At 71.8% G+C, this 56,283-nt stretch carries 54 protein-coding genes and 1 pseudogene (2 of these 55 running past the window's edge); 28 read left to right on the forward strand and 27 right to left on the reverse strand.

Going from position 1 to position 56,283, the window contains the following annotated elements; translation table 11 throughout:
* A protein-coding gene (locus V1633_RS02425) for an ABC transporter ATP-binding protein (RefSeq protein WP_331212462.1) crosses the window boundary here: on the reverse strand, positions 1–30 show its 5' end (the start). It extends 1,941 nt beyond the left edge of the window; 30 of the gene's 1,971 nt are visible here — the first part of the coding sequence; its start codon is at positions 28–30; its stop codon lies beyond the left edge, outside the window.
* A 192-nt stretch (positions 31–222) separates the two neighbouring features.
* On the opposite strand from V1633_RS02425, the gene V1633_RS02430 reads away from it, so the two are divergent.
* The gene (locus V1633_RS02430; RefSeq protein ID WP_331212650.1) at positions 223–1,716 is read left to right on the forward strand and encodes an MFS transporter; all 1,494 of its coding nucleotides are present in this window, start codon (positions 223–225) and stop codon (positions 1,714–1,716) included.
* 168 nt (positions 1,717–1,884) lie between these two features.
* Here V1633_RS02430 and V1633_RS02435 read toward each other — a convergent pair whose 3' ends face one another.
* From V1633_RS02435 to V1633_RS02455, 5 genes are all read right to left on the reverse strand, one after another.
* Positions 1,885–3,507: a glycoside hydrolase family 13 protein gene (locus V1633_RS02435; protein WP_331212651.1), complete on the reverse strand. Its 1,623-nt coding sequence runs from the start codon at positions 3,505–3,507 to the stop codon at positions 1,885–1,887.
* A 158-nt stretch (positions 3,508–3,665) separates the two neighbouring features.
* Positions 3,666–4,715: a LacI family DNA-binding transcriptional regulator gene (locus tag V1633_RS02440; RefSeq protein ID WP_331212463.1), complete on the reverse strand. Its 1,050-nt coding sequence runs from the start codon at positions 4,713–4,715 to the stop codon at positions 3,666–3,668.
* Between the two features lie 48 nt (positions 4,716–4,763).
* Positions 4,764–5,732, reverse strand: a complete 969-nt coding sequence (locus V1633_RS02445; protein WP_331212464.1) for a carbohydrate ABC transporter permease — start codon at positions 5,730–5,732, stop codon at positions 4,764–4,766.
* A 1-nt stretch (position 5,733) separates the two neighbouring features.
* Entirely contained in the window at positions 5,734–6,906 is a 1,173-nt protein-coding gene (locus V1633_RS02450) for a carbohydrate ABC transporter permease (protein ID WP_331212465.1), read from the reverse strand.
* 88 nt (positions 6,907–6,994) lie between these two features.
* Positions 6,995–8,338: an ABC transporter substrate-binding protein gene (locus tag V1633_RS02455; protein WP_331212652.1), complete on the reverse strand. Its 1,344-nt coding sequence runs from the start codon at positions 8,336–8,338 to the stop codon at positions 6,995–6,997.
* Between the two features lie 305 nt (positions 8,339–8,643).
* Between V1633_RS02455 and V1633_RS02460 the strand changes: the two genes are divergently transcribed.
* Positions 8,644–9,273: an RNA polymerase sigma factor gene (locus V1633_RS02460; RefSeq protein WP_331212466.1), complete on the forward strand. Its 630-nt coding sequence runs from the start codon at positions 8,644–8,646 to the stop codon at positions 9,271–9,273.
* Positions 9,273–10,103, forward strand: coding sequence for a hypothetical protein (locus tag V1633_RS02465; protein WP_331212467.1), 831 nt, complete (start codon positions 9,273–9,275; stop codon positions 10,101–10,103). Before V1633_RS02460 ends, V1633_RS02465 begins: the two co-directional genes overlap by 1 nt.
* 223 nt (positions 10,104–10,326) lie before the next feature.
* Here V1633_RS02465 and V1633_RS02470 read toward each other — a convergent pair whose 3' ends face one another.
* Both V1633_RS02470 and V1633_RS02475 read right to left on the reverse strand, forming a co-directional pair.
* Positions 10,327–10,860: a GNAT family N-acetyltransferase gene (locus V1633_RS02470; protein ID WP_331212468.1), complete on the reverse strand. Its 534-nt coding sequence runs from the start codon at positions 10,858–10,860 to the stop codon at positions 10,327–10,329.
* A 29-nt stretch (positions 10,861–10,889) separates the two neighbouring features.
* The gene (locus tag V1633_RS02475) at positions 10,890–11,642 is read right to left on the reverse strand and encodes an HD domain-containing protein (protein WP_331212653.1); all 753 of its coding nucleotides are present in this window, start codon (positions 11,640–11,642) and stop codon (positions 10,890–10,892) included.
* A 128-nt stretch (positions 11,643–11,770) separates the two neighbouring features.
* Here V1633_RS02475 and V1633_RS02480 point away from each other — a divergent pair, with 128 nt between their 5' ends.
* Entirely contained in the window at positions 11,771–12,550 is a 780-nt protein-coding gene (locus tag V1633_RS02480; RefSeq protein ID WP_331212469.1) for a peptidoglycan DD-metalloendopeptidase family protein, read from the forward strand.
* A 176-nt stretch (positions 12,551–12,726) separates the two neighbouring features.
* Here the strand turns inward: V1633_RS02480 and V1633_RS02485 are convergent, their stop codons facing one another.
* From V1633_RS02485 to V1633_RS02500, 4 genes are read right to left on the reverse strand one after another with little or no spacing between them, the layout of a single operon-like run.
* The gene (locus V1633_RS02485; RefSeq protein WP_331212470.1) at positions 12,727–12,873 is read right to left on the reverse strand and encodes a GPGG-motif small membrane protein; all 147 of its coding nucleotides are present in this window, start codon (positions 12,871–12,873) and stop codon (positions 12,727–12,729) included.
* Positions 12,874–12,876: 3 nt separating this feature from the next.
* On the reverse strand, positions 12,877–13,647 hold the full coding sequence (locus V1633_RS02490; RefSeq protein WP_331212471.1) for a metallophosphoesterase family protein: 771 nt from the start codon (positions 13,645–13,647) through the stop codon (positions 12,877–12,879).
* 13 nt (positions 13,648–13,660) lie between these two features.
* Positions 13,661–13,936 (reverse strand): hypothetical protein, encoded by a 276-nt coding sequence (locus tag V1633_RS02495; protein ID WP_331212472.1) that lies wholly within the window; start codon positions 13,934–13,936, stop codon positions 13,661–13,663.
* A complete protein-coding gene (locus tag V1633_RS02500; RefSeq protein WP_407951948.1) occupies positions 13,933–14,583 on the reverse strand; it encodes a nucleotidyltransferase family protein in 651 nt (216 codons plus the stop codon). Before V1633_RS02500 ends, V1633_RS02495 begins: the two co-directional genes overlap by 4 nt.
* A 191-nt stretch (positions 14,584–14,774) precedes the next feature.
* On the opposite strand from V1633_RS02500, the pseudogene V1633_RS02505 reads away from it, so the two are divergent.
* Positions 14,775–15,422: pseudogene (locus V1633_RS02505) on the forward strand (dTMP kinase); the annotation flags it as partial.
* 238 nt (positions 15,423–15,660) lie between these two features.
* Here V1633_RS02505 and V1633_RS02510 read toward each other — a convergent pair.
* Positions 15,661–16,413 (reverse strand): SDR family NAD(P)-dependent oxidoreductase, encoded by a 753-nt coding sequence (locus V1633_RS02510; protein ID WP_331212473.1) that lies wholly within the window; start codon positions 16,411–16,413, stop codon positions 15,661–15,663.
* Positions 16,414–16,685: 272 nt separating this feature from the next.
* Here V1633_RS02510 and V1633_RS02515 point away from each other — a divergent pair, with 272 nt between their 5' ends.
* The 3 genes from V1633_RS02515 to V1633_RS02525 all read left to right on the forward strand — a co-directional run bounded on the left by V1633_RS02515 (position 16,686) and on the right by V1633_RS02525 (position 20,173).
* Positions 16,686–17,594, forward strand: a complete 909-nt coding sequence (locus V1633_RS02515) for a MurR/RpiR family transcriptional regulator (RefSeq protein WP_331212475.1) — start codon at positions 16,686–16,688, stop codon at positions 17,592–17,594.
* A 179-nt stretch (positions 17,595–17,773) separates the two neighbouring features.
* On the forward strand, positions 17,774–18,673 hold the full coding sequence (locus tag V1633_RS02520; protein ID WP_331212476.1) for an N-acetylmuramic acid 6-phosphate etherase: 900 nt from the start codon (positions 17,774–17,776) through the stop codon (positions 18,671–18,673).
* Between the two features lie 549 nt (positions 18,674–19,222).
* The gene (locus tag V1633_RS02525; protein ID WP_331212655.1) at positions 19,223–20,173 is read left to right on the forward strand and encodes a sigma-70 family RNA polymerase sigma factor; all 951 of its coding nucleotides are present in this window, start codon (positions 19,223–19,225) and stop codon (positions 20,171–20,173) included.
* Positions 20,174–20,446: 273 nt separating this feature from the next.
* Here the strand turns inward: V1633_RS02525 and V1633_RS02530 are convergent, their stop codons facing one another.
* Together V1633_RS02530 and V1633_RS02535 are read right to left on the reverse strand one after the other, a co-directional pair.
* The gene (locus V1633_RS02530) at positions 20,447–21,568 is read right to left on the reverse strand and encodes a DUF1648 domain-containing protein (protein WP_331212478.1); all 1,122 of its coding nucleotides are present in this window, start codon (positions 21,566–21,568) and stop codon (positions 20,447–20,449) included.
* Positions 21,565–22,023 carry a GntR family transcriptional regulator gene (locus tag V1633_RS02535; protein WP_331212479.1) on the reverse strand — a complete coding sequence of 153 codons (459 nt, stop codon included), beginning with the start codon at positions 22,021–22,023 and terminating at the stop codon, positions 21,565–21,567. Before V1633_RS02535 ends, V1633_RS02530 begins: the two co-directional genes overlap by 4 nt.
* Positions 22,024–22,151: 128 nt before the next feature.
* Here V1633_RS02535 and V1633_RS02540 point away from each other — a divergent pair, with 128 nt between their 5' ends.
* Genes V1633_RS02540 through V1633_RS02550 form a run of 3 tightly spaced genes read left to right on the forward strand, consistent with a single transcriptional unit; the run spans position 22,152 to position 24,069 of the window.
* Positions 22,152–22,529 (forward strand): hypothetical protein, encoded by a 378-nt coding sequence (locus V1633_RS02540; protein ID WP_331212480.1) that lies wholly within the window; start codon positions 22,152–22,154, stop codon positions 22,527–22,529.
* Positions 22,526–23,272, forward strand: coding sequence for an ABC transporter ATP-binding protein (locus tag V1633_RS02545; RefSeq protein ID WP_331212481.1), 747 nt, complete (start codon positions 22,526–22,528; stop codon positions 23,270–23,272). Before V1633_RS02540 ends, V1633_RS02545 begins: the two co-directional genes overlap by 4 nt.
* Positions 23,269–24,069 (forward strand): ABC transporter permease, encoded by an 801-nt coding sequence (locus V1633_RS02550; RefSeq protein ID WP_331212482.1) that lies wholly within the window; start codon positions 23,269–23,271, stop codon positions 24,067–24,069. Before V1633_RS02545 ends, V1633_RS02550 begins: the two co-directional genes overlap by 4 nt.
* 44 nt (positions 24,070–24,113) lie before the next feature.
* Here the strand turns inward: V1633_RS02550 and V1633_RS02555 are convergent, their stop codons facing one another.
* Complete coding sequence (locus V1633_RS02555; RefSeq protein WP_331212483.1) at positions 24,114–24,836, reverse strand: hypothetical protein; 723 nt, start codon at positions 24,834–24,836, stop codon at positions 24,114–24,116.
* Positions 24,837–24,925: 89 nt separating this feature from the next.
* Here V1633_RS02555 and alr point away from each other — a divergent pair, with 89 nt between their 5' ends.
* Together alr and V1633_RS02565 are read left to right on the forward strand one after the other, a co-directional pair.
* Complete coding sequence (alr, locus tag V1633_RS02560; RefSeq protein ID WP_331212484.1) at positions 24,926–26,107, forward strand: alanine racemase; 1,182 nt, start codon at positions 24,926–24,928, stop codon at positions 26,105–26,107.
* Positions 26,100–27,110 carry a D-alanine--D-alanine ligase family protein gene (locus V1633_RS02565; protein ID WP_331212485.1) on the forward strand — a complete coding sequence of 337 codons (1,011 nt, stop codon included), beginning with the start codon at positions 26,100–26,102 and terminating at the stop codon, positions 27,108–27,110. Before alr ends, V1633_RS02565 begins: the two co-directional genes overlap by 8 nt.
* 118 nt (positions 27,111–27,228) lie before the next feature.
* Here the strand turns inward: V1633_RS02565 and V1633_RS02570 are convergent, their stop codons facing one another.
* Positions 27,229–28,182 (reverse strand): C40 family peptidase, encoded by a 954-nt coding sequence (locus V1633_RS02570; protein WP_331212486.1) that lies wholly within the window; start codon positions 28,180–28,182, stop codon positions 27,229–27,231.
* 571 nt (positions 28,183–28,753) lie between these two features.
* Here V1633_RS02570 and V1633_RS02575 point away from each other — a divergent pair.
* On the forward strand, positions 28,754–29,296 hold the full coding sequence (locus V1633_RS02575) for a DUF6232 family protein (protein WP_331212487.1): 543 nt from the start codon (positions 28,754–28,756) through the stop codon (positions 29,294–29,296).
* 21 nt (positions 29,297–29,317) lie between these two features.
* Here the strand turns inward: V1633_RS02575 and V1633_RS02580 are convergent, their stop codons facing one another.
* The 3 genes from V1633_RS02580 to V1633_RS02590 form a co-directional block, all read right to left on the reverse strand.
* Positions 29,318–30,463 (reverse strand): hypothetical protein, encoded by a 1,146-nt coding sequence (locus V1633_RS02580; RefSeq protein ID WP_331212488.1) that lies wholly within the window; start codon positions 30,461–30,463, stop codon positions 29,318–29,320.
* A 112-nt stretch (positions 30,464–30,575) separates the two neighbouring features.
* Positions 30,576–30,911, reverse strand: a complete 336-nt coding sequence (locus tag V1633_RS02585) for a DUF3817 domain-containing protein (protein WP_331212489.1) — start codon at positions 30,909–30,911, stop codon at positions 30,576–30,578.
* Positions 30,896–31,384 (reverse strand): hypothetical protein, encoded by a 489-nt coding sequence (locus tag V1633_RS02590; RefSeq protein WP_331212490.1) that lies wholly within the window; start codon positions 31,382–31,384, stop codon positions 30,896–30,898. Before V1633_RS02590 ends, V1633_RS02585 begins: the two co-directional genes overlap by 16 nt.
* Positions 31,385–31,518: 134 nt before the next feature.
* On the opposite strand from V1633_RS02590, the gene V1633_RS02595 reads away from it, so the two are divergent.
* From V1633_RS02595 to V1633_RS02605, 3 genes are all read left to right on the forward strand, one after another.
* Positions 31,519–31,896, forward strand: a complete 378-nt coding sequence (locus tag V1633_RS02595) for a DUF6158 family protein (RefSeq protein WP_331212491.1) — start codon at positions 31,519–31,521, stop codon at positions 31,894–31,896.
* Between the two features lie 20 nt (positions 31,897–31,916).
* On the forward strand, positions 31,917–32,231 hold the full coding sequence (locus V1633_RS02600; RefSeq protein WP_331212656.1) for a hypothetical protein: 315 nt from the start codon (positions 31,917–31,919) through the stop codon (positions 32,229–32,231).
* A 122-nt stretch (positions 32,232–32,353) separates the two neighbouring features.
* A complete protein-coding gene (locus V1633_RS02605) occupies positions 32,354–32,896 on the forward strand; it encodes a DUF1360 domain-containing protein (protein WP_331212492.1) in 543 nt (180 codons plus the stop codon).
* 78 nt (positions 32,897–32,974) lie between these two features.
* Here the strand turns inward: V1633_RS02605 and V1633_RS02610 are convergent, their stop codons facing one another.
* Both V1633_RS02610 and V1633_RS02615 read right to left on the reverse strand, forming a co-directional pair.
* Positions 32,975–33,169: a hypothetical protein gene (locus V1633_RS02610; protein ID WP_331212493.1), complete on the reverse strand. Its 195-nt coding sequence runs from the start codon at positions 33,167–33,169 to the stop codon at positions 32,975–32,977.
* 47 nt (positions 33,170–33,216) lie between these two features.
* The gene (locus tag V1633_RS02615) at positions 33,217–33,435 is read right to left on the reverse strand and encodes a hypothetical protein (RefSeq protein ID WP_331212657.1); all 219 of its coding nucleotides are present in this window, start codon (positions 33,433–33,435) and stop codon (positions 33,217–33,219) included.
* Between the two features lie 162 nt (positions 33,436–33,597).
* On the opposite strand from V1633_RS02615, the gene V1633_RS02620 reads away from it, so the two are divergent.
* Positions 33,598–34,068: an amphi-Trp domain-containing protein gene (locus tag V1633_RS02620; protein WP_331212494.1), complete on the forward strand. Its 471-nt coding sequence runs from the start codon at positions 33,598–33,600 to the stop codon at positions 34,066–34,068.
* A gap of 350 nt (positions 34,069–34,418) precedes the next feature.
* On the opposite strand, the gene V1633_RS02625 is transcribed toward V1633_RS02620, so the two are convergent.
* The 3 genes from V1633_RS02625 to V1633_RS02635 form a co-directional block, all read right to left on the reverse strand.
* The gene (locus V1633_RS02625; protein WP_331212495.1) at positions 34,419–36,896 is read right to left on the reverse strand and encodes a penicillin-binding protein; all 2,478 of its coding nucleotides are present in this window, start codon (positions 36,894–36,896) and stop codon (positions 34,419–34,421) included.
* A 144-nt stretch (positions 36,897–37,040) separates the two neighbouring features.
* A complete protein-coding gene (locus V1633_RS02630; RefSeq protein ID WP_331212496.1) occupies positions 37,041–38,126 on the reverse strand; it encodes a 3-deoxy-7-phosphoheptulonate synthase in 1,086 nt (361 codons plus the stop codon).
* 340 nt (positions 38,127–38,466) lie between these two features.
* Positions 38,467–42,210, reverse strand: a complete 3,744-nt coding sequence (locus V1633_RS02635; RefSeq protein WP_331212498.1) for a M12 family metallo-peptidase — start codon at positions 42,208–42,210, stop codon at positions 38,467–38,469.
* A 353-nt stretch (positions 42,211–42,563) separates the two neighbouring features.
* Between V1633_RS02635 and V1633_RS02640 the strand changes: the two genes are divergently transcribed.
* Together V1633_RS02640 and V1633_RS02645 are read left to right on the forward strand one after the other, a co-directional pair.
* Positions 42,564–43,853, forward strand: coding sequence for a M16 family metallopeptidase (locus V1633_RS02640; RefSeq protein ID WP_331212500.1), 1,290 nt, complete (start codon positions 42,564–42,566; stop codon positions 43,851–43,853).
* Positions 43,854–43,858: 5 nt separating this feature from the next.
* The gene (locus tag V1633_RS02645; RefSeq protein ID WP_407951951.1) at positions 43,859–45,202 is read left to right on the forward strand and encodes a M16 family metallopeptidase; all 1,344 of its coding nucleotides are present in this window, start codon (positions 43,859–43,861) and stop codon (positions 45,200–45,202) included.
* A gap of 162 nt (positions 45,203–45,364) precedes the next feature.
* Here V1633_RS02645 and V1633_RS02650 read toward each other — a convergent pair whose 3' ends face one another.
* Positions 45,365–46,771, reverse strand: a complete 1,407-nt coding sequence (locus V1633_RS02650; protein WP_331212502.1) for an ArnT family glycosyltransferase — start codon at positions 46,769–46,771, stop codon at positions 45,365–45,367.
* 173 nt (positions 46,772–46,944) lie between these two features.
* On the opposite strand from V1633_RS02650, the gene V1633_RS02655 reads away from it, so the two are divergent.
* From V1633_RS02655 to V1633_RS02690, 8 genes are all read left to right on the forward strand, one after another.
* Positions 46,945–47,970, forward strand: coding sequence for an aspartate-semialdehyde dehydrogenase (locus tag V1633_RS02655; RefSeq protein WP_331212503.1), 1,026 nt, complete (start codon positions 46,945–46,947; stop codon positions 47,968–47,970).
* 65 nt (positions 47,971–48,035) lie between these two features.
* A complete protein-coding gene (locus tag V1633_RS02660) occupies positions 48,036–48,473 on the forward strand; it encodes a PPOX class F420-dependent oxidoreductase (RefSeq protein WP_331212504.1) in 438 nt (145 codons plus the stop codon).
* 292 nt (positions 48,474–48,765) lie between these two features.
* Positions 48,766–49,182, forward strand: coding sequence for a CBS domain-containing protein (locus V1633_RS02665; RefSeq protein ID WP_331212505.1), 417 nt, complete (start codon positions 48,766–48,768; stop codon positions 49,180–49,182).
* A 240-nt stretch (positions 49,183–49,422) separates the two neighbouring features.
* On the forward strand, positions 49,423–49,818 hold the full coding sequence (locus tag V1633_RS02670) for an SCP2 sterol-binding domain-containing protein (RefSeq protein ID WP_331212506.1): 396 nt from the start codon (positions 49,423–49,425) through the stop codon (positions 49,816–49,818).
* Positions 49,815–51,878: an amylo-alpha-1,6-glucosidase gene (locus tag V1633_RS02675; RefSeq protein WP_331212507.1), complete on the forward strand. Its 2,064-nt coding sequence runs from the start codon at positions 49,815–49,817 to the stop codon at positions 51,876–51,878. Before V1633_RS02670 ends, V1633_RS02675 begins: the two co-directional genes overlap by 4 nt.
* A gap of 26 nt (positions 51,879–51,904) precedes the next feature.
* Positions 51,905–52,300 (forward strand): SCP2 sterol-binding domain-containing protein, encoded by a 396-nt coding sequence (locus V1633_RS02680; protein WP_331212508.1) that lies wholly within the window; start codon positions 51,905–51,907, stop codon positions 52,298–52,300.
* A gap of 28 nt (positions 52,301–52,328) precedes the next feature.
* Complete coding sequence (locus V1633_RS02685) at positions 52,329–54,359, forward strand: amylo-alpha-1,6-glucosidase (protein ID WP_331212658.1); 2,031 nt, start codon at positions 52,329–52,331, stop codon at positions 54,357–54,359.
* A gap of 48 nt (positions 54,360–54,407) precedes the next feature.
* A complete protein-coding gene (locus tag V1633_RS02690; protein WP_331212509.1) occupies positions 54,408–55,364 on the forward strand; it encodes a hypothetical protein in 957 nt (318 codons plus the stop codon).
* Between the two features lie 31 nt (positions 55,365–55,395).
* Here the strand turns inward: V1633_RS02690 and V1633_RS02695 are convergent, their stop codons facing one another.
* Positions 55,396–56,283, reverse strand: partial view of an MFS transporter gene (locus V1633_RS02695; protein ID WP_331212510.1) — the 3' portion only. Its footprint extends 291 nt past the window's final position; only the last 888 of its 1,179 coding nucleotides appear in the window; the start codon falls outside the window, past its right edge — the gene reads right to left on this strand; the stop codon is at positions 55,396–55,398.

Consider the following 56,283-nt stretch of genomic DNA (forward strand, 5'->3'; position numbering starts at 1 on the left):
CTGCCGTGGGTGAGTTCTTGTCGGTTCCATCGCGCTCCTCCAGGAATCCGAACCGGCCGTCCAGCCACCCCCGACCGCGTCGTCACAGAGGGTTGTGTGCACACTACGGTCCGACGCTGTCGTGGCCAACGGTTCCCGGCGCGCCTCGTCTGCGGATGACGCGAAAGCACCCCCGGGCGGGCCGTCACCCCAGCGTTACCTGATCCTGGTTAGGTGCCGGACATGCCGAACGGTGGTACGCGGCCCGCCCGCGGCGGGGGACCGGTGCACCGGTTCTACAGCGTCGCGGTGTTTGTCATCCTCGCCTCGCTGGACAACGTCGCCATCGGGCTGGTGCCGCCGCTGTACGACTCCATCGCCCCCGACCTGGGTGTCGACCGGGCGGCGGTCGGACTGGTCACTGCGGCCAGCTTCCTGGTCAGCGCGCTCGCCGCGGTCGGCTGGGCCTACGTCGGGGACCGGAGCAACCGCAAGCGACTGCTCATGATCGGCACCCTGCTCTGGGCCGCCGGCACCGCCGGCAGCGGAGTCGCCCCGACGTACCCGGTGTTTCTCGCCGCCCAGGTGGTGGCCGCGATCGGGCTGGGCGCGGTCGGCTCGGTGGGCTTCTCCGTGGTCACCGACCTGGTCACGCCCCGCCGTCGGGGTCTGGTGCTGAGCTTCTGGGGACTCTCCCAGGGGGTCGGCACGTTGGCCGGCACCCTGGTCGGCGGCATCCTCGGCGCCCACGACTGGCGACGGCCGTTCCTGCTGCTCAGTGCGGTCGGGGTGGCGGCGACCCTGGCCTACCTGCTGACCTACGACATCCGGCGCGGCCAGAGCGAGCCGGAACTGACCGGGGCGCTGGCCGCCGGCGGCGACTACGACTACCGGATCAGCCGGTCCGACCTGCCGGCGATCCTGGGCCGGCGGACCAACCGCTGGCTCATCCTGCAGGGGCTCACCGCGCAGGTGGCGTTCGGGTCGCTGGTCTGGCTGCCGGCACTGTTCCGGGAACGCGCCGAGGACCAGGGGTTCTCCACCGCCACCGCCACCGTGGTCGGCAGTGTCTTCGCCGTACTGTTCCAGCTCGGCGGGGTGCTCTCCATTGTCGGCGGACTGATCGGCGACGCCGTGCAACGGCGTACGCCCCGGGGCCGGGCCATGGTCGCGGCGATCGGTGTGCTCGCCGCCGTGCCGTTCTACCTCGTGCTCTTTTTTGTGCCGATCCGGATCGACGTGCCGGACGGCGCCTCGGCGGGCACCGTGGTGCTCGCCGTGCTCGGCAGTGTGCTCACCGAGCCGACGGTCGGGTTCAGCCTGCTGACCGCCCTGGTCGCGCTCGGCCTGACCTCGGCGAACTCGCCGAACTGGTTCGCCCTGATCGCCGACGTCAACCCGCCGGAGCACCGGGGCACGGTCTACAGCCTCGGCAACCTCGTGAACGGCGCCGGCCGCGCGCTCGGCAACGGGCTGATCGGGGTGGCCGCCCAGGCGCTGCGGTCGGCCTTCCCGCCGCCGCTGAACTTCGCCGTCGGACTGGCCGCGTTCCAGCTGTTCTTCATCCCCACCGGCATCATGTACTGGCTCGCCTCACGTACCGCGCCCAATGACATCCAGGGGGTCCACGAACTGCTCACTGACCGCGCCGAGGAGGTGGTACCGGACCAGCACCCGCCCCGACCCGGGCGGACGCCGGGGTCGGGGCCGGATCGCCCACGACGGGATCAAGCCTGACCGCCCGGAGTCGGAGGGACGTCAGGGTCGGGGCCGGATCGCCCACGACGGGATCAAGCCTGACCGCCCAGAGTGGGTGATCCGGCCCCCACCTCCCATCCGGCCCCCACCTCCCATCCGGCCCCCACCTCCCATCCGGCCCGACCTCTCATCCGGCCCCGACCCCGATCAGGCCGGGGTGTCCTCGGCGATCAGGAACCAGACCGTGACGTCGGTCGGCACCCGACCATCGGTGTCCAGCGGGCCGCTGGCGTGTACCAGCTCCGCCCCCTCCGGCAGCGGCACCGCCGCCGCGCCGAAGTTGGTCAGTACCCGCAGCCGGCCGTTGCGGAAGCACAGCACCTCGTCCGGGCTCTCCAGCCAGTACACGCTGCCGGCGCCGAGCCGCAGTTCACGGCGTAGCCGCAGGGCGTGCCGGTACATTTCGTACGTCGAGCCGGCCACCCCCCGCTGCCGGTCCAACGCGTACTCGGCCCAGACCTCCGGCTGCGGCAACCAGCTCGCGTCACCCGGCCCGAAGCCGTACGAGGGGGCGTCCGCCTCCCACGGGATCGGCACCCGACAACCGTCCCGACCACGCTCGGTGTGTCCGCTGCGCTGCCACGTCGGGTCCTGGCGGAACTCGTCCGGCAGGGTGGTGTGCTCCGGCAGCCCCAGCTCCTCACCCTGGTACAGGTACGCCGAGCCGGGCAGCGAGAGCATCAGCAGGCTGGCCGCCCGGGCCCGGCGCAGGCCGAGCGCGGGATCCGGCTGCCAGTCACCGATGCCGATGCCGTTCGGCCGGGGCGTGCCGACCGGCAGGGCCAGCCGGCTCGCGTGCCGGATCACGTCGTGGTTGGAGAGCACCCAGGTGGTGGGGGCGCCGACCGCCGCGCTCGCCTCCAGGGAACGGGTGATCACCGCGTACTGGGCCGGAGCGGTCCAGGCGGCGAGCAGGTACTCGAAGTTGAACGCCTGGTGCATCTCGTCCGGCCGGATGTACGCGGCCAGCCGCTCGGCGGGCTCCACCCAGGCCTCCGCGACCAGCACCCGCTCACCCGGATACCCGTCCAGCACCCGCCGCCAGTCCCGGTAGATCTCGTGCACCCCGTCCTGGTCCCACATCGGCGGCCGGGGCCGGTCGATCTCCGGGCCGGAGAGGATCTCCTGCGGCTCGTGCCAGTCCGCCAGGTCGGCCTGCTTCACCAGGCCGTGCGCGACGTCGACCCGGAACCCGTCGACCCCCCGGTCGAGCCAGAACCGCAGGATGTCGCGGAACTCCTCGCGTACCTCGGGGTGGTCCCAGTTCAGGTCCGGCTGGCCGGCGTCGAACAGGTGCAGGTACCACTGTCCGGGCCGGCCGTCCGGCTCGATGACCCGGGTCCAGGCCGGGCCGCCGAACACGCTCCGCCAGTCGTTCGGCGGCTCCGCGCCGTCCGGGCCGCGACCGTCCCGGAAGACGTAACGCTGTCGGGCGGTTCCGGTCGGCCCCTCGCCCAGCGCCGCGCTGAACCAGGGATGGGCCGCCGAGGTGTGGTTGGGGACCAGGTCGACGATGACCCGCAGTCCCCGCGCCCGGGCCGCGTCGAGGAGGGCGTCGGCGTCCGCGAGGGTGCCGAAGAGCGGGTCGACGTCGCGGTAGTCGGCGACGTCGTACCCGGCGTCGGCCTGGGGCGACGGGTAGAACGGCGACAGCCACACCGCGTCGACACCCAACTCGACCAGGTGGTCCAGTCGGGCGGTGATGCCGGGCAGGTCCCCGACACCGTCGCCGTCGGAGTCGGCGTACGAGCGCGGATAGATCTGGTAGATGACGCCGTGCCGCCACCAGCGGTCGCCCGGCGGGCTGTCGGGACCGTCCGGGGCGGGGGCGCCGACGGTGGTCTCCGAGGCGGCGTTCGGGTCGGAAGCGGAGGTCGTGTCAACGGTGTTCAGGGCGCTCTCCCAGGGTGCGTACCGGATGCCGTACTTCAGTTTTCCCGGGGCGGGGCCGTCGAATCCCGCAGGACCAGCCGGGTGGGCAGGATGTGCCGCTCCGGTACGCCGTCGCCGCGGCTCCGGCCGGCGAGCCGGTCCAGCAGCGTACCGACGGCGAGCCGGCCCAACTCGGCGGCGGGCTGCGCGACCGTGGTCAGCCCGACGATCCGGGCGAACTCGTGACCGTCGACCCCGATCACGCTGACGTCCGCGGGCACCCGCAGCCCGGCCCGGCGCAGCGCGACGAGGGCACCCATCGCCATCTCGTCGCAGGTGGCCATGATCGCGGTGGGGGTCGGTCCGGGCCGGGCGAGCAGGCTTGCGGTCGCCTGACGGCCGCCGTCCACTCCGCCCCGGGCCACCACCTCCACGATCGCCTCCGGTGGTGTCCCGGCGGCCTGCATCGCCTCCCGGTAGCCCCAGCGCCGGTCCAGGTCCCCCGGGTGGGTGAACTGGTCGGCGGGGTCACCGGAGAGACAGACGATCCGCCGGTGGCCGAGGGTCAGCAGGTGTTCGGTGGCGATCCGCGCGGCGGCCACGTCGTCGATCCCGACGCTCGACCATCCGGGGACCGGCGCGCCCGCCGCGACCGTCACCCCGGGCAGGGCCCGGGCACGTCCGCCGTACTCCGGCGCGGCGAACACGGGCGCGGCGCTGACCAGCGCCGGGGTGCCGACCAGCAGCACCGCGTCGACCCGCTTGGGCAGGTCGGCGGTTCGGGGCAACCGCTGCCGGGCGTGGTCCGGCCCGCCGACGTGGTGCAGCAGCAGGTCGTATCCGGCCGGCCGGAGCAGCTCCTCGGCGGCGTCGACCACCACGCCGGGGAACCAGGCGCCGATCCGGGGCACCAGCACGGCGACCGTGCCGGTCTTGCCCCCGGCCAGCCGGGAGGCGCTGGGCGAGGCGGTGTAGCCGAGCTGCTCGGCGGCGAGTCGTACCCGCCGCCGGGTTGCCTCGGAGACCGTCGGGAGCCCACGTAGCGCCCGGGAGACGGTGGCGGTGGAGACCCCCGCCAGCCGGGCGACGTCGTCGATTCTGGTCAACGTGTCATCTCTCGGCCGGGGCGCTGGCGCCGGCCGTGCCGCCGGAGGTCAGCCCTTCACGCCGCCGGCGAGCAGGCCGCGCACGAAGTAGCGCTGCAGGGACAGGAACACGATCAGCGGTACGACGATGGAGACGAACGCACCGGAGGTGAGGCGTTGCCACTCACTGGCCCGGGTGCCGGCCAGCTCGGCCAGCCGTACGGTCAGCGGAGCGACCTCCTTGCTGCCACCCGCGAAGATCAACGCCACCAGCAGGTCGTTCCAGACCCAGAGGAACTGGAAGATCGCGAAGGCGGCCAGGGCCGGCACGATCAGCGGCAGCACGATCGAGCGGAAGATCTTCGGATGGCTGGCACCGTCCACCCGGGCCGCCTCCATCAGGTCCTTCGGCAGCTGGGACACGAAGTTGTGCAGCAGGAAGACCGCGAACGGCAGGGCGAAACAGGTGTGCGCGAACCAGACCTGGACGAACTTCTCCTCGTTGCTGAGGTCCCAGGCTGGCAGCAGGGTGACGCCGCCCAGGTTGACGCCCTCGGAGAAGAAGCTGAGCAGTGGCACCAGCGCCATCTGCAGCGGCACGATCTGCAGCGCGAAGATGCCGATGTAGACCCAGTCCCGGCCCCGGAAGTTGATCCAGGCCAGCGCGTACGCGGCCAGTGCGGCGAAGGCCAGCGGGAAGAGCACCGACGGGATCGTGATCACCAGCGAGTTGACGAAGTAGCTGGCCAGCTGCCCGGACATCGCCGACCGGCCGAACAGCACCTCCTGGTAGTTGTCCAGGGTGAACGAGGGGTTGGTGAAGGCGGTCCACCACCCGGTGGTCTTGATCTCGTCCTCGGGGCGCAGCGAGGAGATGAACAGGCCGAAGGTCGGCAGGGTCCAGAGCACCGCGATGAGGACCGAGACGATCGTCGCGACCGGGGTGTTCAGCCGTTTGCGCACCCGGCCGGCGGCGCTGGCCGGTACGGAGGACGGGGTCGGGATGCCGACCGTGGCGGGAGGTGTCGTGGCGGTCATCTCAAACCTCCCGCTGCTTGCGCAGGTTGCGGATCTGGTAGATCACCAGTGGGATCACCAGGACGAAGAGGAACACCGCCAGGGCCGAGCCCTGGCCGGTCTGGCCGAACCGGAACGCCTGGTTGTACATCTCGTTCGCGATCACGCCGGTGTCGTAGTTGCCGTTGGTGGTGGTCCGGACGATGTCGAAGACCTTGAGCGTGGCGATCGAGACGGCGACCACCACGACGATCAGCGCGGGCCGGATGCTCGGCAGGGTGATCTTCCAGAACATCTGCCACGGGTTGACCCCGTCGAGCCGGGCCGCCTCGATGATGTCGGCCGGGATCGCCTTGATCGCCGCCGAGAGCACCACCATGGCCAGACCGGCCTGGATCCAGATCATGATCACGATCAGCAGGAACGTGTTGAGCGGCGGGTTCTGCAGCCACTGCTGGGGCTCGCCGCCGAACGTCACCCAGATCTGGTTGAGCAGACCGATCTGGTCGTACTCGCCGGAGCGGTAGGCGTAGACGAACCGCCAGATGATGCTGGCGCCGACGAACGAGATGGCCATCGGCATGAAGATCAGCGCTTTCGCCGCCGACTCGAAGCGGGCCCGGTCGACCAGCACCGCGTAGATGAGACCGATCGCGGTGGCCACCAGCGGTACCACGATCACCCAGATCAGGGTGTTGGTGAGCACCTGGAAGATCTCGTCCTGGGCGAACATCCAGGTGTAGTTGCGCAGCCCGACCCAGTTCCGCCTGCCGCCGTCCATGAAGGACAGCAGGACGGTGCGGATCGCCGGGACGATCAGCCCGACGGCGAGCAGCAGCAGGGTCGGCAGCAGGAAGAAGAGTCCGAGACCGCCCTCCCGGCGGTTGACCACCGAACGTCGACGTCGGGGCGGGGTGCCGGCCGCCTCGGCGGCGGCCGGTGGTGGGTCAGCCGCCGGTTCGCCGGTCGCGATCCCGCCCGGCGCGGTGTCCCCGGTGGCGGGCTCGCCGGTCGTGGCACCGCCGGGCACCCGGCTGTGGGCGGTCGAGGCCGCGAGGAGCGCCGCCTCACGGCGCCGGGCGAACCAGGACGGTACGACGTCGAGCAGCACCAGCAGGCCACCGACCACCACCGCGAAGGCGAGCAGGCCGTACAGCAGCATCAGCAGCTTCGGTGCCTCGTCGGCGAACTCCATCAGCGTCTCCAGCGGATCGGGTGCCTACGGCGGGGACAGGGGAGAACCGGGCGGTCCGGCCCGCTGCCGGACCGGACCGCCCCGGGTGTCACTGCGGCCAGGAGCCCTCGACGAAGTCCAGGGTGCTCTTGGTGTCCTTGCCGTTGATCCAGTCGATCATGCCCTTCCACAGGGTGCCGGAGCCGACCGCGGCCGGCATCAGGTCCGAGCCGTCGAACCGGAAGACCGCGGACTTGTCGAGCAGCACCTCCATGGAGAGCTTGTCGACCGCCTGCTCGACCTTGCTCACGTCGAGCTTGTTGTTCGGCGTGATCCAGTTGCCGAGCGCGGCACGGGAGTTGGCGTACTCACCGGAAGCCAGGTAGCGGCGAACCGCCTGCACGGCCGGCCCGTCGGTGAACGCGACGGTGAACTCGCCACCGCCGAGCACCGGCTTGCCCTTGGCCGGGTCGACGGCCGGGAAGTAGAACGCGTAGATGTCGCCGTCCGGGCCGATCTTGGTGCCCTCCGGCAGGTAGTTGGCGTAGAAGTTCGCCTGCCGGTGCATCCAGCACTGGCCCTGCAGGATCGGCAGGCCGCCCTCCTGGAACGAGGTGGAGGTCAGGCTCTTCACGTCGCCGTAGCCGCCGTTGACGTACTTCGGGTTCTTGAGGATCGAGCCGGCCTGGTCCACCGCCGTCACGACACGCGGGTCGTTGAACGGGATGCCGTGCGTGGTCCACTGGTCGTAGACCTCCGGCGACTGCGTACGCAGCATCAGGTCCTCGATCCAGTCGGTGGCCGGCCAGCCGGTGGCCTCACCCGACTCCAGCCCGACGCACCACGGCTTCTGGTCGTCGCCGGCGATCTGGTCACTGATCGAGATCATTTCCGCCCACGTGGTCGGGACCTTGTAGCCCTTCTCCGCGAACGCCTTCGGCGAGTACCAGACGAACGACTTCACGTTGGCGCCGAGCGGGGTGCCGTACGCCTGTCCGCCGACCGTGGCGTACTTGAGCCAGTCGGCCGGGTAGTTGGCGTCGGCGATGGTCTTCAGGTCAGCGGGCATCGGCTTCAGCTTGCCGGCCTCGGCGAACCGGGCGAGCAGGCCGGGCTGCGGGATGAAGGCGATGTCCGGCGGGTTGCCGCCGTCGGCCTTGACCTGGAGCTGGGCCTCGAACTCGCCGCTGCCCTCGTAATTGATCTCGATGCCGGTGCAGTCCTCGAACTGCTTCCACGACTGCTGGAGCAGGTCGGCCTCGGCGTCCCGGATCGAGGCGTAGATCGACACCTCGCCCTCGTTGCCCTGGTAGTTCGCGTACGGGGCACATTCCGGGGAATCCGGGTCGAGCCCGCTCTCGCTGTCGCCGGAACAGGCGCCTACGCCGATGGCCAGAGCCAGCACACCGGCGATCGCGAGGGCCTGGCGTGGTCTTCTGGACTGGACCGCCATGTAGTCCTCCTTTCGGGCCGGCATGCCGGGAGCCTCGGCCCCCGTGCCGGACTGTGGGCGTCACCACATGTAAGCGCTTGCACTCACGGGCGTCCAGCCCCACCGAGGCACGACGGCGTAACGATTCGGAAACCTGCTCATTGCCTGCGGTTCCGTCGGCGCGACGGACAGTGACTCCACTGTGGCCGCCGGGCGGCCGTCGACCCGGCCGGGGCACTCGGGAACGGGTGTCCCGGACCAGTCGGAAGTTTGGATCCATGCGCCAGGATCGGGAACCCGCCGCCGGGTGTGGTCATAGAGGGGGTATGAGCGAGATCGCGGACATGGCCACGGCCAGCGATGGCGAGCTGTGGCGGCGGGCCCAGGACGGCGAGCCGGAGTGCTTCGGCGTCCTGTTCGATCGTCACGGTGAGGCGGTGCGGGCCTACTGCGCCCGCCGTACCGGCAGTCTGGACGCCGCCGACGACCTGTTGTCCGTCGTCTTCCTGGAGGCCTGGCGGCGCCGGTCGGACATCGAGCTCGTCGACGGCCAGGCCCTGCCCTGGCTGTACGGCATCGCCCGGCGCACCCTGCAGAACCGCTGGCGGACCAGCCTGCGCCACCGCCGCGCGCTGGCCAGGCTGCCCCCGGTGACCATCGAACCCGACCATGCCGATGCCGTCGCCGGACGTGTCGACGACGAGCGGCACCTGGCACGGCTGCGTGCTGCCTTCGCGGGGTTACGACCGGCGGAGCAGGACGTGCTCACCCTCTGCGTATGGCAGCGGTTGGACTACTCCGCCGCCGCCGTCGCCCTGGGCGTGCCGGTCGGCACGGTTCGCTCGCGCCTGTCCCGGGCCCGTGCCCGGTTGCAGGCGGCCGTCTCCCAACCGGTCGAGGCGGCCTCCGGTCGTCGGCCGGCCCCGTCAATCTCCACGCCCGCAAGGGAGCTGTGATGACCTCCACCCTCACGCCCATGGATCCCCGGCGACGAGACGCCCTGCGCGCGCTGCTCGTGGAGCAGGCCGGCACCAGCCGGCGGCAGCCCGTGGCGCCGCACGAGCCGCGGCCCCAGCCGTGGCGGCGTCCGGTCGTGCGTCGGGCAGCCTTCGGGACGGCTGCCGCGGCGGCTGTCGCGGTCACCGTCGCCGTCATGGTCACCGCCGACCCGGCCGCGCCACCGAGCTACGCCAGCTGGACCGCCGTCCCGGCCACCGCGCCGGGCGGTACCGCCAGCGACGAGGACATCGAGACCTGGGCCTCGGCGTGCAGCGATCTGAAGGTCGGCGCGGTCGGCATCGAAGGCGTCGGCGCGCGCCGGTCGGACGCCGCCGGGCGCACGGCCCTGGTCGACCGCAGAGGCGACATCACCTACTGCGTCGACATCGCTCTCGGATCAGGCACATCCGCCGACCCCTTCATCGCCCTGTCCGGGATCCGCGCCGACGGGCTGAGCAGGATGTGGGTCAACACCACAGACGAAGCGGTCCAGCCACCGGCGGCGGGTGAGGTCATCGTCGCCGGAGGCGACGAACTTCCACTGTCCGAGGGGGAGACGGGCAGCCACTCCCTGCAGGCCTACCAGCTGTACGGGATGGCCGGCCCCGACGTCACCGGTGTGACCATCGTGCTCGGCAACGAACTGCGGATCACGGCCACCGTCCAGGGCGGCATCTGGGGCGCCTGGTGGCCCGCGGAACGTGGGGAGCCCACCGCCAGCCGCGTCGACATCGACACCGCGACCGGCACCCGCACCCTGCCCACCGAATCCCTGCGCATGGGCTGAACACCCGACTGCGCCGAATTGCGCCTCGGCAGTCGATCGGGTGCTTCTGTCTATTCGACGTTCTCGCGTGGGGACGGACCGCTCCAGAGAATGGCGGCCGTCCCCTCCGCGAGGCATTCTTCGTAGATTTCGACCCTGTAGTGGGATCGTCCACCCGCCGCCCATATTGGCAGTCGTCCGACCGTCCATCTCCTTGAGAGGCGCAGTCGTATGGCTCCGCCGACTATTCTCCCGGCAGTTGGCAGGAGTTGCGGAGGTCGATGCGCCAGTCGTTGCTGCGCAGCAGAGAGCCGCTGCCCGGTGGGTACTCGAAATCGCAGGGGCCGAGCAGGGTGAAGCCGAGGCGGCGGCAGAGGGCGTTGGAGGGGGCGTTCTCGACCGAGGGAAACGCGTGCAGGCTGTGCGGTGCGTCGGCGCGGCGCGCAGCCTCCCGGACGATGGTGATCAGCGCGGTACCGGCCGCGGCGGCGATGCCCCGGCCCTGGAAGGGCGGCAGGACGTTCCAGCCGGTCTCGTAGATCTGCTGACCCCGCCAGTCACGCTGGTGGTAGGCGATGCTGCCGACCATCTCGTCGTCGAGCAGTACGGCGAACATGCGGCCTCGGCCGGTCGCCGGCATGGCGAGGTACCGGCGGTGCCGCGCGATCAGCTTCTCCTCCGACTCCGGGCCACCGACGTGTCGACGCATCTGCGGGGTGTTGATCCGGCGCAGGAGGTCGAGCGCCGATTCCGACCAGGGTTCGAGGCGTACGTCCATGCCGCACAGCCTGACAGGCTTCCGGGTCGTCAGTCGCCGGCCGAGGTGCGGGCGACCTCCGGACCGTCCAGGATGGCGGCGAAGCGCTGTTCGGCCAGGTCCAACTGGCCCAGGATGTGGGTCCGGGCCTCGGCGTCCAACGGGGTGTCCGGGCGGCCGACCAGGTCACGCATCAGCGGCACCAGCGGGCGGTACTTGCGGGCTGACCGGGGCACCTTGTCGCCGGTGGTGTGGATCACGCCGACCCCGTTGTCGGTGAAGTCGGAAATTTTGATCACCCGGGCCCAGGGCTCCCGTTCCAGGCTCTCGGCCAGGTGCGCGCGGTACTGCTCGTCACGGTCGCGGTCCGGGGCGTACTCGGGGTTGGTGACCGCGGCGACGAGTCGGGCGACCCGGGGGTTGAACCGCCGCGCCACCTCGGCCAGCGCCGCCTCGGTCGCGGTCTGGCGCGGCGTGTCGGCGGGCAGGCCGGCGAGTTCCGCCGGATGGTCCTCGACCGCGTCGTGCAGCAGTGCCGCGACGATCACGTCGACGTCGGTGACCCGGTAGTACACGATGATCCGGATCGCCACCCGGAGCAGGTGGTTGAGGTAGGGCTCCCGGACCCGCCGGTCGTCCCGGTGCAGATTCGCGGCCAGGTCCAGTGCCGCGCCCAGCCGGTCCCGCTGCGCCGGGTCGAAGCGCTCGACCTCCAGTCCGAACCGGTCGCGCAGGCCGGCTTCCCCGTACACCTCGGTGATGGCGTGCAGGGGCATGGATCTGAGGTACGTCGGCGAGGCCATGGCGTCCAGGTATACCGGATCGGCTCCGGGTCCGGTCGCCCGCACGCCGGAGGTCGCTCTTCCGTCCATTGAAGTTTTCTGCCACGATCCATGGAGACATGGAAAACTTTCTCCGTGGGAGGTCATGGATGCGTTCCCGCCTGTTCGCCCTCGTCGGCGCCGGTCTGCTGGTGGCCGCGACGGTGCTGGTGCCCGCCTCACCGGCGGCCGCGGCGCCGACGTTCAAGGTGCCCTTCCCCTGTAACCAGACCTGGTCCGGGCAGACGCGCAGCAATCACAGCCCGGCGTACGCGGTCGACTTCAACCGCACCGACGACCAGGGCGACCCGGTCGTGGCCAGCGCCCCCGGCACCGTCGACGTGGTCACCGACCTCGGCGGCACCAGCTACGGCAAGTACGTCCGGATCAACCACGGGGGCGGCTACACCACGTACTACGCCCACCTCAGCAGCTTCAACACCGCCGTCGGCCGCTCCGTCGGGTACGGCACCGTCATCGGGTACGTCGGCACCACCGGCGGCTCCACCGGCCCGCACCTGCACTACGAGCAGCGGCTCAACGGCTCGGACATCCAGGTCCGGTTCAACGGCGGCCTGGCGCTCTACTGGGGCACCCGGAACTACACCAGCGACAACGGCTGCTCGGGCGGCGGCGCCGGCACCGGCACGGTGAACACCTCGGGCACCGCGCTCACCGTCCGCTCCGGCCCGGGCACGGGCCACTCCTCGGTCGGCACCGTCGCCGACGGCACCCGGGTCACCATCCAGTGCCAGACCACCGGTACGACGGTGACCGGCACCTACGGCACCAGCAACATCTGGGACCGGATCGGCAGTGGCCGGTTCATCGCCGACGCGTACGTGCTCACCGGCTACGACGGCTTCATCCCGGGCGTACCCCGCTGCTGAGACGTACGACAGCCCGCCGAGGCGGGGGTGGGAAACGTGAACCGGGGTCGTCGGCCGGGGTCTTCAGGGGGAGGACGAAGACCCGGACCGGACGACCCCGGTTGGTTCTGAGGGTTGTTGATCGGAGGGATGTAGGTCAGTTCGATGGGCCGGCGCGGCACTGCGTCGGCCCCGGGCTAACCGCTGAAGACGCTGACCCCGAACGGCCCGACGAGCAGGCCGACGATGATCAGCACGATGCCCCAGAGGAGCTGCCGCCGGAACAGCGCCATGACGCCGGCGACCACCAGTACGACTGCGAGAATCCAGAGCAGTAATTCCATGCGTCAGGAACTACCCGAACCGCTGATCGCGGAAACCTTCCCGTTCGCGCCCGCAAAGGGCGCATGCAGGTGAAACACGCTGTACGCCTGCTTGATCACGGGGTGAGCCACGTTACGTACCCGCACCCCGCCCGGCGTGGTACCGCGCTCGCTGCCGGCGTGCGCGTGCCCGTGCAGGGCGAGCTCGGTCGGTGCCGAGTCGATCGCCTGCCCGAGCAGGTACGAGCCGAGGAACGGATAGATCTCCAGGGGCTCCCCGGCGAGGGTGTCCGGGACCGGCGCGTAGTGGGTCAGCGCCACCCGTACGTCGCAGTCCATCTCGCGCAGGGCCACCCCGAGCTGGTCGGCGACGCCCTGGGTGGTACGGATGAACGCCTTCATCTCCGGCTCGCCGAACTCGCTCGCGCAGCGCCCGGCGAACCCGCCGCCGAAGCCCTTCGCACCGGCGATCCCGAGCCGGGTCCCGCCGCACTCCAGCACCAGGTTCGTCCCCTCCAGTACGACGATCCCGGCATCCTCCAGCACCCGGATCACCGCCGGGACCTCGTCGCAGTGGTAGTCGTGGTTGCCGAGCACCGCGACCACCGGCACCCCGAGGTTGCCGAACTCCGTCGCCACGCACCGGGCCTCACGCTCGGTCCCGTGCCGGGTCAGGTCGCCGGCCAGCAGCAGCACGTCCGCGCTGTCCGGCAACTGTTCCAGGGCCGGCCGGAACCGACCGACCACGTCCTGGTCCATGTGTACGTCGCCGACCGCGGCGATCCGAATCACCATGTCGTCGCCTCCCTCACCGCAACTCCTCCACCTCGGTCGGCGCCTGGGTGCGGATCAGTCCGATGTCGACCGTGACGGGCAGCTGGGGAAAGTGCTCCAACACCAGTCGGAGGATCTCCTCACGCCGCTGGGCGCTCTCCACCTCGCCGCAGACCACCAGCGAGTGGTCGCGGCGGGTCACGGTCAGGCCCTGCTCGGCGACCTCGGTGTGCTCGGTGAGCAGCCGTTGGATCGCCGCCTCCAGATAGTCGTCGGGTGGCTCCTCGCCGCTGCCCGGTTGTCGGTTCACGCCACTACCTCCTCCTCTTCCCCGCCCCGCCGCTGACCCGCCGTACCGGCCGGTGTCGCGGCGACCGGTGCCCGGCCCTCGTCGACCGGGCTGTTGTACGTCACGACCTCCAGGCGGTCCAGCAGCACCAGGAAGGCCTCGGCGTAGGGGGAGTGCGCCGTCTCCTTGCGGACCCGGTCCCAGTCGATCTGCTCGCGCAGGGAACGGGCCAGTGGCAGCCCACGGGCGAAGTCGCAGTAGTGCTGAGAGAAGCTCAGCAACTTGTGCACCATCAGGTGGGTCGCGGAGAGCACCGGCATGTGGATGGCGTCCACCGGTCGTACCACGGTGTCCCGGAAGGTCTCGTCGGTCACCGGGGTCTCGATCGGCCGGTGGATCAGGTCCACCATCCGGTCGTTGTCCCAGACCTTGACGAGCCAGTCCTCCGGGGGCCGCTCGGCGGTGAACCCCGCCTCGACCAACGCCTCCAGGGCGCCCTCCACGTCCTGTTCCCGGATCAGGAAGTCGACGTCGTGGTCACTGGAGTGGCCGCCGTGCGCGTACACGGCGAAGCTGCCGCCGAGGGCGAACGGAATCTCGGACTGCTTCAGGACGGCGGCGACCCGTTTCAGGGTGGCAAGCAGGGTCTCGTCGCCGCTGTGCTCCATCTGTTCTCCCGGGTCGGTGAGTATGCGGGCAACTGGTCGGTGGGATGGAGATTTACCGTTACCCGGCATTCCGTTCGTTCACACCTGGGCCGGTACGGGAGGTCCCGGACCGGCTCTCATCCACCCCCGCGAACGCCTGCCGGAAACGCGGATCGCGCCGCCGGGTGCCGTCGCCGGGTACCGTGCTGAGGGTGGCCCGGACTCTGCAGGAGCGGCAAGGCGGGGGACGGCTGCGGACCGTGGCCCTGGTCGGGATCGACGGATCGGGTAAAACCACCCAGGCGCACCGTCTGGCGGACATCCTGACCGAGGCGGGTCTGCCGGCGACGTACTGGCAGAACGCCGGCGGGCGGCGCTGGCTCAGCCGGCTGGCCCGCAAGGTGGGCCGCCGGGACGCGCAGCGGCTGCTGGGCCGCGACGGGATGCTGCTCGCCGAGTCGGTGCTGCGCTGGCTGGCGATCGCGCGGGCGCTGGTCCGCTCCCGGCTCGGTTCGCAGATCGCGATGATGGACCGGTACGCCGTCTGCCAGTACGCCAGCATCCGGGCACACGGCGGCGGCCGGCGCTGGGAGGGACTGGCCCGGGTGCTGTACCGGATCTTCCCGCCGCCTGACGTCACGTTCCTGCTCGACGTCGAGCCGGGGGAGGCGTACCAGCGGATCGAGGCCCGGGGCACCGACCACGAGAGCATCGAGTACCTGGCCGCCGGGGTGGCCGCGTACCGCTCCCTGCCGGAGTACGCCGACTTTGTCGTGGTGGACGCCAACCGACCGCCGGACGAGGTGACCGCGGCGATCCTGGCCGGCCTGCGGGACTGGCTGCCGCCGGAACACGGCCCGTCCGGGGTGGGGCCGGCCCGATCCGGCCCGGCCGGCTCCGCCGCGGGATCGGGCCCGGGGCAGGTGGGACACGGCCCGGCCGGGTCCGGTCCGGTCCGGCCCGGTTCGTCGGCGCACGGTCCGCCGCCCGCACGGTCCACTTCGGCGGCACCCGGCGCGGGGCCCACCGGCGCTCCGCACGGGCGGGAGGAGCCGGACCGGGACGTCGCCGAGGATCTCTCCGGGCGCGAGGCTGCGTTCAGGCCCGCCCGTAGACCGGAATGGTCGCGCCACTCGTCGGCGCGGAATCGTCACTGGCCAGAAAACGAATCACCCCGGCGATCTCGGCCGGCGCCACCCAGCGGGAGTGGTCCGCGGTGGGCTGTGCCGCGCGGTTGGCCGGGGTATCGATGACGCTCGGTACCACCGTGTTGCAGCGGATGCCGGCCTGTCGGTACTCCACCGCCACCGCCGAGGCGAACGCGAGCACGGCGGCCTTCGCGGTCACGTAACCGGCGGCGCCGGGGAACGGGGCGAGCGCCGCCCGCGAGGAGACGCAGACGATCGCTCCGCCGCCGGCCTCGACCAGGTGCGGCAGCGCCTGCTGGGTGACCAGGTACGTCGGACGCAGGTTGAGGCTGATCATGTGCTCGAAGTCGTCGAGCGGGGTCTCGTGGATCCGGCCGGCGGCGGCGTACCCGCCGACCAGGTTGACCACCGCGCGCAGTGGCGCGGCCGGGTCGCCCGCGGCGACGGCGACCGCGCGGGCCACCTGGTCGGGGCGGGTGAGGTCCGCGACGACCCGGACCGGCGCGCCACCCACCGATTCCGGCCCGGCCTCCGCCGTCGTGCCGTTCGACCCCGTCAGACCGGCGCCCGGCGCCGTCGGTGGTTCGCGGTCGTCCGACCGCACCGGTACGACCACCCGCCAGCCGGTGGCCAGGAACGCGGCGGTGACGGCGCCGCCGAGGCCACCGGTGCTGCCGGTGACGAACACAGTGCGATCTACCATGGGCCCAACGGTATCGGCCCGGCCGGTGGCGGCCCGGTGGACCGGCCGTCGTGCGACCGGGTTCGTCGTCGGGCGTAACCTATCGATCGAGGACGATTCATCCGGATGGCGTTCGACCGGGCGGCTCGGCGGTCCGGGTACGACGAACGTGTCGCGCGATCGGCACGCTCGGCTGGACTGACCGGCCGCAATTTCCCACCGGTCGGGCGTACTTTCGCAGGTGTAGCGCGTCATGGTTGACGCTCCCGCCTTCATGAAAGTAAGTTTCATCCGTGGTGAAGACTGCGAAGGTTTCTGCGAGTCACGAGACGGGTGGGCTGATCGTGCACATCAGCGGCCTGCTCCCGTCCCTGTCGCCCGCCGAGCAGCGGGTCGCCAGACTCGTCGTGGCCGATCCCGCGGACGCCGCCCGTCGCACCATCACCGACCTCGCGACCGCCGCCGAAACCTCCGAGGCCACCGTCATCCGGTTCTGCCGATCGGTCGGCATGGAGGGCTACCCACAGCTGCGGATCCGGCTCGCCGCCGAGGCCGCCCGCCGGGTCGAACCGCCGGACGCCCGGGTCGTCGGCGGTGACATCCCGCCCGGCGCCGACCTGGCGCAGATCATCGCGACCATCGCGTTCAGCGACGCGCGGGCCGTGGAGGAGACCGCCGAGCAACTCGACCCGGCCGTCTGCGAGCAGGTGGTCGAGGCGATCAACAACGCCGGCCGGATCGAGATCTACGGCGCCGGGGCGAGCGGCTTCGTCGCCTCCGACTTCCAGCAGAAACTGCACCGGATCGGCCGCACCGCCTTCTACTTTCCGGACGTGCACACCGCGCTCACCTCGGCCGCGCTGCTCGGCAAGGGCGACGTCGCGATGGGCATCTCGCACACCGGCACCACGCTGGACGCGGTCGAGGTGCTGGAGCAGGCCCGGGCGCGCGGCGCCACCACGGTCGCGCTGACCAACTTCCCCCGCTCGCCGATCACCGATGTCGCGGACTTCGTGCTCACCACGGCGGCCCGGGAGACGACGTACCGGTCCGGGGCGATGGCCAGCCGGCTCGCCCAGTTGACGGTCGTCGACTGCCTCTTCGTGGGCGTGGCGGCCCGCAACCGTGCCCGGGCCAGGAAGGCGCTCGAGGTCACCGCGGAGGCCGTGCAACCGCACCGGGTCAATCGGCGGCGGTCCTGAGGCTCGGTGCGGCGGATGCGAGCGAAGCGGGGCGATGGCATGGGCAAGGGACTCGGCGGAGGCCGACGCGCGGGAGGGCGGACATGACGACCGGACGGGTCGAGCCCGGCGCGCCACCCGCGACCCCGCGTCCGGAATCTGACGCGGGGTCGTCCTACCCGGGGCCGGGCGGACGTGCCGTGGCACGGGTCTCCGCACCGACCGAGCGACGCAACCCGCGCAGCACGGATCTCGACCTGATGTCCACCCGGGACGTGCTCAGGGTGATCAACGAGGACGACCGGCGGGTTCCGGCGGCCGTCGCGAACGTCCTGGACGAGCTGGTCGTCGCGGTCGACCTCGCGGTGACGGCGTTGCGTGCCGGACGGCGGGTGCACTACTTCGGCGCCGGGACCTCGGGACGGCTCGGTCTGCTCGACGCCGCCGAACTGGCACCGACCTTCAACGCCCCGGACCGGTGGTTCTGCGCCCACCTGGCCGGTGGACCGGGCGCGATGCTGCGGGCCGTGGAGGACGCCGAGGACGACGAGGTCGGCGGCGAGGCCGAGGCCCGGGACTGTGTCCGACCCGGTGACCTGGTGGTCGGCCTGGCCGCGAGTGGACGTACCCCGTACGTCCTGGGCGCCCTGCGGAGTGCGACCGGAATGGGCGCCGACACGGTCCTGCTCTGCGCCGATCCGCATGCGGCCGCGGCGCGTACGGTGACCGTCTTCATCGGGGTCGACACCGGACCGGAGGTGGTGACCGGTTCGACCCGGATGAAGGCCGCGACCGCCCAGAAACTCGTCCTGAACGCGTTCTCCACCGCCGCGATGGTCCGACTGGGCCGGGTCTACTCCAACCTCATGATCGACATGGTGGCCACCAACGCCAAGTTGCGGGGCCGGATGATCTCCATCCTGATGGAGGCGACCGGCTGTCCCGAGGAGGTCGCCCAGCGGGCGCTGACCGAGGCCGACGGTGACCTGAAGGCCGCACTGGTGGCAATGCTCTCCGGAGCGGCCATCGCGGACGCCCGGGCCGCCCTCGACCGGTCGGCCAACCAGGTCCGGGGAGCTCTCGCCCTGCTCGCCGGCTGAGTTCCCCGGGGAACCGTCGGCGTCGACGGTCGTCGGTGTCCCGTCCGGGCCTCCGGTGTCCCGTCGCGCGCCCCGGGTGACGGTCCGGCGCCGTCGGACAACCGACCCGGGACTGGATCGGGGCTGCGGATTGTTGCCCGGGCGGAGGGGTAATCCTGGTGCGGCGGGGTGAACCGACCAGCCGTGCCGTACGTGTATCGAAGCGTGACGAGAATCGCAGCAACCTGGTGACCTGGATCGCTGTGTGTCGTTGTGTGGCGATGGTGCGATACCTGGGCGCGAGTCGACGCAAGCCCCGTAGCTGTGGCGTTGCCGGTTCCGACTCACCCGATCGGGACGACTGACAGCAAACGTCGATCGTGCTTTCAGCAACTACTCAGGCATTCGTGACACTTTCGACTCACGAGTTGGAATCCCCAACGCGTCTCAACTGTTGTGTAGGTGTCAGCACCGCGGGGCACAGCGGAAGTTACGGGGGAGGGGCTGATGAACGTGGGGACGGCAGGAGCAGGAGCCCGGGCGTCCACCGGGAAGAACGACGAGGGGACCGTGGGGAACGTGGAGAAGAAGATCGTGATGCGGACCGACGAGGTTGCCGAGGAGCGCGACCTGGTTGGCGTGTACCTGCACGAGATCTCCCGCACACCGCTGCTCGACGCCGCCGCCGAGGTCGACCTCTCCAAGGCCATCGAGGCCGGCCTTTACGCTGAGCACCTGCTCGACGAGGACCGGGTCCCCGAGGGTGTCAGCCACGCGGAACTCCGGCGGCTCGTGGCCGAGGGAGAGCGTGCGAAAGACCTGTTCATCCGCGCCAATCTCCGGCTGGTCGTGTCGATCGCCCGCCGGTACGTCCGTTCCGGCATGCCGATGCTCGACCTGATCCAGGAGGGCAACACCGGTCTGGTCCGGGCGGTCGAGAAGTTCGACTACGAGCGGGGTTACAAGTTCTCGACGTACGCCACCTGGTGGATCCGTCAGGCGATCAGCCGGGCCATCGCCCAGCAGGAGCGGACCGTACGGCTGCCGGTGCACCTGGTCGAGGACGTCAACCGGATGCGCAACGTGGCCCGGCAGCTGACCCGTGAGCTCGGCTCCGACCCGGAGCCGGAGCAGATCGCGGCCGCCCTGGGCGTGCCGGTGGAGCGGGTCCACGAGCTGGTCCGCTGGTCGCAGGACACGGTCTCGCTGGACACCCCGGTCGGGGACGACGGCGACACCAACCTCGGCGACCTGGTCGCGGACAGCGACGCCCCGTCGCCGGAGGAGATCGTGCTGACCGGGCTGGAGCGGCAGCGGATCGAGGGGCTGCTCAACCACCTCGACGACCGGTCGGCCGGCATCATGCGGGCCCGGTACGGCCTGGAGGACGGCCGGGAGCACTCGCTGACCGAGGTCGCCTCGCGGTTCTCGCTCTCCCGGGAACGGATCCGGCAGCTGGAGATCCAGGCGCTGGGTCGGCTGCGTGAGCTGGCCCGGGCCGAGGGACTGGCGGCGGCCTGACGAACGACGGTCGGGCCCGTGCCGGGGCCTGACGAACGACGATGAGGGTTCGCCGCCCCGGACAGGGGCGACGAACCGGAGCTTGACCGGTGGTGGGGGGGGGGCGCTGCCCGCCCCCCGCCCCCCCCCCCCCCCCCCCGCGGCGGGGGGGGGGCCCCCCCCGGGGGGGGGGCGGGGGGGGGGGGGCCCCCCCCCCCCCCCCCCCCCCCACGCCCGTCTCCGGCCTGCGGCTGGGCCGTCCCCGATCCGCGGCTGGGCCGTCTCCGGCCCCGGCTAGGCCAGGACCGGAACGAGGACGATCAGCGCGGTGATGACGAGAATCCCGGCCAGCACCAGATAGCTGCGGGGGTTGCCGAAGTTGAAGGTCCAGCCGAGGCCGACCCGCTTCTGCACCAGGATCGCCGGGTCCTCGCGGTTGACGTAGCAGAGACCGACGAACCGCCAGTACCGGTCGTCATCGAAGTGTGCGGCATCCGGCCGCTCCGTACCCTGCTCGTCGGCGAGGATGCGGCTGCCGCCCTGGCCGGTGCGCACCCCCACGATGATCAGGTAGGCGGTGCTGAGCAGACAGACCAGCATCAGGCCGGTCATCGCCGCGACACCGGGCGTCCGTCCCTGCCAGATCGGGACGAAGGCGAACAGCATGGCGGCGTTCATGCCGGCGGTGAAGAGCAGCAGGGCCCGGCCGATCCGCTGGAGGAAGAGCCGGTGCTGGGCCGCCGAGCGGACCGGAGCGGAGGGTTCCAGGTCGGCCCGGGACCGGTAGGACCAGGCGAGCAGCCCGATGACGAGGGCGGTGGTGAACAGGCCGATTGTCACCGGCAGGCCGACCACCCAGGGGGACTTGGGCTGCCACGCGTGGACCTCCAGGCCGGTGGTACGCATGGGTATCCGCGCCGGCATGTCGGGGTAGAGCACGATCCCGACGGCCAGGGTGCCGAGCAGGGTCAGCAGTGCGGGCAGCGTCCAGGCCCAGGGGAACCGCTCCGACCGGGTACGCAGCGAGGTGTCCACCGCGACCCGCTGGGCGAGGCCGCCGTACCAGTCGTCGGTCGTCTTGACCCGCAGGATCGCCCGCCGCGCCCGCAGATAGAAGAGGGCGACCAGAAGCAGCAGGGCGACCGTCGGCGCGCTGCCGATCAGCGCCAGGGTCTCCTCCTCGGCGGTGCTGAAGACGGTGCCGAGGGTGATGGTGGCGATCAGCGCGAGCAGCCCGGCCCCCGCGACCCGGGTCCGGAACGCGCGGACCTGCTCGGCGATGGCGTCGTCACCGGCCCGTTGGACGGGTACCCGCACCCCGAAGGGCAGGGTGGGGCGCTGCACGGACGGCATCGTCCAGGCGGAACCGGCGACCAGGAACAGGGCCGTGAGCGGCCCGATGAACGTCGCGGTCATCGCTCGTCTCCCTTTCTGGTGGGGCCCGTCGACACCCGGTCCGGGCCGCTGTCGAACCCGTCGAGCACCGAGCGGCAGAGTTCGAGAAGCTCCTCCCGGCCCAGCCCGTGGGCGGTGGCCTCGGCGAGCAGGGTGGTGGCCCGGGCGGTCCACTCCGGGACGAATCCGGGCGTCGGCGGTCCGGAGTCGCCGTCCCGGAGCACGACCGCGCCGGACTTGCGGTTGATCCGGAGCAGGCCCTGCTGGCGGAGCAGGTCGTAGGCCTTGTTGACGGTGTGGAAGTTGATGCCGAAGTCGGTGGCCAGCGCGCGGGTGGAGGGCAGGGGGTCCCCGGCCCGGAGCGCCCCGGTAGCGATCGCCTCGACCACCCGGTCCCGGAGTTGCTGGTAGATCGGGACCTCGCTGTGCGGGTCCACTTCGATGATCACGTTGCCCCCGTCCTCGCTCTGTTCCATAAGTTATAGAACAGAGCGGCATGAGTTGACAAGATGTTGTGGTCCTCTGCTATACAACTTATAGAACAGATAGCCGAGGGTCGACGGCGTGGGACGTCGTCGACCCCGACCGACAGGACGGTGGGCTGATGGCGACGATCGTGGTCGGCAACGAGGAAGTGATCTTCGACTTCACGGGCATGGAGCGGCTCTGGCTCGGCCGGCGGAGGTTGCGGGTGCCGCTGCGTGCCGTCCGGCAGGTGGAGTACGTCGACCACCCGCTGCGCCTGGCCCGTGGCCCGCGTCGGGGCCTCACGGTCGCCGGCCACACGAAGATCGGTGTGTGGGGCCTGTTCGGTCGTTCCCGCCAGCTGGTGCACGCCCGGCGCGGCGTACCCGGCCTGCGGCTGCGGATCGACCGGACCGACGTCGACGGCAGGTTCGACGAGGTGCTCGTCTCCACCCCGGAGGCGGTCGGGCTGGCCCGGGCCATCACCCGGCGCACCACACCCGGAGCGCGGGCATGAGCGCCGACCACCTGGCCGTGGAGGTGTCCCGGCTGACCAAACGGTTCGGGGCGGTCACCGCCGTACAGGACCTCAGTTTCACCGTCCGCCCGGGCGCCGTCACCGGCTTCCTCGGCCCGAACGGGGCGGGCAAGACCACCACCATGCGGGCCATCCTCGACCTGGTCACACCCACCTCGGGCGGCGCGACTATCGGCGGCCGCCGGTACCGTGACCTGCCCCGGCCCTCCGCCACGGTCGGCGCGGTCTTCGCCGACTCGGCGTTCCACCCCGGCCACACCGCCCGGGCCCACCTGCGCACGTACGCGGCGATGGGCGGCTATCCCGACCGCCGGGTCGACGAACTGCTCCGGCTGCTCGGGCTGACCGAAGCGGCGGACCGCCGTACCGGCGGATTCTCCACCGGAATGCGGCAGCGCCTCAGTCTGGCCACCGCCCTGCTCGGCGACCCCGGCGTACTGCTGCTCGACGAACCGGGCAACGGCCTCGACCCGGAGGGCACCGCCTGGCTGCGCGGCTTCCTCCGTGGGCTGGCCCGGGAGGGGCGCACCGTCCTCGTCTCCAGCCACCTGCTGAGCGAGGTCGAACAGTTGGTCGACGACGTGGTGCTGATCCGACGCGGCCGCAAGGTGACCGCCGGCCCGCTCGCCGAACTCGTCGGCGGGCACCAGAGCCTCGAACAACTCTTCCTGAAGTTGACCGTCGAGGGGTCGACCTGGTCGACCACCGGAGGGGAAGCATGATGATCCGCCTGATCGACGCCGAGTTCCGCCGACTCCTCGCCACCCGGCTCTGGGCGGTGGCGCTGGTGGTCGCCGTCCTCACCGGGGGTGTGCTGGTCGGGCTGCTGACCCTGCTCGGCCCGGAGAACCTCGACCAGCCGATGCCCGGCCTCGACACCGCTGCCGGGGTCCAGGGGGTGGTCGGTCTGATCGGTTACACCGTGTTCGTTCCGGTGGTACTCGGTACGCTCGCCGTCACCTCGGAATACCGGCACCGGACCATCGACGTGACCTTCCTGTTCGCACCCCGGCGTTGGCGGGTGCTGCTGGCAAAGCTCGTCGCGTACACCGGCTACGGCCTGGCGTACGGGCTGACGCTCACCGCCACCGGCGCGGCCGTCCTCCTCACCGGGGCGGCGGCCCGGGACCTCACCCTGGGGCTGCCCACCGGGACGGTCCTGGAACTGTTCGGCAGGCTGGCGCTCACCCTGGCGGTGCACATGCTGATCGGAGTCGGGATCGGCGCGCTGCTCCGTAACCAGGCCGCGGCGCTCGCGGCGGTGCTCGGCTACTTCTACCTGCTCGAACCGCTGCTGGTACTGGTCCCGGGGGCGGGTTGGTTCTACCCGTTCCTGCCCGCCGGGGCGACCGCCGCGCTCACCGGGTTCAGCTACGTGCTCGACGCCGCCGCCGTGGAACTCGGCGACACACCGGTCCGACTGATGTCACCGCTGCTCGGTGGAGTGCTGCTCGCCGGGTACGCGACCGTCGCGGCGCTGCTCGCCGTGGCGCTGCCGATGCGCCGGGACGTCACCTGACGTGGTCCACCGGGGCCCGTGCGTGGCGTGCGGGCCCCGGTTCCTCACCCCAGCCGGCCGATCAGGTCGCCGATCGCCGCCTCGGGCTGGGTCTCGCAGAGTTGGTCGATCGCGGTCATCACCAGCGGGCTGTCGACCCCGGAGACGCCCTTGGCGAGCCCGATCTGCCGGATCGCCGCCACCCGCTCCTCGGGCGGCGCCTGTCGGTACTCCGTACAGGTCGACCGCGCGTTCAGCCCGCCGGCGTTGGTGAGGTTGTCGACGACGGAGCGGACGACGAGGAAGCCGACCGCGGCGAGTACGCCGAGGGCGGCCAGGGCGATCCAGACGCCCAGCCGACGAGGGCGGCGTTCCCGCGCCGGCCGGTCGGGACCGTTGCCGTCCCGGTCCGGGGCGGATCCTTCGGCTGCGCCCGGAGCCGACGTCTCCCCGTCCGAGGCGGATCGTCCCGCCGACCGGGGAGCCGGTGCCGCCCCGGCCGGGAGGGCGGCGACGGCGGCGGCGAGTGCGGTCGCGTACGCTGCGTCATCGGCAGCCGCGCTGGCCAGCAGGCGCCTGACCAGCGAGTCGTTCCGGGGATCCCGGGCCAGTTCGGTGAGGGCGTCCTGCTCGTCCATGGCGCGGAGCCGTTCCGCGACCAGGGCGTAGAGCTGGTGGATCGGGGTATCCCGGCGCCGTGTGCCGCCCGACGCGGCGAGTTCCGGCAGTCGCGGGGCGAGGCGCTCCAACACCACGGCGGCCAGCTCCCTGGCCTCGGACGGGGTCATCCCGGCAGGCTAGCCGGTGCCGAGGCTCACATCACTACCGCACCCGGTCTTCACAGAATCCACACAACCTCCTTCTAGGCTCACTCAACGTGATCAACATCGGGGGAGAGTTGACGCTGCCGCCGCTCGCGGAGGCGGTTGTCGATCTTGACGCGATCGCGCACAACACCCGGGTCCTGGCCAGCCTCACCGGCGCCGATCTGCTGGCCGTGGTGAAGGCGGACGCGTTCGGTCACGGTTTTCTGGAGGTCGCCCGGACCACGCTGAACGCCGGGGCGCGGTGGCTCGGCGTGACCTCCCAGGCGGAGGCGCTGACCCTGCGCGCGGCCGGGATCGGCGCGCCGGTGCTCAGTTGGCTGCACGCACCGGACGAGGACTTCGGACCGGCCATCGCCGCCGGGGTCGACCTCTCGGTCGCCTCCGTCGCGCACCTGCGGGGGGTCGCCGCCGCCGCCGGCCGGGTCGGCCGGCGGGCGGAGGTCCACCTCAAGGCCGACACCGGGCTGTCCCGCAACGGCGCGACCGACGCCGACTGGCCAGAACTGGTACGGCTGGCGCGGGCGAACGAACTCCTCGGCCGGATCCGGGTCCGGGGTGTCTGGTCCCATCTGGCCGGCGGCGAGACCTCCGGTGACCCCCGGGACGACGTCCAGCTGCGCCGCTTCGAGCGGGCGCTGGAACTGGCCCGGGACGGCGGACTGACCCCGGAGATACGGCACCTGGCGAACTCGGCCGGCCTGGTCGGGCTGCCCGAGAGCCACTTCGACCTGGTCCGGGTCGGCATCGCCCTGTACGGCCCGGAGCCGCGCGCGGACCGGCAGGTGGGGCTCCGGCCGGCGATGACCCTGCGCTCCCGGGTCATCCTGACCAAGCGGGTCCCGGCCGGCACCGGAATCTCGTACGGGCACGACTACGTCGCACCGGCCGCGACCACCCTGGCTCTGGTGCCGGTCGGTTACGCCGACGGGATCCCGCGTATCGTCGCCGGCCGGGGCGAGGTCTGGATCGGCGGCCGACGCTGCCCGATCGCCGGCCGGGTGACCATGGACCAGGTCGTCGTCGACGTCGGTGACCTGCCGGTCCGGACCGGCGACGAGGTCCTGCTCTTCGGCGACGGAGGTCGGGGAGAGCCGGTCGTCTCCGACTGGGCGGGGTGGGCCGGGACCAACCCGCACGAGATTTTCACCGGCATCGGTGCCCGGGTGGCCCGTCGCTACCTGCCGGTGCGGTCGGAACAGCAGAACACTGGACGGGAGCGGGTGCATGTCTGATTCGACGCTGAGGGTCGCGGTCGTGACCGGCGGGCGCAGCGGGGAACACGAGGTCTCCCGCAAGTCGGCGGCGAGCGTACTGGCGAACCTGGACCCGGCCCGGTACCGGCCGGAGCAAGTGTTGATCACCAGGTCGGGGGAGTGGGTCTTCGGCACCGACGCCCCGGTCAACGTCTTCGCGGCGGTGGACCGACTGCGGTCGGCGGACGTGGTCTTCCCGACCCTGCACGGCCCGTACGGCGAGGACGGCACCCTCCAGTCGGTGCTGGAGATGACCGGGGTGCCGTACGTCGGCAACGGCGTTCTGGCCAGTGCGGCCGGGATGGACAAGGACCTCACCAAGAGGCTGGTCGCCGCGGAGGGCGTACCGGTGGCCGACGGGGTGGTGTCCCGACCGACCGACCCGGACGACCTGCCGTCCGAGGCGGAGTTGCGCCGGCTCGGCCTGCCGGTCTTCGTGAAGCCGGCCCGGGCCGGTTCCAGCCTCGGCGTGTCCCGGGTGACCCGCTGGACGGACCTGCCGGCGGCGCTGCGGCAGGCCCGGCGCAGCGACCCGAAGGTGCTGATCGAGGAGGGGGTACCGGGGCGGGAGATCGACGTCGCGGTGCTGGAGTACCCGGACGGCCGGGTCGTCGCCGGGCCGGCGCTGGAGATCCGGGTCACCGACCAACGTTCGTTCTTCGACTTCGACGCCAAGTACGGCGACCCCGGCACCGTCTTCGAGATCCCGGCCCGACTCTACGACCAGATCGCCGACCGGCTGGCCGACCTGGCGGTCCGGGCGTTCCGGGCGCTCGGCTGTTCCGGGCTGGCCCGGATCGACTTCTTCCTCCGGGACGGGGTGGAGCCGGTGTTCAACGAGATCAACACCTTCCCGGGCTTCACCCCGGTCTCCCAGTACCCCCGGATCTGGCAGGTGGCCGGGCTCAGCTATCCGGCGCTGCTGGACATCCTGATCGAGACCGCGCTGGTCCGGCACCAGCGACTGAGCCTCGTCGGCTGAGCACCCACGCGAGGGGCTCGTCGACTGAGCACCCTCCAGCGGGGGCTGGACAGCAACGATGCCGGGAGGTCGGTTCCCCGACCTCCCGGCATCGTTTGTCGTCCGCGCCGGGTGGGTCCTACCGAACCCGGCCGTAGCCGTACGGCGACATCATGTCGACGCTGGCCAGTTTGACGCTCTCACCCGCCGTCGGCGCGTGGATCACCTTGCCGCTCCCGACAAAGATCGCCACGTGGCCGAGCCCGCTGTAGAAGACGAGGTCACCGGGTTTCAGGTCGCCGCGACCGATGTGTGCGACCGCGTCCCACTGCTGTGCGGCGTTGTGCGGCAGCGACTTGCCGGCGGCACGCCAGGCCGCCGAGGTCAGCCCGGAGCAGTCGTAGCCGTTCGGACCGTCCGCCGCGTAGACGTACGGGGTGCCGATCGCGTTGTACGCGAAGGTGACCGCCTTGCCCGCGTCGCCGTCGATCTTGGGGATCTTGCCGGTGTACTTGCCGCTGTACGACGTCGGCGAGCCGTACGCCTCCCGGCGCATGTCGTACAGCTTGTCGAGATCCTTCTCGATCTTCTTCTTCTGGCTGGCCAGCTGCTTCGCCTGGGCGTTCTGCCGGGCCAGCGTCGCGTTGAGCTCGGCCTTCTGGTCCAGTAGATGGCGCTGGGTGGCGTTGAATGTGGAGAGCTGCCGGTCACGGTCCCGGGCGAGCTGTTCCAGTGCGCCCAGCCGGTCGACCAGGTCGGCGGCGGCGCTCCGCCCGAGCAGGGCGTTCGCATCGCTCAGCCCGCCCGACTTGTACGCCCGGGAGGCGATCTGGGCCACCTCGGCGCGCCCCTGCACCACCTGCTGTTCGAGTGGGCCGATCCGGGCGTTCAGCTCGGCCACCCCGGCCTTGCTCTTCTTGATGTCCCCGTTCAGCTTGTTGTACGACTCGACGACCTTCTCAAGTTCGTCCGAGGCCTTGTTGATCTGCTGCGTGAGCTCGGCGGCCGTGGGCTCGGCCCGGGCCACCGACACGGGGGCGACCAGGGCGGCCGAGACAGTTGCCACGACGAGCGCCCGCAGCAGGTTCCGCACCGATGAAGACAACGTGTGCAGAGCCCTTCCTGCGTTACCGCCGCGGGTGCTGGCTGGACTCGCGGCGACACCGGACCGGCGCCACCCGGTGGGATGACTGACTTCCGGGCCGACCGGTTCAACCTAGCCCGGGTCGAGGATTACCGACAGTGGTGAGCGGGCGATCTGTGGCAGTGGCGAGGGATAAGGCGAATGTCGTGATCGCTGTCCGTATGCGACTCAGGCCGAAACGTGAATCGCGGCGGTGCTGCGGGAGTGGCCGCGCCTGATCTGAGCTTTCGCCCCTTTGGTCGGTGTTTGCGGATGGCATTGTCGGTCGACAGTGGTCAAACCCGGGCAAGACATATCAGGGAAGAAGCATTCCGGCCGTCGGCGGCAGAAGAACCGGCAGGGTGCCGGTTGCCCGGCGGCCCTGCACTGGCGCACCCTCCGCACAATGGGAGCAGCCTCGGGGGAGCTGTCGGTAGCGGACAGAACATAGGTGTTGATGTCGCCACCGGTACCTGGCCAGTGCCGGAACCCGCTCCGGACCAGTCGCACCAGCAAGCCTCAGGAGCAGTTGGAGGCAAGAATGGAGCCGACCCGCCCCACCAGCCGCCCACCGGACGCCCAGTTCGACGTCCCCGCGATCGCCGTACCGCGTACCTCCCTCGACCTCTACCACCAGCCCGGTGTCCGGGTCACCAGCGAGTCGTTCCTGGTCGGCGGACGACGGTTCCCGATCGCCGAGCTCACCCACCTGCAGACCGCCCGCGGCCCGCACGACCGGTTGACGCTGCGTGCCGTACTGACCACCGTCGCGGTGCTGGTCGGCATCGGCGTCGCGCTCGGCTACACCGGTGACCTCTACCAGCTGCCCCCGGCCGCGTACGCCGGGCTCGGCCTCGCGGCGTTCCTGCCGGTCGGGCTCGCGGCGGCGGGCCACCGGTGGCGACCTCCCGCCTACGAGTTGTGGGGGCGGTACCGAGGTTCGGTGGTCCTGCTCTTCAGCTCCGACCAGGAACGGGAGTTCGGACAGGTGACCCGGGCACTGATCCGGGCCCGGGAGACGGCCCGGCTCGGCGGGCTGGCCTACCCGCCGGCCTCGGAGTCGCCGTACGAGCCGATGGGCTGAGGACCGGCTGGCCCGGCCCGGTCACCGGGACGGTTCGGCGGCTCCCGAGCGCTGCCGGTTGGCGTACGTGGCACGTCGTCGGGCCGCCCGCCAGCTGAGCACGGCGGCGGTGCCGAGCACCAGTGGAGCCGCCTGGATGAGTTCACCGGCCGCCCGGACGGTGTCGTCCACGTCGAGGTAACCCTCCCGCTCGACGGCCGGCATCCAGGCCGCCCCACCGAGGGGGAACAGGTCGGGCACGATCGCGGTCACCGCCGCCACGGCGAGGCTCAGCAGCAGCAGCGGAAGCCGCCAGGCCGTCGACCGGCGCAGCGCCGCGAACCACACCAGGCCGGTCAGCACCACGGCGCCGACCACGACGAGGGTGGCGAGGCCGCCGAAGGCGGGCCAGCCGACGCTGCGCGTCTCGACGGAGTCCGGGGTGATGCCGCGCGCCGTCGACCAGGGCATCGTGACCCCGAGCGCCACGAAGGCGGTGCCGACGACCGCCGTCGTGAACCGGCCGGCGCCGGGCCAGGCGGCGGCCACCGCGACCGCGCCGAGGACGAGGAGGCCGAGCAGGGCGAAGTTCAGCCCGTCGGTCGCGCCGTGGTACGCCACCTCGCCACCGGTCGCGCTGGCGTTGCGGACGAGAGCGGCGAGCTGGGCGAGCTGTTCGTCGCCGTTCGGGTTCACCCTGGCGTTCGCGACGGCGATGACGGCGATCGCGGGCAGCGTCAACGCGGCCGCCGCGACGCCCGTCCACCGGCGCCACGCGGACCCGGCGAGCAGCACCGCGATGATGGTCAGCACGACCAGCGGTACGGTCACCAGCAGGTAGGCGTAGCCCCAGACACCCACCTCGTGGAAGAAATGTGCTGTCGTCCCGCTCTGGATCGGGCCGGACCGTCCGACGGCGACGAGCAGCTCCACCTCCAGCCATGGTGCCGCGAACGATCCGGCCAGCAGACCGAGGCCGAACAGCAGGGCGAGCAGCAGGCTCCAGCGCTGCCGGAACCAGCCCGGGCGGGCCGGATCCTGCGGCGTCCCCGCTGGCGGGGAGGGGGCCGGCTCGGGCCAGGAGGCGGTGGCTGCCGGCGTCCCGCCCCAGTTCGACGTCGGCGGTCGCGCGGGACCGGGAGCCGGGCTGTGGTGCGGAGAACCGACCGGTGGAGGCTGCCAACTCACGAGCTTCTCCAGTTCGACGCGACCGCGCGGTCGCGCCCAGGGGTGACGATCACGACGGGGAGGGCGTCATGATCGCACAGGCGAGCCGTCCCGGTGGTCCCTCCGGGTACGGTCAGCGCGCCACCGGCTCCGGCTCCGGCTCCGGGCGACGCACCTGCTCGCGTACCTGGCGGGCCACCTTGCGCTCGGCGTAGATGGATACGAACGGCACCGTGCCGGCCAGCATCACCAGCACCATCCGGCCCAGCGACCAGCGGGCCCGGCGGCCCAGGTCGAACGCGGTCACCAGCAGGACCATGTAGAGGAAGCCGTGGGCGGGGCCGACGGTCTCGACGACCACCGGATCGTTCCCCAGGTACTTCAGCGGCATGCCGATCACGACAAGCACGATCAGCACCACGCCGACGACGTTGGCGACCACGCGGTAGCGGGTCAGGGCTGCGCCCACGATGTGTCCTTCCTGCTGCCGGCCGGGCCGGGATAGCCGGGGTAGTCGGCGGGCCGCGCCCCGGGGTTGGCGTTCAGCCAGGCCAGATAGTGGTTGTATTCGGCCAGCGCCGGGTCGTCCCCGCCGTCGCCGGCCAGCCGGCGCCGGGTCGCGCGCACCGGTCGACGGATCCCGGTCGACGGCGTCGGATCGGCCGTCGCCGTGCGGGTCGCCACGACCTCCGGCCCGGCGGCGGTGCCGTCCGGTCCGCTCGCCGTGGTCCGGTCACCGTGCAGGGTGTACCGGACCTCACGTACCCAGAGAAAGATCAGGAACCCGGCGAAGATCGGCCACTCGACCGCGTAAGCCCAGCTCAGGGTGTTGCCCGCGATCGCCCGGCTGATCTGCCACCAGCCGAGTGCGAGAAAGCCGACCACCATCACGACGGTGAGCACGTGGCGCACGATCCACGCCGGTGTCCACAGCCGTCTCATGCCCTGAGCGTACCGGGCGGCGGGGTCCTTCTCCGACACGCCGTCGTAGTGTCGGCGGACCCGAACGGGTTTGGCGCCACCCGGTTTGGGCAACCGTCTAGTCGTCAACCCAAACGAGCTGATCGGGGGCGACGATGACCGAATCAGTAAGCCACGGCGGGTTACGCCACGACGAGTTCTCCCCGGCCGGCAGCGGGCTGCCGACCGAAGCGAGTCCGGAGCAACGGCTCGGCGAGTGGGACGGCGACCCCGTCCGGTACGGCGGCACGGCGAGCGACTTCGCCGCCGCCGAGGAGGAGCCGCTCGGCATCGACCCGGTCGAACTGAGCGACGAGGACCTGATCCGCGAGCTGCAGAGCCTGCACCGGACCCGGCTCGACACGCTCCGACACGCCGCCGACACCGCGCTCGGCCACCACCTGCGGCGTACCGCGGAACTGGAGACCGAGTACCTGACCCGGCACCCGGGCCGGGAGGTCGACCCGAACCGACTGCGGGACGGCTCCTGGTGACGGTGCACGCCGAACGCGGGATGTCGGCGCCGCCGGAGGTCGTCTTCAACACCGCGACCGACCCCGACCGGGTCTCGGCCTGGCTGCCGGAGCCGTTGCGCGGCGACAGCAGCCAGGGGCCGGAGACGGAGCCGACGGACCTCCGGGCCCGGTGGCGGACGGCCGGCTCTCCGGCCTGGTCCGCCCAGCTGGAGGTCGCCTCGGTCGACGCCGGCGGAGCCAACGTCCGGCTGGCGCTCGACGCCGACCCCCCGGAGCAGCGGCTGCGCGAGATCGCCGACGAGTCACTGGCGAGCCTGGCCCGCGAGGTGGCGGACAACCTGACCGCGGGTTGAGGTCGCCCGGTCGCCGGGCCGAGCACACCGCCCCGTGGGCTGGCGCACCTCAACCCGGGAACCCCTCGACCACCGACGGACCGGCAGGACCAGACAACAGGGCACGCGCGGAGCGGAGAGGCATGAACGTACGGGACAGGGTGGCGCGGTTGCGCAAGGCGTACGCACCGCACGAGCACCGCCCACTGGGCGGTTATCTCGCGGCGATGGGTACGTACGCCGGAGTGGCGGCGGCGCTCGGCATCGCGGCGAAGACGACCGGACGCCGCGTACCGGAACGGCCGACCACGGCCGACGTCGTACTGCTGTCGATCGCCACCCACAAGCTCAGCCGGCTGCTCTCCAAGGACGCGGTGACCAGCCCGCTGCGCGCCCCCTTCACCCGGTACGACCGGCCGATCGGCAGCGGTGAGGTGATGGAGCAGGTACGCGACCAGGGCAGCTCCACCCGGCACGCCGTCGGTGAACTGCTCAGTTGTCCGTTCTGCCTGGCGGTGTGGGTGGCCACCGGGCTGGCCGGCGGGCTCGTCCTGGCTCCCCGGCTGACCCGGCTGGTGGCGACCGCGTTCACCGCCGTCGCCGCCTCCGACTTCCTGCAGATGGGGTACGCCATCGTCCAGCAGGCGGCGGAGAAGCCCCGGGCGGAGCCGGAGGTCGGCTCCTGACGGCAGCCCGGACCCGTGCATGCGTGAGCGGCGCCCCGCCGGGGCGCCGCTCGGCGTGCTGCGGTCGGATCGGGGCGCTCAGCGTTGCATGCCGGCCCAGCCCCGTGGGGACTCCGGTTCACGGTCGTTGTCGTCGTTGGTGATGATCTCGGTCTGTACCGCCGTCTTGTCGTGCTCGGCCGCGAAGTCCGGTTCGCTCTCCGGCTCGCTGGCGTCGGGGGCCTGGCCGAGCGGAGCCCGCTGGTGCTGGTCCGACTCGTGGTGCTCGGTCATCGGAACTCCTGTCACAGGTGTCGGTCGGGGGCGCGTACGGGTCGTACTCAACGGGTGGTGGTGCCGCCGAGCAGGTCGGCCACCTCGTCGACGGAGTACTCGCCCTCCGGCAGCGCGATGATCCGGGTCAGCAGTTCGGCTGGTACCTCCGCGGCGACCGCCCGGCGCTGGATCTCGGACTGGGTGATCCGTTCCTGGCCGGAATAGAGATCGTCGAGCAGGGCGTCGAGTTCGGCACTGGTTGTCTCGTCGGTCACGGGGATCAGCTACCCGACGGAGAATCGGCCAAACAACACGTCGGCTCCGGCCAACGCCGACCCACCGGTTTCCGCGAGATCGACCCGCCGGTTTCGGTCGGATCGGCGCTCCGGAGGGGTGGACGTGGGGCCCTGGACCCGTTCGCGTTCCGTCCTCAGTGGAATGCGAGCATGGCGGGCATGGAAATCTACAACGACTCCCGTACGGTGTCCCGGGCCGACCTGGCCGCCTGGCTGCGTCAGTTCGCCGACCAGCTCGAGTCCGGCGGGCAGATCTTCTACGGTGCCGCGGGCCGGATCGCGGTGGCCGACCAGGTCGAGTGCGAGCTGGAGATCGAGCGCGAGAGCGACACCGAGATCTCGGTCGAGATCGAGTTCACCTGGACCAGCGTCGAGCCGGCCGCCACGGCGGACGAGGACGACGAGGACGAAGAGTCGGACAGCGAGGACGCCTCGGACAGCGAGGACGGGTCCGACAGCGAGGACGGGTCGGCCGAGGACGGGGCGAGCGGCGACGAGGGGGCCGGCACGCCGGAGGCGGGCGGCGAGAAACCGGCGCCGGCGGACGGCGAGAAGCCGGACGCCGACGGGTCCGCCACGGCGCCGGTCAAGGCCCCGGAGGCCGCCGACAAGCCGGCCTGACCAGGGCGGGTGAACCTGGTCGGGGTGAGGTGCGGACCGGTCCGGCGACGGTGACCCGCGCCACGGTGGAGGCCGGAACACCGGGCCCGGGTCCGCGGTTGTACGAACTGTCGGTGTGACCAGTGTCCCCGGGCCTCACCCTATTGCCCTCGCGGAATACCGTTCGGCTGGAGCCGCGTCGTGCCACTCGCCGAGAGGCGACCTGCACACCGACACCCGCGCCGCCCATGGCATGCCATGGGCGGCGCAACGCATTCGCGGCCGGCGTACCCGGGCGGACCGGGCCGGGGTCGGAGCGTCAGGACCGGCGCGACAACCGCACGCCGGCACCCGTCACCGTCGCTGCCGGCTCACCGCCGGCCGCCCGGCGGTACGTCCGCCGGGGGCCCGCCGTCGCCGTTGCGCGGTCCACCGTCGCCGTTGCCGCCGGGGGAGTGATCGTTCCGCCCGCCCGACTGGCCCTGGCCGTTGCTGATCCGCAGCATCACCAGGCCGCCAGAGACGGTCCTGCCGTCCGGATCGGTACGGGCGACCGTACCCGCCGGGCAGGACGAGTCGACCCGGTTGTCGTCGACCTCGACCCGGAAGCCGGCGTTGCGCAACGTGTTGGTGGCCTCGTCGACCGAGCGGCAGGCGACCGAGGGTACCGACCGCTGCTCCCCGTTCACCAGCGCACCGTCCGGCTTCGGGAAGTCCTTCTTCGGCTTGCCCTTCATCGCGTCCGCCAGCGTCTCGTAGACGGCCGGGTTGACGATGTTGTGGTTCATGTTCTCGGTGGTCTCCGGCCAGTCCGGGTTGGCCAGGATGCCGGCGACGCTCAGCGAGGTGGTGGTGGCCACCAGCGACGCGGTCCGGTCGCTGTCCGTGGTACCGGTCTTGCCGGCCACCGGGTGGCCGACCACCTGGTGCACCACCGTGGCGGTCGCGCCGGAGCACCGACCGTACGCCGACTGGTCGCCGACCGGGCAGCGGGCCGCGTCGATGGCCGCCCGGGCGATCCCGGAGTCCACCGCCTGGTCGCAGCGGGGCTTCGCCACGTCCAGGAGCTTGCCGGAGTGGTCCCGGACCTCCTGCACCGGAATCGGCTCACAGTGCTTGCCGTCCGCGGCCAGCGTGGCGTACGCGTTCGCGAGGTCGAGCGGGGTGGTCGCCGAGACGCCGAGGGTGAACGAGCCCCAGCCGTCGGCCGAACTCTCGTCCTTCGCCATGTCCGCGTCGTTCCCGGCGCGGAACTTGATGCCGAGCCGCTTGGCGGCGTCGACCACCTTGCCCGCCCCGACCCGCTCCTCCAACGGCACGAAGTACGTGTTCACCGACCGTCCGAACGCGCTCCACATGTCGTGCAGCCCGGCCATGCCGGCGTTGTCGTTGCTGGGGCACCACCGCTCGGTGCCGGGGCAGGCGGACTCGGTGCCGGCCGCCGTGGTGTACTTCGACGGGTACCGGTTCGGCGCGTTGATCTGGTAGCTGAGCGGGTAACCCGCCTCCAACGCGGCGACCATGGTGAAGACCTTGAAGGTCGAGCCGGCCTGGTAGCCGGTGATGTCGCCACCGCCGGTGAGCAGCGGGTTCGTCGTACGCGGATAGGTGGCCCGGATGTCGTCCCGGGCCTGGGCCGGGTTGCTGGAGATCGGGTTCTTCGGCTTCGCCGGGTCGTCCAGCCCGAACGTCCGGTTCGCGGCCAGCGCGCGTACCCGGCCGGTGCCCGGTTCGACCGCCGCGACCATCAGCGCGTCCTGCTCCCCGGTCGGCAGGTACTGCTCCACGTTCTTGTGCGCGGCCTTCTGCACCGCCGGGTCGAGCGTGGTGACGATCCGGTAGCCGCCTCCCTTGAGCTGCCGCTCCCGGTCGTACGAGGTGTTGCCGAACGCCTCCTGGCTCATCCACCACCGGGAGAGGTAGTCGCAGAAGAAACCCCAGTCGTTGTGTACCGCACTGGTGCAGCCGTTCGTCGGCGTCTTGCCCTTCACCTTCAGCGGTACGGCGAGCGCCGCCGTCTCCTCCGCCGGGGTGATCGCTCCGGTCTCCCGCATCTGGCCGAGCACCCAGTTCCGGCGGTCCACCGTCTGCTGGTAACCCTGCCCCTTGGTGTCCAGGGCGTCGTAGAAGCTCGGCGACTTGACCAGCCCGGCGATCATCGCGGCCTCCGGCACGGTCAGGTCCCGGGGCTCCTTGCCGAAGTAGAAGCGGCTCGCCGCGGCCACCCCGTAGGTGCCGTGACCGAACGGCGCCATGTTCAGGTAGCGCTCCAGGATCTGGTCCTTGCTGAGCTTCTTCTCCAGCGCCGCCGCCTGCCGCATCTCCCGCAGCTTCCGGCCGGTGGTGTCCTCGCTCGCCGCCACCACGTCGTTCGGATCGGTCGCGCCGTAGACCAGCGACATCCGGACCAGCTGCATGGTCAGCGTCGAGGCGCCCTGCTTCGACCCGCCGGTGCCGTTGGAGACCAGCGCCCGCAGGAAGCCCTTCAGGTCCACCCCGTTGTGGTGGTAGAAGGCGTGATCCTCGGCCGCCACCATCGCCTTGCGCATCGCCGGGGAGATCTGGTCCAACGGGACGTCCTGGCGGTTCTCGTCGAAGAAGGTCGCCAGCAGGGTCTTCCCGTCGGCGGCGTACGCCTGGGTCGCTTCGGGGACCTGCGGCACCGTCAACTCGGCCGGCAGGTCCTCGAACGACTCGGCACCGGCCTTCGCCGCCAGCCCCGACATCGCCACCGCCGGAAACGCCGCCCCGGCCACCACCAACCCGGCGAGCAGCGAGCAGAACAGCAGCACGGCGGGCCGGTTCAGACGACCTCGGAACAGACGGAGTCGGCGAAGACGGAGCATCATCAACCTCTGGGTGGGGGCGGACACGTCGCGGACGGGCGCTCGGCGCGCGAGCACAACCGTACGCGCGTCTTTCGCCCTATTGATCCAGACGCCGCCCCCGACCACACGGTTGCGCGGCGGAACGAAGCGGAAATGACTGCTACGTCACACTCCGGCCGGGGCCGTCGCCCGCCGGGCCCGGACGGCGGTCGCCAGATCCGCCAGCACCTGCTCGGTCTCCGGCCAGCCGAGGCAGGCATCGGTGATCGACTGCCCGTACACCAGCGGACAGGTCGGGTCGAGGTCCTGCCGGCCCGGTACCAGGAACGACTCCAACATCACCCCGACGATGCCCCGCTGCCCGTCCGCCATCTGCCGGCCCACCTCCGCGGCCACCACCGGCTGACGGCGGTGGTCCTTGCCGCTGTTGTCGTGGCTCGCGTCGATCACCAGGCGTTCCGGCAGCCCGGCCGCGCGCAGCAGTGCCAGCGAGTCGGCCACCGACTCGGCGTCGTAGTTCGGCTCGCCCCGGCCGCCGCGCAGCACCAGGTGGCAGTCGGCGTTGCCCCGGGTGTGCAGGATCGCCGGCGCCCCGGAGACGTCGATGCCCGGGAAGACGTGCGGCACCCCGGCCGCCCGGATCGCGTCGACCGCGGTACCCACGCTGCCGTCGGGGCGGTTCTTCATCCCGATCGGCATGGAGAGCCCGGAGGAGAGCTGCCGGTGGACCTGGCTCTCCACCGTACGGGCGCCGATCGCGCCCCAGGCCACGGTGTCGGCGATGTACTGCGGGGTGATCGGGTCGAGGAACTCGCAGCCGACCGGCAGCCCGAGCCGGAGCACGTCCAGCAGCAGCGCGCGGGCGGCCCGCAGACCGGCGTTGACGTCCCCGGAACCGTCCAGCCCGGGATCGTTGATCAGGCCCTTCCAGCCGACGGTCGAGCGCGGCTTCTCGAAGTAGACCCGCATCACCACCAGCAGGTCGTCGGCGTGCCGGGCGGCCGCGTCCCGCAGCAGGTGGGCGTACTCCAGCGCGGCGGCCGGGTCGTGCACCGAGCAGGGACCGACCACGACGAGAAGTCGATCATCCTCGCGGTCCAGCACCCGGCCGACGGATCGTCGTCCGTCCAGCACGGCGGCGGCCAGTTTCTCGTCCAGCGGCAGTTCGTGGTGCAGCAGCGCCGGTGTGGTCAGCGGCACGATCCGGTCGATCCGCTGGTCGCTGACCCGGCTCATTCCGGTGGTGGTCATCTCGACAGTCTCCTCCGCCGACCTCCCCGCCCCGGGGCCGGCGCCCGGGAGCCGAGCCGGCTGCTCACATGGAAAAAGCAGGGACGAATGTCCCTGCTTCAGCCGGCTCTGCTGGATCTTGGTGACGTCAGGTCATGGCTGAGTCACCGGCTCCGGAGCCGGCTGACTAAACCATCGATAGGACCGCATCACGCGGTGAACCATACCCGATGAATGGCGGCGGTGGCGGCGGAGTGCCACCGGACGGTGCCGGATCCGGAAGGGTGGGCGGGGCCCCCGAGCTGTTAGGAAGGGCCCCCTCCTATACAAAAAGCGATAAGAAGGGGCCCTTCCTTTCATCTCACAGGACGAGAACGGTGCCGGCGGAGAGGTTCAGTTCCCCGGTCCGCAGGCCGGTCCAGTCGGTGGAGAAGAGCAGCCGGTCGCCGTCGAGGACGGTGACCGCGAGGCTGTCCCGACCGGTGAGCAGGCCCCGATCGGTGCCGGTGACGTGCAGGGTCAGCCCGGTGGCGACGGTCACCGGACGCCGGGCGTCGGTGACGTCGACCAGGGTGGCGCCGGCCCGCAGGTCGATCCGGTCGGCACCGGCGACCCGCCGGGCGCCGAACGACTCGACGCCGGTGCTCCGCAGCTCGTACCTGCGGCCGCCGGAGCGGAACCTGACGTCAGCCAGGCCGGCGTCGACCCCGATCCGGGTCTGGGCCAGTAGCAGGGTGACGTCGACCCGGGACCCGGGATCGGCCGGGTACGCCCCCGCCGAGCGGGTCGGGGCCAGTTCGCCGGAGCCGATCACCACCCGGTTCTCCGGACGCAGCACCTCGACCGGGGCGGCGGCGGTGCCGGCGTACCGGCCGCCGACCGTGACCGTGACGTCCCGGGCTCCGCTCGGCAGGGTCGCGGTGCAGCTCGCCGAGCCGGCGGTACCGGTGCCGAGCAGCGTCACCGGGCCGGTGCAGAGCGGGCCGGCGGCAGTGCGGAAGGTCACCGTCGCGGTCCGCACGTCACCCGGGAACGGGTCGGCGCCGGCCGGCCCGGTCTCCCGTACGGTCGCCCGGAGCAGCACCGTCGTGCCGCCGCCGCGACCGGCGTACGCCAGGCTGTCCCCGGTGTAGGTCGCCTCGGCGGTCTCCGGGGTGACCCGGACGACGAACCCGGCGCGTCCGGTCTGGCCGTCGGCGTCGGTCACGGTCACCGCCACCGGGTACTCGCCCGGGGCGGCCGAGGTGTTCCCGACCACCACCCAGCTCCGGGTTCCCGGCGTGGTCTCCTCGTCGGCCGGGGCCTTGGCCCGCAGGCTCAACCCGGCCGGCAACCCGGTCGCGGTCGCCGCCAGGGCGGCACCGGTGCCGTCCGGATCGGTCGCACGCACGTACACCTCGGGTTGGATTGGGTCGCTGTACTGGACCGTCACCCCCTGCGTCGGCACGTCGACCGTCACCTCCGGGGTGGCCCGGAGCGCGAAGTCGACGTCGCTGAGGTCGAAGAAGACGTTGCCGACCGCCTCGACCCTGATCCGGGCCGACTTGGCGCCGACGTTCGGCAGGGTCACCGTCTCGGCGCCGTCGTTGGCGGTCCGTTCCGCCAGGACGTACGGGAAGGTGGCGCCACCGTCGACGGAGAGCGAGATCTTCACCTCGGTGGTGCCGACCGGGGCCACGTCGGTGCCGGCGACGTCCCAGGCCACCGGCAGCGGGGAGCCGCCGGGCACGGTGCCGGCCGCGCCCGGGGCGGTGACCAGGAACGGTCCGGCGTCCGGGGCCAGGGTCAACGCGGTGTCGGCGCTGCCGATGCCGCCGGCCCCCGGGTGACCGTCCCGGGCGGTGAGCCGGAAGTGCAGGGTCCGGTCGCCGGTGAAGCCGACCCAGTCGGCGGTGGGCAGGAACTCCGAGTAGCAGTCGACGATCTCCGGCGGCACGTTCGACGCCCCACCGCTGGGCGGGACCGGCGGCGCGGCCGGACAACTGCCGGTGGCCACGTTGGTGTTGTTGGCGACGATCTGGGCGAGGTCCGGGAAGACCCGGGTCGGGTTGGTGGTGACCGTGTTCAGCCCCGGCGAGTGGTACTTGAGGGCCGCGTCGGGGCCGACGACCGCCGCCGTGCCGAACTGCCGGAACAGCGGCCCGTTGGTCTTCGTGTTGTTCACCAGCGCGGTGCCGGCGGTGCTGCCGCTGCTCCCGCCCCGGTCGTTCTGCTCCCACAGGTAGGTGACGGTGTCGCCGTCCGCGTCGGTCGCGCTGCCGGTCAGCGCGAACGGCGTACGGACCGGGACGGTGTACGCCTGCGGGGCGGTGACCACCGGTGCGTGGTTGCCGGTCTGCTCGACCCGCCAGCCCTGGTTGTCGATCGCACCGCCCTTGACCGTCTCGCCGACCAGACCGACCGGGCCACTGAATCCGCTGTCGGCGGCGAGCACGAGCGCCTCGACGTTGGTGCCGGCGAGGGTGCCGCCGAAGGTGACCTGGAAGCCGCTGTCGTCCAACGTGGTCGCCCCGCCGAAGCCGGTGATCCCGACCGTGGCGCCGGCCGGCCAGCCCGGGATCTTCTCGATCGCGGACCTCAACTCGGCCAGGGTGTAGTTCCCGCCCCGGATGATCGGCGCCGAGGACTGGCCCCGGAAGCCGATCCGGAAGCTCTGCCCGTCGGTGTCGAAGCCGCGCAGTCCGACGTTCTGCACCTCGTTGACCGCCGGCCGTTCCGAACCGACGTACGTGGTGATCTCGGTGTAGCTCCGCTGTGACCAGTACGGGTCGCTGTGCGGCTGCAGGTTGTCCTGCTGGCAGATGCCGGCGTACGCCATGATCGACGATCCGCTGCCCGGCTCGTACGAGCTCGCCGCGCTGCGGTTGCCGCCGGAGCAGTTCCACTGGGTGCCGTTGAAGGTGTGGTTGCCGGCGAACTGGTGCCCGATCTCGTGCGCGACGTAGTCGACCGCGAAGTAGTCACCGACCGGGGTCGGCAGGCCGGTGCAGCCCCGGGCCTTGTTCGCCCCGCCGACCACGCCGAGCCCGGCGACGCCGCCGCCGTTGACCCCGAGTCCGATGTGCCCGACGTCGTAGTTGCCGGCGCCGACCAGTTGGCCGAGCACGATCCCGTTGCGACTCAGCGTGCTGCTGCCGCAGGAGGTGAGCTGGGCCGGGGTGTAGCAGGGCGCGGCGCCGCACGGCCCGTTCGGCCCGGTCGCCTCGGCCGGGGTGTTCAGGTTGGTCTTCTCGGTGGCGTCGACCAGCACCAGTCGGATCGCGGTCTCGTCCTCGTAGATCTGGTTGACCCGGTTGACCAGCGTCACCTTCGCTGCCGTGACGTTCTCCGGGCCGAAGAACGTGGCGTACGAGGGGTCCGTCACCAGAGCCAGCCGGTACGTGCGCAGCCGTACCTCGGCCCCGGTGGCGGCGGCCGGGATGTCGTCGGCGAGTTCCTCGGCGGTGTGCGCCACGTCCTCCCGCTCGACGAAGACGTCCTCCGGGTGGGCGGTGTCGTGCACGTAGTAGCTGGCGTACCGCTCCTGGTCGGTGCGGCTGTACGGGTCGACGTACCAGACGCCGTCGGAGGAGCGGACGGAGGCGTGGAAGCCGAGCGGGGTGAGGTCCGCCCGGACCGTCGCGGTCGGATCGTCCAGACCACGACCGGCGTACGTCCTGATCTCCGGGTGCCGGGCGGCGAGGCCGGCCTCCATCACCGGCGAGTCGACCAGTTCGAAGCGTTGGAACGTCCCCTCGGGGGTGGGCAGCGGGACCACCAGCGGTCGGGTCCGGGCGGCGGTGGTCCGCTCGGCGGGTGCGGACTCCAGGGTGGTCCCGAAGGCCGCCCGGTCCAGCGTGAAGCCGGCGTACCGGTCGACCCGGACGTCGGTCGGTCCGGGGACCCGGGCGGTGGCCGAGGTACCCAGCGCCGTCCACGGGTTCGTCGGCCGCGCCGGTGCGGCGGCGGCGGGCGTGGTGCCGGCCAGCACCGGCAGCAGGCCGGCCGCGAGGGTGATCGCGGTCAGGGTGGCCAGCCGTCGCCGCGCCCCGGTGAGGCGGGCGGCCGGGCGTCGCCCGACCACCGCCCGCCCGTGGCGGGAGGCGGGTAACGAGGGGGTCGTCAAGGTCGTCTCCTTGCAACTGCGCCGACCGTCGGCGGCCCGGGCGGCGGTCGCCACCCGGCCCGGCCGTCGATCGACTTCGGGGGTTGATCAGGACCCTAGGGGCCGGCGGGTCGGCGGGCCACCCTCCGCGCGGTCGGATCCGTCGCCACGGCTCCGACGGGCTCCGCGTCGACGGGTGCCGAGCGACCACTGTGGTCCCCCAACGGTCCGGGTGGCGGGATCCCGGCGCCCCGACGTCCGGGCGGCGGACGCGACAACCGACGGAGCCGGCCGGCCCGGTATCCGGGACGGGTCGGCCGCGCGCGGCATGGTTGCCCCCCGGTTCGGGGCTCCGATCGGATAGCGTCGTGGTCATGCCCGAGACCGGTTACCCCTGGCCGATCGAGACCGCCCGGCTGGACAACGGCCTGCGTGTGGTGGTCAGCGAGGACCGCAGCGTGCCCGTCGTGGCGGTCAACCTCTGGTACGACGTCGGGTCACGGCACGAGCCCGACGGCCAGACCGGCTTCGCCCACCTGTTCGAGCACCTGATGTTCGAGGGCTCGGTCAACGTGGCGAAGACCGAGCACATGCAGCTCGTCCAGGGCTCCGGCGGGTCACTGAACGCGACCACCAACCCGGACCGGACCAACTACTTCGAGACCCTGCCGTCGGAGCACCTGGCCCTCGCGCTGTGGCTGGAGGCCGACCGGATGGGCGGGCTGGTCCCGGCACTGACCCAGGAGACGCTGGACAACCAGCGCGAGGTGGTCAAGAACGAGCGGCGGCAGCGGTACGAGAACGTGCCGTACGGGGACGCGTGGCTGCGCCTCCTTCCGCTGCTCTATCCGGCCGGGCACCCGTACCACCACCCGACGATCGGCTCGATGGCCGACCTGAACGCCGCCGACCTGGCGACCTTCCAGGCCTTCCACACCACGTACTACGCCCCGAACAACGCCGTCCTGACGGTGGTCGGGGACGCCTCCACCAGCGAGGTCCTCGCACTGGTCGACCGGTACTTCGGTCGGCTGCTCCCACAGCCGGACATCCCGCCGGCCCCGGACGGCCGGGTGGTGCCGGCGACCGGCGTACCGGCCCGGGAGACCGTCACCGGCGACGTCCCGGCGCCCAGGGTCTACCTGGCGCACCGCACCCACCCGTTCGGCGAGCCCGGCTACGACGCGGTGACCGTGCTGGCCACGGTGCTCGGCGGCGGCCGGGGCAGCCGGCTCTACCAGCGGCTGGCCGACGGTGCCCGGCTGGCCCAGCCGGACAGTGTCTCCGCGTTCGGGGTCGACCTGGCACACGGGCCGGCCCCGTTGATCGTCTCCGCCACCGCCCGCGACGGTGTCACCGCCGAGCAGTTGGAGGCCGGCCTGGTCGAGGTGCTGGACGGGCTGGCCGACGGGGTGACCGAGGCCGAGCTCGACCGGGCCCGGGCCCTGCTGACCACCGCGTGGTGGCGGCAGCTCGCCACGGTCGACGGCCGCGCGGACATCCTCGGCCGGCACACCACCCAGCTCGGTGACCCGGCCCGGGCGGCGGACCGGCTCGCCGGCTGGCTGTCGGTCACCGCGGACCAGGTGACCGGGCTGGCCCGGGACCTGCTCGGCGAGGCCGACCGGGTGACCCTGACCTACCTGCCGGAGGAGAAGGCGTGAGCGAGCTGTTGACCACCGACCGGCCGGCCACCGGTACGCCCCGGCCGTACACCTTTCCGCCGGTGGTCCGGCGGACCGTCGGCGGCGGTGACGTGGTCGCGGCCCACCTGCCCGGCCACAACCTCGCGGTCGCGGTGCTGCTGCTGGACGCCGGCGCCGGCCGCGAGCCGGTCGGCCGGGAGGGCCTGGCCGCCGTGGTGGCGAAGGCGGTCGAGGAGGGTACGACCCGGCGCGACTCCGCCGGCTACGCGCTGGCTCTGGAGGGGCTCGGCACCGAACTGGTGATCTCCGCGGACTGGGACGCGTTCCAGGTCAGCGTGCAGGTGCCGGTGGACCGGCTGCCGGCCGCGGTGGAACTGCTGACCGAGGCGGTCCGCACCCCGCGGCTCGATCCGGCGGACATCACCCGGGTCCGGGACGACGAGGTGACCGCGCTGCGGATGTACTGGGCGAATCCCGGCCCCCGGGCCGACGCCGCGCTGCGCGCCGACCTGTTCGGTGCCGACCAGCGGCCCGGCCGGCCGATGGACGGCGATCCGGACTCGGTCGCCGCGGTGACCGTGGAGGACGTCACGGCGTTCCACGCCGAGTGGCTGACCCGGACGGGCACCCTGCTGGTCGCGGGTGACCTGGACCGGATCGACCTCGACCGGCTGGCCACGACCGTGTTCGCCGGTGCCTCCGGCGCACCCGGGTCGACCGGCGGTCCGCTCCAGGTCGGGGTCCCCGGGCAGCGGCGGATCATCCTGGTCGACCGGCCCGGCTCGGTGCAGTCCACGCTCCGGCTCGGGCACGTCGCGCCGCACCGGGCACACCCGGACTACGTACCGATGACGCTGGCGGCGACCGTGCTCGGCGGGGCGTTCACCTCCCGGCTCAACCACCTGATCCGCGAGGTGCGCGGCTACACGTACGGGATCCGGAGCGAGTTCGGGTACTCCCGGCGGTTCGGTCGGTTCGTGGTCAGTTCCGGGGTCCAGACCGCGGTGACCGCGCCGGCGCTGGTGGACGCGGTCGGCGAGATCAGCCGTACCCGGGACGGCGGGGTGACCGAGGCGGAGCTGACCGTCGCCCGCGCCTGGCGGGCCGGGCAGCTCTCGGTGGAGTTGCAGACCCCGTCCGCGATCGCGAACGCGCTGGCCACCCTGGTCGTGCACGGCCTGCCGGACGACTACCACGCGACGTTGCGGGAGTCGCTGCTCTCCGCCACCGAGCCGGAGGTGTCGGCGGCGGCCGCGACACACCTGCACCCCGAGGGGCTCACCCTGGTGGTGGAGGGGGACGCGGCGACGATCCGCGACGACCTGGTGGCCAGCGGGCTCGGTGAGGTCGTCGACGTCGCCGGTTGACCGGAACTGGTCGGCGGGCGGTGCCCGTCGTTGTCACGGTGGGCGGTGCGGGTCGGCGGTCACGGCGGGGCGGTGCGGGTCCGGACGGAGCTGGTCGGCGGGCGGTGCTGGTCGGCGAAGGCCGGCCGGGTGCGGCGTGTACGGCCGGCGACCGGGCCAGGGTCACCAGGTGTCGTAGAGCATCTGCAGCAGGGTCGCCTGGGCGAGGGAGACGGTGATCAGGCCGGTCAGCACCGGAGCCGTCCACCGCGCGCCGAGACCCCGGATCCAGCTCAGCAGCACCGGCGCGGCCGCGGCGGCGAGCAGTGGGAAGAGGAACGCCCAGGTCCGCTCGACCTCGCCGGGGCGCAGGTCGGTGAAGCTCGGCGGCAGCGCCGCCCAGACGAACATCAGCGGCACGCTGACGAGCGGGAGCACGGCCCGACGGGCGCCGGGTGCCCGTACGACGAGGCCCAACGCACCCAGCGCGGCCAGCGGTACCCCGGCGAAGATGAGGAACGCGGCCGGGCTGCCGACGATCCAGTACGGGTCGTACGGCGTGTGTGTCTGCGGCACGCTGCGGTAGGCGGCCCAGAGGTCGAAGTTGAGCAGCGCCCACGCGACGGCGAGGACGAGTACGCCGCCGGCCGCCGCCGCCCCGAGCAGTCGCACGACGCGGCGTACCCCGGAGACCTGCCACAGCACGGTGACCGTCGCGGCCAGCGTGACAAAAACGGTGGCGTAGGTCAGGTAGGTGGTGAGCCCGAGCATCGCCCCGGCCGCCAGTGCCCACCGCCAGGAGAGCCGGTGGACGGCGAGTACCAGCATCGCGGCGGCGGTGCTGAGGAAGGTCGCGAAGACGGCGTCCAGGATCGTGTACGCCAGGATCAGCGGCCCCGGCGCGGCGACGAACAGTACGGCCGCGATCCGCCCGGACCGCTCCCCGCCGAGGGACCGTCCCAGGGACCAGGCCGAGACGGCGGCGAGCGTGCCCAGCAGGGCGATCGCGGTGGACATCCAGAACGGGTTGCCGGGGCCGAGCAGCCGGTGGAGCACACTCAACATCACCAGTACGCCGGGCGGATGGGTCCGGCTGTTCCAGCTGTTGTAGACCTTCGTCAGCTCCGGGTGCCGTTCGGCGAAGCCCCGGATGCCGAACTCGTCGACGTAGTGGATGTCACTGGTGTAGTAGGGCGAGTCGGGGCCGGTCCCGACACCCCGGACCAGGTGGTCGTACTCGCCGCGGACCAGGGTGACCGCCGCCGCGACGACAACGCCGGCACCGACGATCAGGGTCAGCGCGAGCCAGCTCGGTACCCGTCGGACGTTGGTGGTGACGAACCAGCCCACCGCGGCCAGCAGCAGGCCGGCCGGCAGGACGAGCAGTGCCTCCGGTGCGGCGGTCGGATCCCATCTGCCGTAGAGCGGCGGGTGGCTGAAGGCGCCGAAGGTGATCGTGTGCGCCTGGCTGACCAGGAAGAATCCGATCAGCGCCAGCCCGACCACCAGCATCAGCAGGACCGGGCGCAACCGCCAGTCGACCGGGCCGGGCTCGGGGCCGTCGTCGATCAGTTCGGGCTTGGTGTCCACGGACGCCCACTCTGGGGCAGTTCGGGGCCCGGTTCGGCAACCGGCGGCTGACGCCCCGTGGGCGGCCGGGTGAAGGGGCGGGAAACGACCTGGCCGCCGGGGCTCGTCCGGGTGCGTGACCGTGGTGGTAATCGCCTTGCCGGACCATCCCGGGGACTGGGTAGCCTCGCGGTATGAGGATCGGCATTGTGGGGGCCACGGGCCAGGTCGGTGGCGTGATGCGGCGGATACTCGCCGAGCGGCGGTTTCCGGTGGACCAGCTGCGGCTGTTCGCCTCGGCCCGGTCGGCCGGCCGTACGCTGCCGTGGCGGGATGGCGAGATCACCGTGGAGGACGCCGAGACCGCCGACTACAGCGGGCTGGACATCGCGCTCTTCTCGGCCGGGAAGGGCACGAGCAAAGTGCTCGCTCCCCGGGTTGCGGAGGCCGGCGCGGTGGTGATCGACAACTCGTCGGCCTGGCGGATGGATCCGGACGTGCCGCTGGTGGTCGCCGAGGTCAACCCGCACGCCGCCGGGGTGCGCCCCCGGGGCATCATCGCCAATCCGAACTGCACGACGATGGCCGCGATGCCGGTGCTGCGCCCACTACACGCCGAGGCCGGACTGGTCAGCCTGGTCGTCTCGACGTACCAGGCGGTCTCCGGGGCCGGGCTGGCCGGTGTCGCGGAGCTGGACGAGCAGGTACGCAAGGTGGCCGACGGTGCCACCGGGCTGACCTTCGACGGCGCCTCCGCCGACTTCCCGACCCCCCGGCAGTTCGCCGCGCCGATCGCCTTCAACGTCCTGCCGCTGGCCGGGTCGATCGTCGACGACGGGTCGGCCGAGACCGACGAGGAGCAGAAGCTCCGCAACGAGAGCCGCAAGATCCTGGAGATTCCCGACCTGAGGGTCTCCGCCACCTGCGTCCGGGTGCCGGTCTTCACCGGGCACTCGTTGCAGGTCAACGCCCGGTTCGCCGACCCGTTGAGCCCGGCCCGGGCCCGGGAGCTGCTCGACGGCGCGCCCGGGGTGGCGCTGGCCGAGGTGCCGACGCCGTTGCTGGCCGCCGGCCAGGACCCGACGTACGTCGGGCGGATCCGGGCCGACGAGACGGTCGAGCACGGGCTGTCGTTCTTCTGCTCCAACGACAACCTGCGCAAGGGCGCCGCGCTCAACGCCGTACAGATCGCCGAGCTGGTGGCTGCCGGGCTGCGGTGACCCGTGACGCTGCGCCGGTGTCGGCGAGCGGCTAGGTTGGGGCGAGCGCGACGGAGGGGTGGAAAGTGGACGACCGGACCGAACAGGCCCTGCTCGACATGATCCGCACCGGATCGCTCGGCGTGCTCGCCACGATCAAACGGGACGGCCGCCCTCAGCTGTCCAATGTGAACTACGCCTTCGACCCGGCGCGACGGCTGATCCGGGTCTCGGTGACGGAGGGGCGGGCGAAGACCGCGAACCTGCGTCGGGACCCCCGGGCGAGTTTCCAGGTCATCAGCGCGGACGGCTGGTCGTACGTGGTCGCCGAGGGTATCGCGGACCTGGGCCCCACGGCGGCGGATCCGCACGACGCGGCGGTCGAGGAACTGATCGAGGTTTACCGGGCGATCCAGGGCGAACACCCGGACTGGGACGACTACCGCCGGGCGATGGTCGCCGACCGCCGGCTCGTGCTGCGGTTGCCGGTCGACCGGGTGTACGGCGTGCCGCCGCGCGGTTGACCCTGTCCAGCCGCCGCGCGGTCGGACACGCGCGCCGCCGGCCTGGTGCCGGCCCGGTGGATGCCACCCCGCCGCGCCGGCCAGCTCGGCCACCCGACCGCCGCGCGGCCGGGTGATGGCACGTACCGGGTCCTCGGCCGCCCGGACAATCGGGCCGAAGTCAGCACCGATGGGCCCGAACAGGTCGGCACCAGCCGTCCGCCGCGGCTCGCGCGCGGCGGCACCCCTTCCGTGAACCGCGTTATCCCGGGGGCAGTCCGGGTAGACGGCGCCGACACGAGAGGGGTGTGGGATGACGACCGTCGGAGAGTTCATGACGACCCGGCTGGTGACCATGGACGGCACCGATACGCTCACCGCCGCCGCGCAGGAGATGCGGGACAGCGCCATCGGCGACGTGATCGTCACCAACGGGGACCAGGTGATCGGAATCGTCACCGACCGGGACATCACGGTACGTGGTGTCGCGGAGGAGTTGAATCCGTCCACCGCCACGCTCAACCAGATTCTCACTCAGGACGTGGTCACCGTGACGCAGTACGACGACGCGGTGGCGGCGGCCGACCTGATGCGCACGTACGGCGTACGACGGCTGCCGGTGGTGGAGGACGGCCGACTCATCGGCCTGGTGTCCCTGGGCGACCTCGCCGTCGAGCGGGAACCGCAGTCGGTACTGGCCGACATCAGTGCCGACGAGCCCAACAACTGACTCCGCGGCCGGGGCCCGGGCCGGCGGCCCCTGCCGGGTGGCCGGTCGGGGCCCGGCCGTCCCGGTGATCGCGGTGTCCGGCCCCGGCGGCAGCTCGCGGCGGCAGGTGTCGGACCGGTGCGCCGCTCGGGCCGCCGCGCGGCGAATCGTTCCGGTGGTTTCCGAGCCGGGGCACCACGGGCTGATCCAGTGGCCCGGGTTCAGCGGCTCAACGGCTGGCGGAAGGGGAGGTGCGGGGCGATGGATCCGACCACCGGAGCGATGGATCCGACCACCAGGTTCTTCGAGGGGCTCAACCATCGGGGGCCGGATCCGCTGTTGGGCAAGGTCCGTGGCACGGTGCGGTTCGAGTTGGAGAAGGACAACCGGGTCGACACCTGGTTGCTGGTACTCAGCGCGGGAAGCGTGAGCGCCACCCAGACGGACCGTAGGGCGGACTGCACCGTCCGGACCGACCGCGAGTACTTCCACGAGATCGCCGCCGGTAGGGCGAATCCGTTCGCGGCGCTGCTGCGTAACCGGGTCACCGTGGAGGGCGACGTGCGGCTGTACAGCTACCTGAACCACCTGGTGCCCGGCCCTCCGGGCGCGCACGAACCCCGGGACTGGGTGAAGCGGCAGGGGCGGCGGCAATGAAGCAGCTGGTCAGCATCCTCGACGGAAACACCTTCGTGGTCAGCGACAACCGGGGCGACATCGACCCCTCGCCGACCTTCCCGACCGGGCTCTTCTCGTTCGACACCCGGTTCCTGTCGAAGTGGGAACTGCGGGTCAACGGCGAGCGGCTCAACCCGCTCTCCGTGGACGACCTGCAGTACTTCGAGTCCCAGTTCTTCCTGGTGCCGGGCGAGCCGACGCACTACGTCGACGCCAAGTTCTCGATCATCCGGCACCGTTCGGTCGGCGGCAGCTTCCTGGAGGAGCTGACCATCCTCAACCACCAGGACCAGTCGGTCGACCTGACCGTACGCCTCAACGTGGAGTCCGACTTCGCGGACCTGTTCGAGATCAAGGACGTCCGGGAGAAGGTGGGTAGCACCAGGGTGCTGGTCGAGGAGGGTCGACTGCGGCTCTACTACCAGCGGGAGACGTTCCGGCGGGAGGCCATCGTCACGTCCAGCGCCCCGGCCGAGTACGACGAGGCCGGGCTCACCTTTTCGCTGCACCTCGCGGCACACGAGCAGTGGGGGACCCGGCTGAAGGTGGAGACCCTGGTGGAGGGGGCCGGCGGGCGGGACATCCGGCTGAGCATCCAGCGGCACCGCAGCCGTACCAGGGAACAGATGCGCACGGACCTCGACGAGTGGCTGGCCCGGGCGCCGAAGCTGACCAGTGACTCGGAACCGCTGGAGGAGACGTACGAGCGGAGCCTGATCGACCTGGCGGCGCTGCGCTACTCGCCACTGTCCACCTCGGACCGGCTGCCGACCGCCGGCCTGCCCTGGTTCATGACCCTGTTCGGGCGGGACAGCATCATCACCTGCCTGCAGACGCTGCCGTTCACCCCGGAGCTGACCGCGCCGACGCTGCGCTACCTGGCGATGGCCCAGGGCCTCACCCTCGACGACTTCCGGGAACGTGAACCGGGCAAGATCCTGCACGAGGTCCGGTACGGCGAGTCGACCGCGTTCGAGGAGCAGCCGCACTCGCCGTACTACGGATCCGCCGACTCGACCCCGTTGTTCGTGATCCTGCTCGACGAGTACGAGCGGTGGACCGGGGACGTCGGGCTGGTCACCGAGTTGGAGCACGAGACCCGTGCCGCGCTCGACTGGATCGACCGGTACGGCGACCTGATGGGCAACGGTTACGTCTGGTTCGAACGGCGGAACCTGCGCAACGGCCTGGAGAACCAGTGCTGGAAGGACTCCTGGGACTCCATCTCGTACTCGTCGGGGCGCCTGCCGGCGTTTCCCCGCGCCACCTGCGAACTGCAGGGCTACGCGTACGACGCCAAGATGCGCGGCGCCCGGATGGCCCGGCTGTTCTGGCAGGACCCGCTCTACGCGGACCGGCTGGAGCGCGAGGCGGCGGAACTCAAGCAGCGGTTCAACCGGGACTACTGGGTGGCCGAGGGCGAGTACTACGCGCTGGCCCTGGACACCGAGGGCGGGCAGGTCGACGCGCTCTCCTCCAACATCGGGCACCTGCTCTGGAGCGGGATCGTCGACGACGACCGGGCCGCGAAGGTCGCCGAACACCTGCTCGGGCCGCGGCTCTTCTCCGGTTGGGGTGTCCGGACGCTGGCCGAGGGCGAGGGCCGGTACAACCCGGTCGGTTACCACGTCGGCACCGTGTGGCCGTTCGACAACTCGCTGATCGCCTGGGGTCTGCGCCGGTACGGCTTCCGACAGGAGGCCGGGCAGATCGCCGAGGCGATGATCGACGCGGGGCAGTACTTCGGTGGGCGGCTGCCGGAGGCGTTCGCCGGCTACGACCGGGCGCTCACCAAGTATCCGGTCCAGTACCCGACCGCCTGCAGCCCGCAGGCCTGGTCTACCGGCACCCCGATGCTGATGATCCGGACCCTGCTCGGTCTGGAGCCGCACGGCGAGCACCTGGTGGTGGATCCGGCGATGCCGGAGCGGTTGGGACGGATGGAACTGCTCGACATCCCCGGCCGGTGGGGGCTGATCGACGCCTTCGGCCGGGGACGTGGCGAACACGTCCGCTCCCCACGCCGTGATGTCGAGTGACCGCCGGGAAGGGAGGAACGATTCCGATGGTGGAAGATCCGACCACGGACTTCTTCGCCTGGCTCGAGGAACACGGGCCGGAGGTCCTGCCCGACAAGGCCAGGGGCAGCATCCGGTTCGACCTCGACGCGGGCGAGGGTCGGGTCAATCACTGGTACGTGGCGATCAACCGGGGCAACGTGCTCGTCTCTCGCGAGAACCGGGAGGCGGACTGTGTGGTCAGCACCGAGCAGCGGCTCTTCGACCACTTCGCGCTCGGCGAGTCCCACGTGATCACCGCCTACAACCGCAACGACCTGGCCGTGCAGGGCAACCTGCCGCTGTTGCTGATGTTCCGGCGGGCCTTCCCGTCGCCTCCCGGCACCCGCGATCCCCGTGAGCGGGTCCGGGAACGGTTCGCCGGCCGCGGGATCCGGCGATGACGGAACGGAGGCCGCGACGGTGAAGAACATGGTGAGCATCCTCGACGGCAACACCTTCATGCTCAGTGACGCCCGGGGTGACGTCGACCCGTCGCCGGACTATCCGGCCGGACTCTTCGCCTGGGACACCCGGTTCATCTCGAAGTGGGTGCTCACCGTCGACGGCGAGCGGCTGAACGCACTCTCCGTGGACGACCTGCAGTACTTCGAGTCCCGGTTCTTCCTGGTGCCCGGTGAGCCGACCCACTACGTCGACGCGAAGACGTCGGTGATCCGGCACCGCTCGCTCGGCGGCCGGTTCGAGGAGCGGCTCACCGTACTCAACCACCGGGACGAGCCCGCCGTGCTCACCGTACGGGTCGAGATCGGCTGTGACTTCGCGGACCTGTTCGACGCCCGGGAGGCACGTCCGAGGCCGGGGCAGACGACCCGCACGGTGGAGGGCGACCGGCTGCGCTTCTGCCACCAGCGGAACCGGCACGTGACGGAGACCGTCATCAGCAGCACCGAACCCGCCGAGGTGGACGAGGACGGGCTCACCTTCCGGATAGAACTCGGTGCGCACGGGACCTGGTCGACCACACTCCAGGCGATCGGCATCATCCGCGGCGCGGAAGGCCGCGACGTGCGGGAGAGCGTACGCGGCTACACCGAGACCCGACCGGAGAAGCGGCGTGAGCTCGCCGAGTGGCTGGCCCGGGCACCGCAGCTCACCTGTGACTCCGAGGCGCTGCAGCGGACGTACCGGCGGAGCATGATCGACCTCGCCGCGCTGCAGTACATCGGGCTGACCAGCCAGGTACGGCTGACCGCGGCCGGACTGCCCTGGTACATGACCCTGTTCGGCCGGCACAGCATGCTCACCGGCTACCAGACGCTGCCCTTCGTGCCGGAGATCGCCCGGCACACCCTCTGGGTGATGGCGCTGCTCCAGGGCGGCCGGATCGACGACTTCCGCGACGAGGAACCCGGCAAGATCCTGCACGAGATCCGGTACGGCGAGCCGGGTGGTTTCGAGGAGCAGCCGAGGACGACGTACTACGGGGCGGCGGACAGCACACCGCTGTTCGTGATCCTGCTCGACGAGTACGAGCAGTGGACCGGCGACGCGGAGACCGTGCGTCAGTTCGAGTTCGAGGCCCGCGCGGCGCTCACCTGGCTCGACACCTACGGCGATCTGATGGGCGACGGCTACGTCTGGTACGAGCGGCGCGCCCCGGGCGGATTGGAGAACCAGGGCTGGAAGGACTCCTGGGACGCCATCTCCTACCGGGACGGTCGCATGCCCGGCCACCCCCGGGCCACCTGTGAACTGCAGGGGTACGCGTACGACGCGAAGATCCGGGCGGCCCGGCTGGCCCGGACCTTCTGGAACGACCCGGCGTTCGCGGACCAGCTGATCCGGGAGGCGGAGGAGCTGAAGGCACGGTTCAACCGGGATTTCTGGATCGCCGACGGGGAGTACTACGCGCTGGCACTCGACGCGGAGGGCGGTCAGGTCGACGCCGTCGCCTCGAACATGGGGCACCTGCTGTGGAGCGGGATCGTGTCCGAGGACCGGGCCCCCCTGGTCGCCGCCCGGCTGCTCGGCGACGAACTCTTCTCCGGTTGGGGCGTGCGTACCCTGGCCCGGGGCCAGCAGCGGTACAACCCGGTCGGCTACCACAGCGGAGCGGTCTGGCCGAGCGACAACTCCCTGATCACGCTGGGGCTGCGCCGGTACGGCTTCGAGGAGGAGGCCGCCCGGATCGCGTTGACGATGATCGAGGCTTCGCGGTACTTCGAGGGTCGGCTGCCGGAGGCGTTCGCCGGCTACGACCGCTCGATGACCCGGTACCCGGTGCAGTACCCCGGGGCGTGCTCTCCGTTCGCCTCGTCGGCCGGCACACCGCTGGCGCTGCTCCGGAGCCTGCTCGGGCTGCTGCCGCACGAGGGGCATCTGACGATCGTCCCGGCGGTGCCGGAGGAGCTGGGCCGGATCGAGCTGATCGGCATACCCGGCAGGTGGGGACGGATCGACGCGTTCGGACACGGCCGGTTGCGGATGACCCAGCCGTGACCGCTGTGGTGGGTGGTGGTCGGCGGGCCGCCGTGATAGCGATGAGCGATGGCGGATCCCGACGCGCTGGAGGGCGCCGCACTGGCCCGGGTGCTACGCCAGGCCGGCGGCGCCGAGATCCTGAACACCCTCGGCGTACAACTCTCCGGAACGGACCTGGTGGCGCTGCTCCTCGCCGCCTTCCGGACCCGGGCCGGTTTTCTCACGCCCGCTGACGTGCTGCGGCGGTACACCGAGGACCGGTTCGTGGCCCCGGCGCCGGTCGACTTCCGCCAGCTGCGGCGGGTCGAGGACCGGCTGCTCTCGGTCGTACCCGACGAGGTGGAACTGCTGACCCTGGCCCCGGTCACACCGCTGGGCGCCCACTCCGTCGTCGCCGGGGTGCACCAGAACAACGTGCTGGCCACCGTACGCGGCAGCGAGGTGGCGGCCGATCCGACGGCGGGGCTGGCGTTGGAGGCGGCCCTCCGGCGTCGCGACCTGCGGCCCGGCGCCCGTCGGTCGGCACCGCCGGTGCGGCTCGCCGCGTTGCAACGGGTGATCCGGGCGCAGCGCTCCGCCGGCGCCGACCGGTTCGCCCACGCGGGCCTCTTCGCGGTGGCCGCCGCCGGCTGGGACAGCGGCGGCCTGGAGTTCGAGCGGCGCCACTCGGCCGAGCAGGTGGGGCTGATCTGCAGCGCGTTGCGAGCCACCGGGGTGCCGTCGGTCGAGGTCGGTGTCACCCTGCTGGATCCGGCGGCCAGTCCGGTCACCGAGGCCGTCCGGGCCGCGCTCCGGGACCGCCCGAACGTGGTGCTGCGGGAGGTCCCGGACCGGCTCGGGACGCCGTGTTACCACACCGGCTGGTGTTTCAGCCTGGCCGTGCACCGCGACGGGGTCCGGGTCGAGGTCGGTGACGGCGGTTTCGTCGACTGGACGCAGCGGCTGCTCGGCCGACCCCGGGAACGGCTGCTGGTCAGCGTGCTCGGTGTCGACCGGCTGGCGGCGGTGGCCCCCGCCGGCTGATCCCGGCGGATCCGCCGGCGTGGTCGACGGGTCAGGTCGGTGACGGTGCCGGTCGTCGGGTGAGCCGGAGGATGCCGTAGGCCAACGCGATCGTGACCGGCGCGATGGCGAACCCGATCGTGATGCTGCCGGTCCGGTCGAGCAGCGCGCCGGTCAGCGCGGAACCGAGCGCGCTGCCCACCGAGAAGGCGGTGGCCGCCCAGGCGAACGCCTCGGCGGCGGTACCGGCCGGCGCGACCGTGTCGATGGTGACGAAGACGATGGTCAGCAGTGGTGGCAGGGCCAGCCCGCTGATCGCCATCAGGCCCAGCATGACGGGTGGGTCGGGGGTGAGCAGCAACGGCAGGTAGCCCAGCGCCAGCGCCGCCGCGGCCCGGGGCAGCGTGCCGTTGCGGCGGGCGGCGGCGAACCGGACGTAACCCAGGCCGCCGGCCAGTGCCCCGGCCGCCTGCGCGGCCAGCAGCCAGCCGGCCCAGGAGCGGCCGGCGGTGGCCTCGGCGTAGCCGGTGGCGGCCACCACCACACTGCCGACACCGGCGCCGACCAGCACCAGCGCGCCGAGGATCAGGCGGAGCCGGCCGGCCCGCAGCGGTCCGGCCCAGTGCCGTACCGCCGGCACCCCCTTCCAGCGGCGGACCACCGGGGTGGTGGTGAACCAGACGGTACCGACGACCTGGCACAGCGCGGCGGCGGCCAGACCGCCGACCGGCCCGGCCAGGCCCACCGCGCCGAGCGTGAGCACCGGCCCGACCACGAAGATCATCTCCTGGGTCGCGGTGTCCAACGTGTACGCCGTGTGCACCTGGTGTTCGGGCAGCAGGTCCCGCCACAGCACCCGCAGACCGGCCTCGAACGGCGGCGCGCCGAGCCCGGCGAGCGCGGCGGCGACGATGGTCAGCGGATCGGAGAGCGCCAGCGC

The organism is Plantactinospora sonchi (assembly GCF_036422035.1).
GTDB classification, from domain to species: domain Bacteria; phylum Actinomycetota; class Actinomycetes; order Mycobacteriales; family Micromonosporaceae; genus Plantactinospora; species Plantactinospora sonchi.

Coding starts and splice junctions, on each gene's coding strand:
- V1633_RS02630 (WP_331212496.1), bottom strand. CDS start 38,126: ATGACCACCACCGGAATGAGCCGGGTCAGCGACCAGCGGATCGACCGG.
- V1633_RS02545 (WP_331212481.1), top strand. CDS start 22,526: ATGAGCGCCGACCACCTGGCCGTGGAGGTGTCCCGGCTGACCAAACGG.
- V1633_RS02465 (WP_331212467.1), top strand. CDS start 9,273: ATGACCTCCACCCTCACGCCCATGGATCCCCGGCGACGAGACGCCCTG.
- V1633_RS02670 (WP_331212506.1), top strand. CDS start 49,423: ATGGATCCGACCACCGGAGCGATGGATCCGACCACCAGGTTCTTCGAG.
- V1633_RS02480 (WP_331212469.1), top strand. CDS start 11,771: ATGCGTTCCCGCCTGTTCGCCCTCGTCGGCGCCGGTCTGCTGGTGGCC.
- V1633_RS02530 (WP_331212478.1), bottom strand. CDS start 21,568: ATGACCGCGACGTTCATCGGGCCGCTCACGGCCCTGTTCCTGGTCGCC.
- V1633_RS02610 (WP_331212493.1), bottom strand. CDS start 33,169: ATGACCGAGCACCACGAGTCGGACCAGCACCAGCGGGCTCCGCTCGGC.
- V1633_RS02555 (WP_331212483.1), bottom strand. CDS start 24,836: ATGACCCCGTCCGAGGCCAGGGAGCTGGCCGCCGTGGTGTTGGAGCGC.
- V1633_RS02445 (WP_331212464.1), bottom strand. CDS start 5,732: ATGACCGCCACGACACCTCCCGCCACGGTCGGCATCCCGACCCCGTCC.
- V1633_RS02600 (WP_331212656.1), top strand. CDS start 31,917: ATGTCGGCGCCGCCGGAGGTCGTCTTCAACACCGCGACCGACCCCGAC.
- V1633_RS02625 (WP_331212495.1), bottom strand. CDS start 36,896: ATGATGCTCCGTCTTCGCCGACTCCGTCTGTTCCGAGGTCGTCTGAAC.
- V1633_RS02500 (WP_407951948.1), bottom strand. CDS start 14,583: ATGGAGCACAGCGGCGACGAGACCCTGCTTGCCACCCTGAAACGGGTC.
- V1633_RS02595 (WP_331212491.1), top strand. CDS start 31,519: ATGACCGAATCAGTAAGCCACGGCGGGTTACGCCACGACGAGTTCTCC.
- V1633_RS02620 (WP_331212494.1), top strand. CDS start 33,598: ATGGCGGGCATGGAAATCTACAACGACTCCCGTACGGTGTCCCGGGCC.
- V1633_RS02590 (WP_331212490.1), bottom strand. CDS start 31,384: ATGAGACGGCTGTGGACACCGGCGTGGATCGTGCGCCACGTGCTCACC.
- V1633_RS02460 (WP_331212466.1), top strand. CDS start 8,644: ATGAGCGAGATCGCGGACATGGCCACGGCCAGCGATGGCGAGCTGTGG.
- V1633_RS02455 (WP_331212652.1), bottom strand. CDS start 8,338: ATGGCGGTCCAGTCCAGAAGACCACGCCAGGCCCTCGCGATCGCCGGT.
- V1633_RS02540 (WP_331212480.1), top strand. CDS start 22,152: ATGGCGACGATCGTGGTCGGCAACGAGGAAGTGATCTTCGACTTCACG.
- V1633_RS02680 (WP_331212508.1), top strand. CDS start 51,905: ATGGTGGAAGATCCGACCACGGACTTCTTCGCCTGGCTCGAGGAACAC.
- V1633_RS02565 (WP_331212485.1), top strand. CDS start 26,100: ATGTCTGATTCGACGCTGAGGGTCGCGGTCGTGACCGGCGGGCGCAGC.
- V1633_RS02665 (WP_331212505.1), top strand. CDS start 48,766: ATGACGACCGTCGGAGAGTTCATGACGACCCGGCTGGTGACCATGGAC.
- V1633_RS02470 (WP_331212468.1), bottom strand. CDS start 10,860: ATGGACGTACGCCTCGAACCCTGGTCGGAATCGGCGCTCGACCTCCTG.
- V1633_RS02475 (WP_331212653.1), bottom strand. CDS start 11,642: ATGGCCTCGCCGACGTACCTCAGATCCATGCCCCTGCACGCCATCACC.
- V1633_RS02605 (WP_331212492.1), top strand. CDS start 32,354: ATGAACGTACGGGACAGGGTGGCGCGGTTGCGCAAGGCGTACGCACCG.
- V1633_RS02510 (WP_331212473.1), bottom strand. CDS start 16,413: ATGGTAGATCGCACTGTGTTCGTCACCGGCAGCACCGGTGGCCTCGGC.
- V1633_RS02450 (WP_331212465.1), bottom strand. CDS start 6,906: ATGGAGTTCGCCGACGAGGCACCGAAGCTGCTGATGCTGCTGTACGGC.
- V1633_RS02640 (WP_331212500.1), top strand. CDS start 42,564: ATGCCCGAGACCGGTTACCCCTGGCCGATCGAGACCGCCCGGCTGGAC.
- V1633_RS02535 (WP_331212479.1), bottom strand. CDS start 22,023: ATGGAACAGAGCGAGGACGGGGGCAACGTGATCATCGAAGTGGACCCG.
- V1633_RS02690 (WP_331212509.1), top strand. CDS start 54,408: ATGGCGGATCCCGACGCGCTGGAGGGCGCCGCACTGGCCCGGGTGCTA.
- V1633_RS02675 (WP_331212507.1), top strand. CDS start 49,815: ATGAAGCAGCTGGTCAGCATCCTCGACGGAAACACCTTCGTGGTCAGC.
- V1633_RS02430 (WP_331212650.1), top strand. CDS start 223: ATGCCGAACGGTGGTACGCGGCCCGCCCGCGGCGGGGGACCGGTGCAC.
- V1633_RS02490 (WP_331212471.1), bottom strand. CDS start 13,647: ATGGTGATTCGGATCGCCGCGGTCGGCGACGTACACATGGACCAGGAC.
- V1633_RS02550 (WP_331212482.1), top strand. CDS start 23,269: ATGATGATCCGCCTGATCGACGCCGAGTTCCGCCGACTCCTCGCCACC.
- V1633_RS02655 (WP_331212503.1), top strand. CDS start 46,945: ATGAGGATCGGCATTGTGGGGGCCACGGGCCAGGTCGGTGGCGTGATG.
- V1633_RS02685 (WP_331212658.1), top strand. CDS start 52,329: ATGGTGAGCATCCTCGACGGCAACACCTTCATGCTCAGTGACGCCCGG.
- V1633_RS02575 (WP_331212487.1), top strand. CDS start 28,754: ATGGAGCCGACCCGCCCCACCAGCCGCCCACCGGACGCCCAGTTCGAC.
- V1633_RS02485 (WP_331212470.1), bottom strand. CDS start 12,873: ATGGAATTACTGCTCTGGATTCTCGCAGTCGTACTGGTGGTCGCCGGC.